The following is a 57,671-nucleotide window of genomic DNA, read 5'->3' as shown; positions in this document are numbered from 1 at the left end:
ACATCGTCAAAAAGCCGTTATGACTATCAGGTTAAAAACCATTATGACTATCAGTCATCAATCAAACAGGCATTTATCCAACAAGGAAGACTCATATGATTAGAGATAAAGAAACCCTCGACCATATCACTCATACCATCCGCAACTTCGTTAATGACCAACTCGTTCCTCTGGAGCACTGGGTGGCAGAAAACGATCGCCTACCAGAAGAGATCATCGAGCAGATGCGCGAGCTTGGGCTGTTTGGGCTAACTATTCCTGAAGAGTACGGCGGACTGGGTGTCACGATGGAAGAAGAAGTGACCTTGGCATTTGAGCTGGGACGCACCTCCCCCGCGTTTCGCTCATTAATAGGGACAAATAATGGTATTGGCTCATCTGGTCTTGTGATTGATGGCACGGAAGCGCAAAAGCAGAAATATCTGCCTCGCCTTGCCAGCGGTGAGATCATTGGTTCATTTTGCTTGACCGAGCCTGACTCAGGCTCAGATGCGGCCTCATTAAAGACAACTGCTGTTAGAGATGGTGATACTTATATCATCAACGGTACCAAGCGCTATATCACCAACGCCCCGCAAGCGGGCATCTTCACTGTCATGGCACGTACTGACCCACAAAACAAACGCGCTGGCGGCATTTCGGCATTTATTGTGGAGAGTGACACGCCGGGTATTACCTTGGGCAAAATTGATAAAAAAATGGGTCAAAAAGGCGCGCATACCTGCGATGTCATCTTTGACAACTGTGTCGTGCCAGCCGATGCGCTCATCGGCGGTGTCGAGGGTGTTGGGTTCAAAACCGCGATGAAAGTCTTAGATAAAGGACGATTGCACATTGCAGCAGCCAGTACTGGAGCTGCGACTCGCATGCTAAATGATGCATTACATTATGCCGTCGAGCGTAAGCAATTTGGGCAGCCTATTGCCAGTTTTCAGCTCATTCAAGGCATGCTCGCTGACTCAAAAGCAGAGATTTATGCTGCCAAATCCATGGTACTAGATGCGGCGCGCCTGCGTGATGAAGGCAAAGATGTCGTAACCGAATCCTCATGTGCCAAAATGTTTGCCACCGAGATGTGTGGCCGCGTGGCTGATCGAGCGGTACAGATCCACGGCGGCGCAGGCTATATCGCAGATTATGGTATTGAGCGTTTTTATCGTGATGTGCGTCTCTATCGTCTGTATGAAGGTACGACCCAAATTCAGCAAGTCATCATTGCCCGCAATATGATCAAAGAAGCCAGCGAGTAATCTATCTCGCAGGCGTGCTCACCAAAACACAAGGCGGTATTTGCTAGGATGCTGATGCCGTTCCCTTCTCTTTATAACTCAGACTTTAATTCTCACAACGATAAGGATATACATTGTGAAAAGTGTCGCTATAACGTCAGACCCAAGCGCAAGCGCGGTCCAAAAACAGCCTTGGAAGCTGGCCTTTGTTTTTTGTTTTTTGGTATTGCTATGTGATGGCGCTGACATCGGTATTCTTGCTTTTACCCTCTCTAGTCTCAAGCAAGAATTTGGATTGACCAATGTACAAGCTGGCGCGCTGGGCAGCTGGTCATTGTTTGGCATGGCTATTGGCGGGGTTTTTGGCGGCTGGGCCTGTGACCGCTTTGGACGGGTACGCGTGATCGTTCTGGCGACTGGGATGTTTTCTATCCTATCTGGTTTTAGTGGGCTTGTGCAGAGCTATGAGCAGTTTGTGGCACTACGATTTATTGCTTGCTTAGGGCTTGGCAGCTTATATATCGCCACCAACACGTTGATGTCTGAGATGGTGCCGACGAAGCATCGAACCACGGTACTTGCCGCACTCATGACAGGGTTTACGCTCGGATCTTTGGTGATTACCAGCGTTTCAGCATGGATCATCCCTAGCTATGGCTGGCGCACTTTATATCTATTGACGTTTTTGCCACTGCTGCTAGCCATCTCCATGTACTTCTTAGTACCTGAGCCACAATCCTGGAAAGAGGCGCGTGCGCGCAAATTAAGCGGCGAAAAAGATACAACCAAAAAAGCGGAAAACCCTTACAAGGCTATCTTTGAAAACCCCAAGCATCGCATTATGTTTATATTGTGGTCGATGAGCTCAGGGTTGTTACTGTTTGGCTATTTTGGGGTAAGCAACTGGTTGCCGTCTTATTTAGAGACCGAGCTTGGAATTAAGTTTAAAGAGATGGCGCTATATATGGCGGGCACTTACTTGACCATGATGTTTGCCAAAGTAGTGGCAGGATTTATGGCGGATAAAATCGGCCGCAAGATCGTCTTTGCCTTTGGTACCATGGGTACTGCACTGTTTATCCCTATTTTGGTATACACGCACACCCCGGAGAACATTGGCTGGTTAATGATTACTTTTGGCTTCTTATATGGGATTCCTTATGCCATCAATGCTACTTATCTGACCGAGAGCTTCCCAACAGCTATTCGAGGGACAGCCATTGGCGGCGCCTTTAATATCGGACGACTTGGTTCTGTGATTGCCCCTGTCGCTATTGGCTATATGGCCATGCATAACTCCATCGGTGCAGGTCTGCTGCTGATGGCAGGTGCTTACTTCTTATGTGGTCTGATCCCAACTTTGTTTATCAAAGAAAAGCAGTATGATCCACAAGAGGCCTCATAAAATCTTTTATAATGCCGTTGACTCCCTATATTACGACCGTTCATACCGCATAGCGAAACAATCTCCCCATATCATGCTATGCTGAGAATATAAATGTACGGTAATATAGTATAATGAACAAGATAAACTGCCTTTGGTATGTGACCGTGAGTCAGTGATAAAGCCTATAATGAGTATTTGCTAAATACTTGTTCTATAGAGCAATACTGGCTCACGGTGACGCTAGGTAGTGATAATTTTACTATGCTTGTATGGACTGAATTGGGGATAATAGACCGCCTATGACGAACGACACCCTTGCCAATGACGACCCTAATAATGAGATGCATATGGAGCTTCTAGAACCCATTGCAGAGATGCAGGGCAAAAACGACAGACAGTTTGTCACCGCGTTGGCTCGTGGTCTTGAGCTACTGCGCTGTTTTACCCCGAAGCGACCTTATCTGGGCAATCAAGAGCTGAGTCAACTGACAGGGATTCCTAAGGGTACCATCACTCGCCTCACCTATACCTTGGTCAAATTAGGCTATCTCAAACAGTCTACTACAAGCAGTAAGTATCAGCTCTCAACCGGCGTGCTTGGGTTTGGCTATACCATGATGACCAACATCTCTATCAATAACCTCGCGACCCCTTATATGGAAGAGCTTGCAGATTATGCCAATAGTGCGGTGGCTATGGCGACGCGCGATCGGTTGATGATGGTCTATCTCAATGTGGTACAGGGCGCTGGTAGCACGACCATGCAGCGCAATATCGGCTCATACCTCCCCATTCATTTAAGCTCAATGGGACGAGCTTGCCTCGCCAGCATGCCGCCTGCTGAGCAAGAATTTATCCTAAATGCGATTCGCAATAAGTACAAGGATGATTGGCTAAAGATCAGACGAGGGCTGGACAAAGCCTTTCAAGATTATGAAGATTACGGCTATTGTTTTTCTATCAGTGAATGGCAAAAGGATGTCAATGCGGTTGCCATTGCGCTGATGCACCCGACGGAAGGGTTGCTCACGTTTAACTGCGGCGCGCCAAGTTTTATCCTGAGTCGCACCAAATTAGAAGAAGACATCGCCCCTCGCCTGCTGCATATGAAAAACATGATTGAGAGTAATCTATATATCAGCTAGCCTCACTTAAATGTACCCTATAAAAAAAACCATTCATCCCCATCATGTATTCAAGCGCTAATTATATAAACCATTTATATCGATTTTTCCTGTTATTTTCCATGCCTTTAAGCGAGGCGCGTTTTTTTAAGGATTTACCATGAGCCAGCTTTTTTCGCCTTTGACACTTGGGCAACTCACCCTAGATAACCGTATTATCATCGCCCCCATGTGCCAGTACTCTGCCAATGACGGCGCGGCAAGTGATTGGCATACGATGCATATCGGTCAGATGAGTTTGAGCGGTGCAGGGCTACTTATTTTAGAAGCGACGGCGGTCAATCCGCAAGGGCGTATCAGCTATGCTGATTTGGGATTATGGGATGACAGGACACAAGCGGCACTGGATAAAACGCTCACTGCTGTCAGACAGTACAGCCCAATGCCGATAGGCATCCAGTTAGCCCATGCTGGGCGTAAAGCGTCAACCAAAAAACCATGGGACGGCGACGGCTCGATTGCCCCTGATGAGGTAAATGGCTGGCAAACGGTGGCACCATCAGCGCTTGCGTATGACGAAAACTCTACTGTACCCACAGCAATGGATCAAAATGACATTGATACATTCATCAGTGATTTTGTGAATGCAGCAAAACGCGCAGATACGCTGGGGCTTGACTTAATTGAGCTGCATGGTGCGCACGGCTATCTATTGCATCAGTTTTTATCGCCGCTTTCTAACAAGCGTGATGATCAATACGGCGGCAGTCTTGAAAACAGAATGCGCTTGTTACTTGACGTGTTTACAGCGGTTCGGGCTGAGTTTTCAAGTGACAAGCCAGTGGGCGTGCGGGTTTCTGCAACCGATTGGGTCGAAGGCGGCTGGGACCTTACCCAAACGATTGAGCTGGCTAAAGCCTTAGAAGCATTAGGCTGTGATTATATCCATGTGAGCACCGCAGGACTGAGCCCAGAGCAGCAAATCCCTGTAAAGGCGAGCTATCAAGTACCTTTTGCCGCAGCCGTAAAAGAAGCGGTCAATATACCCGTCATTGCCGTGGGCCTAATCACCGAGGCCGAGCAGGCAGAAAGCATCATCACCGAGCAGCAAGCGGACGCGGTTGCCTTGGCACGCGGTATCCTCTATGACCCGCACTGGCCGTGGCACGCGGCGGCCGAGCTTGGCGCAACCGTCAAAGCGCCCAAACAGTACCTACGCTCAAGCCCGCACGGTAAGCCGTCTCCTATAGAATAAGTGTAATCGAACTACGAACATAGACTGAAGACAACATTACTTGCTTCAGTCTATGCATTCACTCACTTTAATTCAAACTAAAGTAATTATGGCTTACAAGTTAGATAGTCATCAGTGTATTCAACTTGGCAAGTGGTAGTGATATCAACGCTGCCATAATTTACCGGCTGAAGTGTAGCGCAGGGAGGTCAACTTACGGTCTTGTTAGGCCTGCTAAATGTTCCATAAGCGGAATTACCTCATTGTAAATACCCCATTCTTAACACAACATCATCGTAGAATAATTAAGCCACCTGCCTGTACTCAGCAGGTGTCATTGTAGTGGCATAATGAAATAGGACAGTAGATAAGAGGTTATACTATCACCAAAACTGGAGAGAAGATATGACCACCAAACGCGGACGCTACAGCCAAGAATTTAAGCTAGAAGCCATTAAACTGGTTGAAGATCAAGGCAGGAAGATACCAGAAGTAGCCAACTCATTAGGTATCGGCAAAACCACCTTAGAGAATTGGGTATATAAATACCGTAAAGAACAGCAAGGTGTCATGCCATCAGAAGGCAAAGCCCTAACGCCTGAATTACGGCGTATACAAGAGCTTGAAAAACATGTGAGGTTCTTTAGAAGCTTTAAGACAGAGTGGATGCCAAAAAACGGCTATGACAATATTGATGAGGCTTGGCAGGCAGTAAATGATTATATTTGGGGCTATTATCAAAGTGTAAGACCACACAGCTTTAATGAGTATTTAACACCGAGCAAGAAAGAGAGACTTTATTTCAACAAAAACCTCTTAAGTACTGTCTAAAAATATTTGACCACTACAAGTATACAATGTGTATTCTCCTACGTTCTTTCAAATCTATACTTTACCTACCACTCACCACTCATGTGATCATATAAATAACTTCAAATATAGTCGGTTCAATATAAAATCGATACAATAAGATTAAACGCTATTTTTCGCAGCCTCTGGAGACGTAGTCACAGCAAGCAAGAAAAATAGCGTTTAATCAAATGAATTTATTATCCTGTATCGTTTTTATTTAGACTTAACTATACTAGATATTAACAAGGAAAAATCACCACCTCATCGCCTTCTTGCCATGGTTCAAACTTAGTCATAACTTGCAAAAATAACGGATGCGCAAGCCAATCTTGTAACCACTGCTGCAATTTAGGGTATGGCAAACCATAAAACACCTCACGATCAACATGCGCAAATTGACGAACAAACGGCATGATACCAATATCCGCTGTGGTCACACTGTCTCCTAATAGATAGACATTTTTTGTCAATAGCGTCTCCAATACCTGCAAAAACACCTCGCCCCGCTGTCGATACTCGCTCTGCGTCATCCCAGGATACCGATCTGCATATTTGTATCGATCTAGCCAATATTTAAACTCATTGTCATTTTGTGCAATCAAGTCATTTGCTTGCGGTAATGTATTTTTATCAAGTAAGCCGTGTGGGTCATTCTGCGCAAGTGCCCACATCATAATCTCGTCACTTTCTTCAATGACGGTCCCATCCGCCAACTGTAAAACGGGTACTGTCCCTTTTGGGCTAATCGCTAGCATTTGCTCTGGTTTATTCTTCAGCATAACCTCCCGCAGCGCTACAGACTGCTCGGCAAATAAAAGACCGAGACGGGCACGCATGGCATAGGGACAGCGGCGAAAAGAATACAAGCGGTGAAGCGGTGAAGTCATAATTATTTTCCATAATTGAATAAAACTAAATAGCATATCAATAAGAACCAGTAGGCTCAAACACACTGATATGGTTTTTATTAGGGAGTAGGTAAATATTATTAGACGATACTATCTTAAGGTTCAGTTAAGGTTGCTCCTTTATGATGCTTTCATGATGTTAATCGTGCTAAAAGCTTTTAACCATTTGGAGACAGCTGATGTCATTATCTATTGATAGCACTCATACCTTACAGAATGTTCTAAATACGACCTTTTATATTGAAGCGGTTAAGCCAATGTCAATATTGGAAGTGCAAGGCATACCCTCCTCCCTCTATATTCGTGCCAGTACACAAATGCCAATAGCGACATCGCCTGCTTCCTATGCCCAAAACCAAGATGCCCAGGCATTTATCAAACGCATATATGCGTATATCCATCACGCCCGATTAAGCTACTTTATGCCCATTTTGTTTTCAGGTTTTGCCGATATGTCATCCTATGGCGATTGGTTATCCACTGATGATAATGCGTTACCTGCATTTAAAGGGACGAGCGTTGCTATCGGTCTAAAGCCTATCTGTGAAGATAAGATATTTTTAGAGCAGTATCTGAACACGCCGATACAACATGAGATCAGCAGAGTGGCAGGCGAGCCAGTCAGTCGCCAGCGCATTTTTGAGATTGGCAATTTGGCATCAGGTTGTGCGGGTAGCGCGCGGCTTATGATAGCATTTTTGGTGTTTTATTTATCCACCCCCACCCTGAATTCTACGACTCATGAATACCAAACCAAAGCAGACTGGGTCGTGTGTACTGGCACCGATGCGGTACGGCATATATTGGCACATATGGGCATTCGCAGTCATGTCATTGCCAAGGCCACGGCAGAAGCGCTAGAAGACCCTGAGCAAGTATCCTCATGGGGCCATTACTATCAGCACAATCCCTTGGTCGTCGCTATCAATGTGGCCGATGCTAAGCGGATATGCGCCCCACATTATCGCTATACCGAAACGTTAGAGATGAATGCTACCACGCGTTTGACGCTAAATAAGATAGCCGTTTAATACGCATGCATTAACAACCAATAACACTGCACCACCACAAGACAGTGAGAATAACATGACCCCCATTTATACCGTGATATGTCAGCATGCCCGCCAAACTCCCAAGCAGGTAGCGATACAAACGATAGCTAACCATAATACGACCAGCCTAACTTATGGTCAGCTGCAACGTACATTATCAGCGCTTCATCAAACATTAGAAACATGGCAAGGCAAGCGTGTCGCCTTATATGCGCATAACGATATAGATTGGATCATACTCGATTTGGCATTGAGTACCGTCAGCGCGGTCGTTGTGCCAATCCCCTTATTTTTTAGTGCCGCGCAAATTGCGCACTTACTACAAGATGCGCAGATAGAGATGGTATACGTTGGCGCTGGTTTACAACTGCCAACCATAGACAATACGGATAACTGGATAATTGCTGATACACCAGAGACAAAAACCATCAAGTCTGAGCAGGCGACTCATATCACAGGTAGTTTTTATCAACTTGCTGGCACCATCACTGACCATACCTTCACCGCTCAAAATTCCTCTACTGCCAGCGATTTTTGCAAAGTGACTTACACCTCAGGCAGTACGGGCATGCCAAAAGGCGTGTGTTTGGGTCAAGAGACATTGATGCGTATTGTCGAGTCGTTATCGGGTTCGCTCGCTGATACCTTGACAGATGATGATACTCACGCGCCAAAAGTGAGCAATGCCACAAGCAATTTTAGTCATTTAAGCGTGTTGCCTTTTGCCACTTTATTAGAAAACGTGGCAGGTATTTACGTGAGTCTATACATGGGGCGCACCTTAGTGACGGGGCGTATTGATCAATTGGGTTTGTTATCCAATCAAGCATTTGATGCCAAGCGCTTGATGACAACGGTACAAACATACGACATCGCCAGCGTTATTTTATTACCGCAACTGCTAAAAGCCATTTGCGAGCACATGGCAGACAAAGGAGCAACCAAATCCAGCGCCAATGCTGCTGTGCCATCATTAAAGTTTATGGCAGTCGGCGGCGGCAAAGTCTCCCCTCAATTACTACAAGACGCCAGTGCCTTAAGCTTGCCTGTTTATGAAGGCTATGGCCTATCTGAATGCGGCTCGGTAGTCAGTCTCAATACGCCAAAAGCGAAGCGCGAAGGCAGTGTGGGCAAACCTATGCCTCACGCCTCGGTCAGCATCGCAGATAGTGGCGAAGTAATGGTTAAGGGCAATGCGATGCAAGGCTACTTAAACCATGACAATAGTAAGGATGACAATGGCATCATTGCCACAGGGGATATCGGTCATTTAGATGACGACGGCTATTTATACATCACGGGTCGACGCAAAAACGTGCTCATCAGTAGTTTTGGCCGTAATATCTCGCCTGAATGGGTAGAAGCGCAGCTCTCAACGCAGCCCATTATTTATCAGGTCGCGGTACTCGGAGATAATGAGCCGCATTTGTCTGCGGTGATAGTCGCCAACCCCAACATGGTCGCAACGAGCAATGATCCACAATCTGCGATTGCGCAAGCGATAGATGTCGTTAACCAAACCTTGCCTGACTATGCGCGTATCCGACAGTGGCATCTCGCCGAGCACCCTTTTAGTACGGAAAATGAATTATTGACTGATAACGGTAAGCTACGACGCGCGCACATTTTTACCGCTTATCAATCGGTACTCGGCTTATAACGGACGCTTTTACCAGCAGTACAACAATAGGACCATATTATGCAAACCACTCTTATGCCAAATGATTTGATAGAAAACGACCTGATACAAAGCAACTTGATAAAAAGCAACTTGATAAAAAGCGACGTTATCGAACTTGACACTTTTAAGGCACCAACCTCCCACGCGTCTGCTAGCGTATCCTTGCCTAAAACCGCTGATATTTTAATGGAGTTGCAAACCCATGGTTGGACGTTACTTCGAGGCTATCACTACGATGTAGAGACGTTTAGCCAATTGATGAGTCAACTTTGTCAAACCTTGACCTACGATCCCGCCCGCCAAAACATCACTTCTGAAGCGCAAAAAGTGGATGCAGGCACGCATGCTATTGGACTACATATCGAAAATGGCAATACGCCGATGCCGCCTGACGTCATTGCTTTTTTTAGTGAATTGAGCGCCAAAAAAGGCTCACAAACAACGATATGTGATGGGCATGCGGTGTATCAAGCGCTATCACCTGAGCTAAAAGCCACCTTTAGTCAGCCGATGCGTATCAGTCGCTATTTGCCTCAGGCCATTTGGCAAAATTATGTGGCGACTGCGACCGGCAGAGCAGACGCCGATCAAATAAGCTTGGATGATTTAGAGACATTTATCACGGCGACGACGAGCAAGACGTTAACGCATCACGTAGAACCTCAGACAGACGGCGGCGTTCGGTACGTATTACAGATACCTGCAATTCGAGAAGACAACGTAAGCGGTCAACTGGCCTTTGCAAATACTTTACTTGGGCCCTCATTTAACTATGAAAAACCTGAGTTCACCCTAGCCAATGGTCAACCCGTCGATGATGCGCTCCTAGATGAGCTGACTCAGCTTTGTGAAAAATACACTCAAGACATTGCGTGGCAAAATGGCGATGTGGTGATACTCGACAACAAACGCATCATGCATGGTCGTCGGCAAATTGATGTGCCTTTAACAGAGCGTAAGCTGTATATTGCGATGGGGCTTGGCATTAGGCATGGCATGAATCACTCAAACGATTAGCAACAGCACATCTCACCACAATCCGTGCTTCAATAGTCCGTGCTCTAACAATCAATGTTCAACAAGGATGCGACATCATGACACCAGCTAATGGCCAATCAGATCTAGTACAAGCTACGCTCAATTACACCATACTAATCGGTGCCACGGGTGGTATCGGGCAGGAGATCGCACGGCAATTATGTGCCAATAATCAGCCTGTCATTTTGGTCGGGCGTAACAACCAGACCTTGACTCATTTGGTAGATGAGTTGACCAAAGACTATCCTGATATCCCACTTGTGTCTCATACGTGTGATTTAAGCTCGCAGACATCGCAATCGCTACTGGTAGAGGGACTGGGGGAAATGACACAAGGCCATAGAAACGTCATTGATACGGTCATACTCAACGCAGGTATCAATGATTTTGCTTTGCTCACGGATCAAAATGATGACACGATTGAACAGATAATGCTCGTCAATGTGGCGTATCCACTACAGCTTATAAAAAGACTGCTACCTATCTTGATAGCGCAGCCTAGCCCGAGCCAAATTATCAGCATTGGCTCAACCTTTGGAAGTATTGGCTACCCAGGTTTTAGTGCTTATGGCGCGAGCAAGTTTGCCTTACGCGGTGCAAGTGAAGCGTTAGGCCGCGAGTATGCCGACACCTCAGTGAGGTTTCGCTATTTTGCGCCCAGAGCCACCAAAACCACCATGAATAAAGACGCAGTCGTCGCCATGAATGAGGCATTGAAAGTAAAAATGGACTCGCCTGAGACCGTCGCAAAGGCACTGATTCACTTTATATCAACCAAACAAGCGCATCAGCATTTGGGGTTTCCCGAACGTTTTTTTGCATGGCTCAATCGATTGTTTCCCAACATCGTTGGCAACGCCATTGTCAAAGACCTGCCCACCATCAAACAGTATGCTAGAAAATCATGATAATCAGTTAGGCAATCGTGGAGTGAGTGAGTTTGCCTTTAAATTGCCACACCAAATAAGCGACCAATTAACGAGGTTGCCACCATGGCAAGCACGCCCCAAACCACGATTCTGGTAGTCGCAGGGATCACAGGTGCACCGCCTAGACGAGCAGAGATGATCCCAAGTAGCATCAAACCCAATATTGTCAAAGATGACAATGACCAAACCAGTGTTTCCGCTGGTAACAGTAATATCCCAATAATGGGTAGTATCGCCCCCGCTATAAATGATAGTCCTGAAGCCACTGAGGCATGAATGGGCTTTGCTTCACTAATATCCGTCAGGCCAATCTCATCACGGGCATGGGCTTCTAACGCATTGTGCTCAGTCAAGCTCACGGCCACTTGATGCGCCAAATCATGCTCAAGTCCACGCGCCTCATAAATTTTGGTGAGCTCAAGCAGCTCACGCTCAGCATTGTGCCTCAGCTCATGTCGCTCTTTATCGAGATCCGCCTTTTCGGTATCCGCCTGTGATGAGACCGAGATATACTCGCCAGCCGCCATTGATAATGCACCTGCGGTCAGCGCCGCCATACCTGTCAGCAGCAATGTCTGACTGCTTGTACTGGCAGCAGCCACCCCAACCAATAGACTGGCGGTCGAAATCAACCCATCGTTCGCCCCCAGCACTGCTGCCCTCAACCAATGATTGCGATTGCTCAAATGTGCTTCGTCATGAATAGAATGATGCATAAAATCCTCAAAAGGTAGAAACGCGAATGGGTATGCCCTAGTGTAACTGATACAGACTAATACAGTATGCTTTATGTCTTATAACGGTTTTGAGAGTGCGTTCTTACTGCTGACCGTTACGATAAAGCCTGTTTCTGGTTGAGGGCGGTTGGCAAATGCTAAGGTAAGATTGTGCAGATCGGCAATTCGATTGGCAATTGATAGCCCCAGCCCACTACCTATTTGGGTTTGACCGGCTGGACGATAGAAGCGCTCGCTTAGCCGCGCTAGCTGCTCTGGGTCGACGCCCAAGCCATTATCCACCACTTTGATACTATCAGTATCCAACTGCAGTTCAATCTGGCAGCCCTCTGGGCAATAACGAATGGCATTGTCTAATAGGTTACGGATTAATAGTTTAAACAACACTGGATTAATAAGAATGGGTAAAATATCGGCAGAATTGTCACAGTGTACGGTACGTTTTAATTGGATGTGTTTTTCACGCGCTAAGCGGTTGACGTCGCTCAGCACAGTATCGGTGAGCATCAGCCAGTCTGGACGTTCTAATTGCTCAAAAGGCAACTGCTGTTGCGGCTCTATTTTGGCTAACACCAATAACTGATCGACCAAATGGGTGGCGCGCTCAATACCATCGCTGATTTTTTGCGTGTGATAAAACAGTTGACTGTCGTTTTCTATACCAGACAGCTGTAATAGCTGCTGCTGCAAAAGATCGGCTTGTAGTTTGAGCGCAGCCAGTGGGCTACGCAGCTCATGAGAGGCATCAGCGGTAAAGCGCTGCTCCCGTGCTAGAGTGTCTGCCACTTTCACAAACAACACGTTTAACGCGGTCACTAAAGGCTGAATCTCTTGTGGGACGTCCGCTGTAATCGGACGATCGTCTTGCGGCTTGCGCTGTTCTACCTCAGAACTAATCTGACTTAATGGCATCAGTCCGTGTCGTATCAATCCGATAGTCAAGATCATTAAGGAAAGCAGCCCAATTAACATCGGCAGTACTTGCACAGACATCGCTTCAACAATCATTTCTCGGCGAGAGGCAAGGCTTTGACCAATGGCAATCACACGCTCCTCACCCATATCATCGCTACGATAGTCATCATGCGCATAAAACAACCGCCAGCGTTTACTAAAAGGGTTTAGACGCTGATAAATAGCGTTGTCCTCTTCTACAAAACCGCGCTGATTGGGCAAAAAAGAAAACGACTGTCCGTTCTCGTCAGCCGCTAAGAGATTCCCCTCTTTATCCCAAATAGCAAAACCCATGTAATCGTCTTCTGCATCACCCAGATCACCTGACAGCGCCTTACTTTTTAAATTATATATTTTGGCGACGGGTTTTCCATTGTGCTCTGTCTCGTTATTATTGTCGCGGTCACTTTGCTCATCGTCATTGGCGGATATGCCCATCAAGTAACGAACCACTTGGGTGATTTGTGTGTCATTCATCTCATTGATTTCGTGCCACAACCGCCAAGCAATAAAGCTCGATGTGATAAGCCACAGCAAAGGCAGACCAATGAGTAAGGAGATGAACAGTCGCTGCTGGATACTTTTCATAAGCTCATAGGTTGCTCATATATGGTTTGTATATTGAAAGCCAAATTGAATATAAACATATTAATGATTATGGGCTGGATTGAGATAGTAGCCGATGCCACGTTTGGTTAAAATAAAGTCATTGCCCAGCTTTTTGCGTAAATGATGGATATGTACTTCAATGGCATTGCTCTCAATATCCTGTTGCCAGCCGTAGAGCTTGTCCTCTAAGCTTGCGCGGCTGTGAATCTGTTTGGGATGGGTCAGCATTTGCTCGAGTATCGCCACTTCTTTGATGGTGAGCTCAACGACTTGGCCTTGATAAGAGACTCGGTGATTGTGCGGCCAATAAGCGACGTCACCATAACGAATCTCAGGCTGGCTACGTCCTTGACTGCGCCGTATCAAGGCTTGCAGGCGGGCAACCACTTCGTCTAGTGCAAATGGCTTGACCAGATAATCATCGGCGCCCGCATTGAGTCCAGCCACGCGGTTGGCAATCGCGTCACGAGCCGTAATGATCAATACCGGCGTATCTAGCTGTTTGTAGCGCCAATTTTGTAGCACCGTCATGCCATCCCCTCTTGGCAAAGTCAAATCAAGTAGCACCGCGTCAAACATACCCTCTTGCAGTGCCATCTCACCTTGCTTGGCATCACTAAACCAATCGACCATCATACCATGGCTTTTGAGCCCAACGACCAAACCTTCAGCGATATTGCTATCGTCTTCTATTAATAGTATGCGTGCCATGACTGTCCTATTACGTTATGTACTCTATTGTCTTTTTTTATTGTGGGCGACGCGGCGTCACCGTTTTATTACCCGTTATCATCGACTTGATCAGGTTTTGCCGCTCCCAATAGCTCATGGCAATCGCAGAGATAATATGCAGCGGCACCAGTAAGTATAAACTATTGGCCAGTATCTCATGAACTTCTTCAAGGACATCTTTACTGGCAAAAATATTGGCTTCCATCAGATAGCCACTAATACCCAAGCCAATAATCACCGCCCATAACGCAAACATCATGATGGCAGCCAATGGATTATGACCCAAATGCTGCTCGTCTGTGTGGCGAATACTCAAATCAGATAAATGGCGTTTGATACGAGATGGCGTGGGGAAAAAGTCACTGAAACGTGCATAACGTGTCCCCACAAATCCCCAAAGTAGACGGACAACCACTAGCCCCACCCCGATATAACCGACATATTGATGCAGCTCACTACCTTCTTCGGTAAACAGCAAATTGGCAGTGATACCAGCCGCGACGGCCCAGTGAGTCACTCTGACCAACATATCCCAAACTCGTACTTGTCGAGTTTTAGGAGTATTTGATAAAGACATATCAGGCTCGTGCGCCGGATTGCTTGTGCTATGTTGGGTCATGACCGTCACTCCTTTAATGGTTCGTTTGTTTTTGACGACGTGATTGCTAAACATCGAATCTAGGCGAGATACCGCTAGTAGACTCGCCATCACATCGTCTGCTCTACCGCTATTACAACAAACAAACCTTAAGAGGAGCTTAGGAAACTAAGAATTCGAACTTTAAAGTAGTGAATAATCTACCTGACATTTATAGATAATTAAAAGTAGGGCGTGTTGAACATTCGCAAATAGGCACTGCTGATCGCTAAAATGGTTCCAGACAAGGCACAAAGCGACGATAATGCAGATGCCTTAGCGAGATTTTTAACGCAGTATGGGGCAATTTTAGCATCAGCCCCAACGATAAAAGCAGGGGACAGGACTCTTTTTTGCCGCTTCATCGTTAAAAATAAGCGCTTAGAGTGACTAAACTTATTATTTTTAGCATCGAATCGCCTAAAAAATAGTCGCTGTCAGTGCCATGGTCGAAGGTTCAACACGCCCTACATTTCAAAACAAGAAATTGAGCAGACAAGACCACTATTGGCAATATAAATAATACAATTAGAATTTTAACCTGAAAATATATTTAGCATTAGTTCCGCAATAATATTGATAATGAAAATTATTATCAATATAATAACGATTTAAATTACGTGCTGGAAATATTCATGCAACTGTCTCGCTTATCTGCTGCGTTATTTAATCTTTCGAATGTATCTGGTTCTTCTCTACGATTAGCATCTATACCTTCGAGGTTGGTATCGACGAAATCCCTCTCTTTAAAGACACTATGCTCAACCTGTCTATCTACTTCTGTCATCGTATTAATAACGAGTCAATCGGCATGGGCACAGGCAGATGATGTAGATGCTCAAACCACTCCTAATGTGGTACTTGATACTATCGTCGTCACTAGTAGCGCTGATGCTTCAGCGGATGGATTGCCAGATGCTTATGAAGGTGGCCAAGTTGCGACCGGTAGCCGCGTCGGAATCTTGGGTAACCAAGACATCATGGATACGCCGTTCTCTACCACCTCATACACCAATGGATATATCACCAATCAGCAAGCCCAAAGTGTAGGCGATCTACTCAAAAAGGATCCTACTGTTCGCGTGGCAAGGGGTTTTGGTAACTTTCAAGAAGCCTACTTTATGCGCGGTTTTATCACCACATCAGATGATACGATGTTTAATGGCTTATACGGTATTTTGCCCCGACAGTATATCGCCACCGAATTATTTGAGCGTGTTGAAGTCCAACGCGGCGCTTCTGCCATGCTAAATGGTGCCGCACCTAGTGGCGGTAACGCAGGTGGTACGATTAACCTATTACCAAAACGTGCTGGCAATGACCCGCTACGTGAAGTGACGCTTGGTTATGGTCAAGGTGACCAAGGTAAGGTCGCGGTAGATGTCAGTGATCGCTTTGGTAGCGATGATGCTATTGGTGTTCGTTTTAATGCTGCTTATCAAGATGGTGACAGTGCTATCGATGATGAGTCGTCGACCTTGGGTCTGGCTGCACTTGGTTTGGACTATAGAGGGGATAAGTATCGCCTATCAGCAGATTTAGGCTGGCAAGACAATAAGCTGTCAGAGACTCGTCCTAGTGTCAATCTTGGTGGGGTGTCTAGTGTACCAAATGCGCCAGATGGCTCAAAAAATTGGGCGCAGCCTTGGACGTACTCAGATGAAAAAGATGTCTTTGGTACGATTCGAGGAGAATATGACTTTAATGACAATATCACCGCTTATGGTGCTTACGGTGTGCGAAGTGGCGAGGAAGAAAACTCACTAGCCACGTTAACTGTCAACAACGTTGATGGTGCGGGTACAGTTTATCGCTTTGACAATACTCGAGAAGATAAAGTACAAAGCGCCGAGCTTGGTCTACGTGGTAAATTACAAACCGGTGAAGTGGCTCATAGCTTAGTGTTGGCCGCAAACCTCTATGATCAAGAAGAAAAAGGCGCTTATGCTTTTGATTTTGGTAACCAACTCGCAACCAATTTTTATCGCCCTACCGACTACACGGAAGTCCCTTTTACAAGTACAACTACGTTTGGCGGCAACTTAGACGATCCAAAATTAACCAATGAAAAGCAGTTCCAAAGCTTTGCGCTAGCAGACACCATATCACTGTTCGACGATAAGCTAAAAACTACTTTAGGCGTGCGTCATCAGAACTTAAAAACCACCAGCTATGATGCCAACACGCAGGCAGAAACGGCTCATTACGATAAGAGTGAGTGGACCCCAAGTATCGGTATTGTCTATCAACCGAATATGGACTGGTCGATTTACGGTAACTATATTGAAAGTCTAGCACCAGGTAAAAGAGCGCCTCTAACTAACGATAATGACGCTGTCACTAATGGTGGTCAAAATCTAGATCCGTACGTGAGTGAGCAAACTGAACTGGGTGTGAAATACGACAATGGCATGATTGGCAGTAGTCTCGCTGTCTTCCGAACTGATGAACCACGTGCTTATATCAACAACTCAAATACGTTTACTGCGGCTGGAGAAAACCGCCATCAAGGTGTGGAGTTGACTGTCTTTGGTAGCCCAAGTGAAAACATGCGCCTCAATGCGGGCGTCAGTTATTTAAGTGCCAAACAAAAAGACACCGGTGATAGTGCATTAGATGGCAATCGAGTGATTGGTGTGCCTACCTTGCAGAGCAATGTTAACATAGAATATGATTTAGCCGCAGTTGAAGGACTGACATTAACGGGCGATATTATCCACACAGGCTCTCGTTATTCGGATAATGCCAATACCTTAAAGGTTGATGGTTATACGACCTTAGACCTTGGTGCACGCTATCGCACTATGCTAGCAGGACAAGACGTTACTCTAAAAGGTGTGGTAACCAATGTCACGGGTGAAGATTATTGGCAGTCAGTAGGCGGTTATGCAGATTCAGGCTATCTAAATGCAGGTGAGCCAACGGCCTTAAAAGTGTCAGCCACATTCAATTTTTAACATATATCAGCTATAGTTGATTCAATTTAAAAGTAGTACAAGGCAGCCCAGTGCAGATGTATATGTAATACTTGAAGCGAGGTTAACGCTGTAATTCTTTTATAGAGAATTGACTATAAAACGTACTTATCTAACGAACTTCAGTAAAAGGGATTAGGTGTGACCTATTCCCTTTTATGCCATCAAACATCCATACTATTACTGAGTCACTATGTCCTCTCGTGCCAGCGTTTCTCTACATCATATGATTTGGGCACAGTATCGTCTGCCCTTTCTAAAAGTCATTTTACTCAACTTAATCAATGCTGCCGTCAGTGTGGGTATCATTGCTTATATCAACCAAACCTTTATCAGTCAGCCTGTGTTCAATACCTTATCGTGGTCGAGCTTAGGGCAGTTTGCTCTGCTCGTACTGCTGTTGCTGGTGACTACCTTTGTATCGCAATATGCACTCACCCGTTTGGGGCACAAGTTTGTCTATGAGCTCAGAACCAAGCTGGTCAAACAAATCATCGATACCACCGTTCCTCAGATAGATCATTTGGGTAGTGCGCGGTTACTTGCCAGTCTATCCTCAGATATTCAGTCTATTACCGTCGCCTTTGTTCGGATGCCGGAGTTGGTGCAAGGCGTTATCCTCTCTGTTGGTGTGGGGTTATATCTGGGCTGGCTGTCGCTACCATTACTGCTGATTGTCATGTTTTGGATTGCGATGACGATTTGGATAAGCACCCTATTGGTCAAGCATGTCTATACACATTTGACAAAGTTGAGAGAGATTAATGACGCCTTATATCAGGATTATCAATCGATTATAGAAGGTCGTAAAGAGCTGGCACTTAACCAACACCGAGCACAAAAACTGTATACAGATGATTTTTTGGCCCATGCTAAATCCTATGAAAAGACTGTCACCAAGTCTGATACTTTTCATTTATCAGCGGTGAACTGGTCAAATATTATGATGTTTGCATCGATTGGGGTGATATTTGCCATATCAAATTATCTCGGCATCTCGATGGGCATCGCCACCACTTTTTCTTTAACGATTCTATTTATGCAGTCGCCGCTGCTTCACGCCGTCGGTGCATATCCAACACTACAGACGGCTCAAGTTGCCCTAGACAAAATACAATCGCTAGAACTGGCTGAGTACCAACCTTTATTTAGAACGGACAACACCAGCCAACACTGGCAAACCATCTCGCTAACTGATGTTAACTATCGCTACAATGTTTCCAATAACAGTGTTTCGAATGCCAGTGATAATGCCAGTGATAATGCCAGTAATAGCAGTGTCAGTAATAGCAATGATACTGGTGCTCAGGCATTAATAGCTAAAGACAGCGATCACTCTGGTAATATTTTAAAAGACGTCAATCTAACGCTACGACGAGGCGATGTGGTGTTTCTGATCGGGGCGAATGGTAGCGGCAAATCGACACTTGCCAAGATTATTACAGGCATTTTCACCCCTACCACAGGTGCGGTAACCATCGACAAACAGCCCGTTAATTCACAGAATAATGCCGATTATAGACAGCTGTATTCTGCCATTTTTAGCGATCAGCATATTTTTAAGCAATTGATTGGCAGACAAGGACGGCAGCCAGACAAAGCACTGGTCAATGCGTGGCTGCATAAATTGGACTTACAAGATAAAATAAGTGTGGCTGACAACCAGCTGTCTACCGATAAGCTCTCGCAGGGACAACGCAAACGCTTGGCCATGCTTATTGCTGTCGCTGAACAAAAAGACATCTTGCTACTTGATGAATGGGCCGCTGACCAAGACCCTGCGTTTCGCCGCGTGTTCTATCAAACCCTAATCCCTGAGTTAAAAGCACTCGGTAAAACGCTGTTTATTATCAGTCACGATGATGGTTACTTTGAGCATGCAGATCGACTGTTACTCATGAAAGAAGGCCGCCTCATTGAGTTAAATGCTGAAGAGCGACAGCGGGCGAGTAAAGATGCCATTGCCATGTTGGCGTAAGAACGAATTTCACATCATTTGAGAGAAGATTTATTTTCAAACATTAATGATAATTATTATCATTAATGTTATTATTTATTTTCTTTTGTTTTCGACATCTAATCACAACTCACAAGGAAATATAATGCGCTTTGTCTCAACGTCCAAATCCATTCGTCAAAAACGTTTAACTTTAGCCGTCCAACTGGGCTTGGCAATGAGTCTAAGTCATTCAGTCTATGCTGAGAACAGCCCAACTAGTATCGGAAACAATACGGTCGACAATATTGAAAATAACGTGATTGAGACAAGCGTAGAAAATTCTCTTAATACTAATAAAGTGGGTAATGATACGACGGCAGCACCATCAGCTACCTTGGATACAATTACCGTTTATTCAGATGGCTATCGCAGCACCGGTACCAAGACCGCCTTAGACCCTGAAGATGCGCCCATGAGCTATACCCGCATCGATCAGGAGCTGTTACAAAAGCGCCAAGCGGATAGCGTCAACGCTGCTTTGCGTTATGAGCCAGGCGTGAGCTCTGAGAGCCGCGGTACAGTCTCTATCTTTGATGAGTACAACATTCGCGGATTTAAAACCTACTCAAACTTTTATGATGGACTCAGACTGCCCTACGATGGCGCTTGGAACCTCATGCCACAAGTAGATATCTATGCGACTGAAGCGGTCGAGGTGGTGAAAGGTTCGGCATCTTCATTATATGGTTATGCAGCACCTGGCGGTATGGTGAACCAAATCGCCAAGACCCCTAAAAGCACGCAAGAAAATGAAGTACAGCTGCGACTTGGTAATCAAAACCTAAAAGAAGTGGCGGTCGATACGACAGGACCAGTCAGCGATACGCTTAACTATCGCTTAGTCGCGCTAAAACGCCAAAAAGACGGTCAAATGCAAACCACTGAAGAAGAGCGATTGTTGATTAATCCATCGCTTGAATGGCAAGCAACTGATGATGTCTCAATACTTGCCAATCTGTTTTATCAAGACGATCCAGAAATGGTGCCCTCTACCCCATTACCTGCTGTCGGCACTGTCTACAAGGCAAGCTACGGCAAATTGGGTAGTGATGCTTATGCAGGAGATCAATGGAATCATTTTAGTAAAGAAGTACTGATGCCAGGCATTACGATAAACTGGGATATCAATGATAAGTTAACGTTTAAACATATCACGCGCTATACCGATGCCGAAGCTCAGCAGCGCAATATGTATAATGATGAAGGATTTGTAGAGGGTAGCGATAAGATCTTAAACCGCGTGGCGTATACCACTGATGAGCGCATGAAAAACTGGACCACAGACAACCAACTGGCCTATAAGTTTGATACGGCCAATACCTCACATAATCTATTGTTTGGTGTTGAGTATCAAGAGACAGACAGCACGGCAACTTATTATGACGCTTTCGCAGATGGTACACCAAACCTTGACTTATCGAATCCAGATTTTTCACAAATCAGCACCGATATTCTACCCTTAGATACCTTTAGTCGATACGATGATATCGAACAAAGCCAGCTTGGACTCTATGTGCAAGATGAAATGACGTGGCAAGACTGGACAGTGGTGGCAGGCTTACGACATGATAAATTCAAAAGTACCCTTGATCGAACCGATACATCGAAAGGTAAAACCCCTAGTGAAAAAATGATCAACAATGACGCGTCAGAAACCAGTGGACGTCTTGCTGCTATTTATAACTTTGATAATGGTCTATCACCGTTTTTGAGCTACTCACAGTCGTTTCAGCCTGTGGTTGGTAGCAACTTTATTACCAATGAACCATTTGAACCAACCACGGCCGATCAATTAGAAGCTGGTATCAAATATCTGTCTCCGGACCGTGCGACTAAAGGAACGTTTGCGGTATTTGATATTGCGCAAAAAAATGTCTTGGTGTCAGATTACGTCAACTATACAAATCAAACACAAACTGGTGAAATTGAGTCAAAAGGCTTTGAAGTTTCAGCCAGTCGTATGCTCAATGATTGGGTAGATCTCGCAGCAAGCTACAGCTATACCGATGCTGAGATCACGGAAGAAGAAGTTAATCCTGAGACTGTAGGTAATATGCCGGCGCAAATTGCTAAGCATAAAGCGACGCTGTGGGCAGACTATTACGCTACAGACAAGCTAACTTTGAATGCAGGTGTTCGCTATGAAGGTGGGATGCAGTTAGACAAACAAAATTCAGATGAGCTACCAAGTGTGACGTTAGTCGATGTCGGCGGTAGTTATCGGATCAATCCCATGCTGACTGTGGGTGCGAGTATCAACAACCTTTTTGACAAAACCTATGTCGGTGCTTGTTATGATATTAACAATTGCTGGATGGGGCCTGAGCGTGAAATGTCGGTCAGCCTAAAAGCCAGTTTTTAAACCTGATTTTTTGAACTTAGCAACACGCCCTAATAAAATCATCCACTTTCTACAATCATTTTTACCCATACATTTTTAAGACAGTCGATCATCAAAGTAATATGCTAGCCTTACAAGCTATCAGATGATAACAAACCATGCTTTGCGCACTATCGTTACATGCTAAAAAAGAAGGACATAGCAAATGGCAAAACCTACCCCTAGATTACTCGATGTGATCGGTAGCAAATACCTCACCCCAAATATGTGCCGCATTACTCTTGGCGGTGCAGGTTTAATAGACTTCCCGACAGATCAAGAAAGCGCTTATATCAAACTGATATTTCCTCAAGGCGACGACATCAAGCCATTGATGCGTACCTATACCATCATCGCTCAGCGTGATGATGAGATAGACGTTGATTTTGCATTACATGAGGCTGAAGGCCCTGCGTCGATATGGGCACGCAACACTAAAGCTGGCGATCAAATATTGGTGGGCGGCCCTGGCCCAAAAAAACTCATCAACAATGACGCCGATTGGTTTTTATTGGTCGGTGATATGACAGCATTGCCAGCGATCACGGTCAATTTGGCACAATTGCCTGCCGATTCTCGCGGCTATGCCGTGCTTGAAGTGACGACTACAGCAGACCAGCAAACACTCAAAAAACCAGATAACGTCGAGATTCAATGGGTGGTCAACCCTCATCCAAATGCAGACAGCAGCCCGTTACTTGACTGCGTCAAATCACTGACTTGGCTTGAGGGACAGCCCGCGGTTTGGGCGGCTTGCGAGTTTCATAGTATGCGAGTATTGCGCCAATACTTCAAAGTTGAGCGCGACGTACCAAAGACGCATCTATATGTGTCTAGTTATTGGAAAGTCGATAGCACAGAGGATCAGCATAAAGTGGTGAAAAGTCGGGATGCCCTAACGGCAGATCTATAAAAGCTTATTTAATGAATATTTAAATGCAAAAGACGCGGCTTATATAAGCCGCGTTTTTTTATAAATCATCACCTATTATGCTTCGACGACTTTTGCTTCTTTATCCACTCGGCTAATCGTCAGCCCCGTAAAGCCAAACAGCAATGTTAATAGCAATGACAAATAACAGAAAAACGCATAGGGCAAGTAATCCAGCACTGGCACCCCTAACGCCTGACTGATAAACACCCCGCACACACTCCATGGCACCAGCGGATTAATCACCGTCCCTGCATCCTCAATCGTCCGAGACAAATTCTTCGGATGTAAGTGCAGACGCTCAAACGTTGACCGAAATGCCGTACCGGATAATAAAATACTCAAATACTGCTCCCCGATCAGCACATTGATACTGAGCGCCGACATGGCCGCCGCAAAGATCGCCCGTCCTGATGTCGTCAGTGTATCTTTAATACCAGACAGTAGTGCAGGTAGAATCCCTAGTGCCGTCAGCAAACCACCTAAGCTTAATGCCAATATCACAATCGCTTGGGTAAAGAACATACTCTGTACACCGCCGCGCGACAGCATACCACCCACCTCACCCAGCTCTAACGACTCAGCAGGGGCATAGCCGGCAAACAGATAACCACCTAATTGACCAAAGCTGGGTGAGCTGTGCATATAAGTAATGATCAGCGCCGCGGCAATCGTACAGATAATCGTATAAATCGCATTGACCCGAAACAATGCCAATCCAACCAATATCACAAAGGGCTGTACCGAATACCCATGCACCAAGCCACTGTCAATCAGCTGTCCTTGTAGTATGGTCACTTGACTCAGATCAGCACTGACGGTCTGACCTGAGAATATCCAGAACAAAATTACTGTCAGTATCCACGCAGGTACTGTCGTATACATCATATTGCGAATGTGCTCAAACAGATCAATACCGACCACAGAGGACGCAATGGTACAGGTATCCGACAAGGGCGACATCTTATCACCAAAGAACGCACCTGATACCACCGCCCCAGCCGCTATCGCCACATTGGCATCAAAGGCATTACTCATGCCGATAAAGGCTACACCCAAGGTAGCTGCAGTGGTCAAGCTACTGCCCAGGGCGATACCGATAATAGAGGTGAGGATAAAGGCGGAGATATAGTAATACTCAGGAGAGATGAGCTGAAAACCAAAGTACATCAAGGTGGGTATGGCCCCTGACATCATGAGGGCGGCGACCATGAGGCCAATAAAGAAGAATAGATAGATGGCGCCGATACCGCGCATGACGCCTGAGGCCATTTGTGCTTGCATGTCGTTAAAGCTGAGTCCTTTATACATACCGATAGCCAGCAATACACAAATGGCAAGGATAAGAGACAGGTGCGGCACCCAACCAAAGCCAATCATGGTAATACCCATGATGGCGATGACGATGGCTGAGATAATAAAGGCAAGCTTGGCGCTGATCTGGGTGAGCGGTTTTGGTGGCATGACACATCCTTAAAATGCCAGCTCAAGCTGGCATTAGATTGGGTTTGAGTTTGGAAGAGTTAGAGAACTGGTTTGCTAGTGAATAACCGAATGACTGATGCGTTACTTATCAAGTAACGCATCGGTTTTAGCCGCCATGACGAAGTCATTACGATGCAACCCTTTGATACTATGTGACCACCATGTGACGGTCGCTTTGCCCCACTCTACCAATATGCCGGGATGATGCCCTTCTGCTTCAGCAATGTCTGCCAATTGATTGGCAAAATCCATCGCTGCGACGAAGTTTTTAAATTTGTACTGACGCTGCAACTGCTGAATACCCTCCACCTCAATCAATGACCAATCAGGAATTTGTGTCAATAGCTCGCGTGCCTCGGCCTCGTCGACTTTTGGTGCGCCAATACGGCAAGCTTCGCAACTGCTTTGTGATAATACTGTCATGATAATGTCCTTTTATCGAGTTTATTGTTTTGTGATGCTGATTTGTGATACTGAGGTTTGTTGACGCCACTCCACTGCTATGTCCTTATGTAGTAGAGCGGATGTTTATAAAATTTTAATGGGATTTTTCTGGATAGGTCGGCTCAAATAACCCAAGTGACATCGCCTGCTTGACCGTCCCCATGATGTCGCTATCAACGATATCAAATAGCGTATCTAATTCGTCAATCACATAGTAAATCGGCTGTATTTGATCGATACGATAAGGCGTACGCAACACATCAAGCAAATCAAATGCGCGGTGTTCAGGCTGCTGTGTAGGCTTGGGTTGTATTTGGGTTTCTGGCTGGGCATACGATGTCTGATCAAGAGCATAGATGGTTTCAGAAGGCGAGCTTAATATACCGCCGCCGTAGATTCTACGGTCTTTAGGCTGACTACCGACCAAGCCAAACTCAATGGTAAACCAATAGAGCCGTGCCAAAAACCATCTTTCCTCTTTCGTTGCACTCAGACCCAGCTTGCCATACGTCTCATTAAATGCGGCAAAGGCTGGATGAGTCAATAGCGGGCAGTGTCCAACGATTTCGTGAAAAATATCAGGCTCTTCGATATAGTCCATATCCTCAAATCGGCGAATAAACGTTGCCACAGGAAAGGATTTATTGGCTAATAGTTTGAAGAATTTGCCAAAGCTGATTAATGCAGGCACCGCTGCGGTTTGCCAACCGGTGGTCGCTTGCAATACCTCATCGATATCATGCAACTGCGGGATATGCGTCGTTGGCAAGTTTAGCTTCGTCAAACCTTCTAGATAGGCAGGACAAGCGCGGTTAGGGATTTGCTCAGCTTGACGCGTAAGCAACGCCTGCCACATTGCATTTTCATCATCACTATAATGAATATGACCATGGCTATCTGACTGATGTGAGATATAGGGCTGCTTTTTATCGGTCGCATTATGATGAGCAGATGCATCACCGCCTTGCTGCTTGGCTACAGAACTATTGGCACCGATGGCTGTATTAGGAGAATCTATCTGTGAGAGGCGTTCCATGCCTGTGTTCCTTTTATCGCAGTGAATATTTGCACTCATACTGATTAGTCAGTGGCTAATATCAGTCACTCATGCAGGACAAGCCAAAATCCTTTTGCCTTGTCCGTTTGTTTTTTAAATTTTTTTTAAATGTAGTGTGATCTACGGCGTTTCTGTTTCTGATTGATTGGTCTCTTGCTGACCGACCGTGCCACGACGCACTTGGTCGCGCTCTATGGATTCAAACAAGGCTTTAAAGTTACCTTCACCAAAACCGTCTGCATAATCCCCTTTACGCTGGATAAATTCAAAAAACACTGGGCTACCCAAGATGGTTTCAGAGAAAATCTGTAGTAGCAGACGCGGTGCGCCGCCCTCTGTCGTACCATCTAACAAGATACCGCGCGTTTGCAAGTCAGCAACGTTTTCACCATGGTTTGGTAAGCGCTCGCTCAGCATCTCGTAGTAGGCTGCATTTGGTGCAGTCATAAGCGGAATACCGGCGGCTTTTAGCATATCGATACTGGCAAACAGATCATCACTGGCGAGCGCAATGTGCTGAATCCCCTCGCCATTGAAGTGCATTAAGTACTCTTCGATCTGACCACCGCCCTGCTTGGCTTCTTCGTTGAGCGGAATACGGATTTTGCCATCAGGGGCAGTCATGGCCTTACTGGTCAGCCCCGTGTACTCGCCTTTGATATCAAAATAGCGAATCTCGCGGAAATTAAAGATACGCTCATAGAATTTTGCCCAGTACGCCATGCGGCCGCGATAGACGTTGTGCGTGAGGTGATCGATGACTTTGAAACCATATCCGACAGGGTTTCTATCGATGTCTGCAAAAAACTCAAAGTCAACATCATAGATAGATTCACCGTCTTTATAACGGTCAATCAAATAGATCAGTGAGCCGCCGATCCCTTTAATTGCTGGCAGTCTCAGCTCCATCACGCCTGTTGGCACCTCTACTGGCTGCGCACCCATCTCCACCGCACGCTCGTAGGCTTTTTTGGCATCTTTTACCCGAAAACCCATACTGCAAGCACCAGCGCCATGCTCTTCGACGAAGTAACTGGCTGGGCTCTTTGGCTCACGGTTTAAGATTAGGTTGATGTCACCTTGGCGATATAGCGCCACATCTTTTGATCTATGATTGGCGATATGTGCAAACCCAAGCTGTTTAAACAATGCATCGACCGCATCAGGCTGCGGAGAAGCAAACTCGACGAAGTCAAACCCGTTTAGTCCCATTGGGTTGTCAAATAAATCTGCCATTGCAATCATCCTTAATGTCAATTGGTGGTAAAAAGTCGATTAGTAATAAAATGCGATAAAACGATTGATAATCAATCTTTATTGTTGACGTTGTATTTATATTAGATTAGCTTTATTTATAAGACTAATTGTTTTTTATGATTTATTTATCAGGTTTACTTATGAATATCAGCATTCGTCAACTGACCGCTTTTATCAAAGTCGCTGACAACGGCAGCTTCACTCGTGCCAGCGAACAGATGTATCTGACCCAATCTGCTGTTAGCGGACTGATCAAAGAGCTGGAGACTGGCCTTGGCATCGTGTTGTTTGACCGTACTACCCGCCAGTTGTCGCTATCCGCTGTCGGACGCCATCTGCTGCCACAAGCGCGGCGTATCTTGAATGAGATGCAGCTGTTCGAAAATGAAGCAAGTAGCTTGACCAGCTTGGCGCAAGGTCAAGTGCGATTAGCGGTGTCGCAGTTTGCAGCATCCTCCCTGCCCGCCGTCATCGCGCAATTTGCTAAGGAATATCCAAATATCGGGGTGTCGCTATTGGATTGCTCAGCAGAAAATTTGCTCAAGCATGTTCAAGACATCGAGGTCGATTTGGGGGTTGGTACTGAACTTGGTTTTATAGAAACTGAAGATGATATCGGTGCTGATCTGTTATACAAGCTGCCGTTTTGCGTGGTTATGCCAAACGATTATGCACTGGCGCAAAAAGACGAAATCACTTGGCAGGAGTTGCTTGATATTCCACTTATCACTCTACAAGGCCCGTTTCTTGAGCAGGTGACAGTCGAGCTGGATGACGCTATCGCCGCTCAGATTCAGCAAGCGCGCTACAAAGTCAACTTTATGTCCACCGCGCTTGAGATGACCCGCCAAGGGTTCGGCATTACCTTATGCCTTCCCTATATGCCTGAGGTCATTGATTGGGTCAGCGCCAATGGCTTGCAAATGCGCCCATTGACGCAGCCTATAAAAATGCGCCAGTTCTTTATCTATCAGCGTGCCTCACGGGCGCTGTCTCCTGCAACCATCGCCTTTAAGCAGTTTTTGCAGACTTACTTTGCCACCCATTATCACGACTTACATCAGCCTGAAACACTGTCGATTAAGTGATGCATCACGCCACAAACTCATCTGCCAGATAAAGAGACAAGATATTTGGTGATTTATTTTATTAATTGCGCAAGATAACGCACTCGCGTGTTGAGTTCATCAGCAATTTGCTCTATGATTTTCGGCTGCTTGGTTTATATTCTTATAAGGAAATGGCATGTTTGAACGTATCGATTATTACGCTGGCGATCCAATCTTAGGGCTGATGGAAAAATACTCAGCGGACAATAATCCCAATAAAGTTAATTTAGGCATTGGTATTTATTACGATGAAAGTGGCGTACTGCCTGTACTCGACTGTGTCAAAACTGCCGAAGCGCGTATTGCTGATCCTATTGCCCCGCGCCCCTATCTACCAATGGCAGGCTTGCCTGGACACCGCAAAGGCTGTCAGGAGTTATTGTTTGGCAAAGGCGCACAAATCTTAAAAGACGGTTTGGTTGCGACCACCGCCACTATCGGCGGTTCTGGCGCCCTGAAAGTCGGTGCTGAATTTATTCACCAATGGTTCCCACAGTCCAAGTGCTATGTGAGCGATCCAACATGGGGCAATCATATCGCTATCTTTGAAGGCTCTGACGTTGAAGTGGGTAAATACCCGTACTACGACAAAGCCAATAGCAGCATCAAATTTGATGAGATGATTGCGTTTTTTGAAACATTGAACAAACACGATGTCATCTTGCTACATCCTTGTTGCCACAATCCAACAGGTATGGATTTGACCCAAGCACAATGGGATACCGTGCTCAACGTCATCAAAGCGCATGAATTGATTCCATTCATGGATATCGCTTATCAAGGATTTGGCGAGGACATGGACAGCGATGCTTACGCCATTCGTAAAGCCGTTGAGATGGGCTTGCCTTTATTTGTCAGCAACTCATTCTCTAAAAATTTATCGCTATATGGCGAGCGCGTTGGCGGTCTGTCGGTCGTATGCCCTACCGCAGACGAAGCTGAGCGCGTCTTCGGTCAGCTAAATGCGATGGTACGCCGTATCTATTCAAGCCCGCCATCACATGGTGGTCATGTGGTTGATATCGTCATGAACGATGACGCCCTACATGAGCAGTGGGTTGGCGAGGTTTATGCGATGCGTGATCGTATCAAAGCCATGCGCCTAAAGCTAAAATCGGTACTAGAAGCCAAAATTCCCAACCGTAACTTTGACTACATCACGCGTCAAAACGGTATGTTTAGCTTTACTGGATTGACGCCTGAGCAGGTCGAGCGCCTACAAAGTGAGTTTGGTATTTACATGGTATCCAACTCTCGTATGTGTGTCGCAGGTCTAAATACCAGCAACATCGACTATGTCGCCAATGCGATGGCAGACGTTTTAAAAGACTAAATTAATCAGACATATAGACTAAAAAATAAAAAAGGCTGAGCGATTGCTTGGCCTTTTTTTGTGCTTAGGATTTGTCTTATCAATCAGTAAGCAAAAGACATGGCACAAAAAAACTTGCAATCAACATATCAATAAATTACATTATAAGTAAATAATTAACTATAACGTAATTAAATAATACTTTTAGCAAGGAGCAAATCATGTCAACGATTGACAGTACTCTCACCTCTTTTATCGACATCAAAGCGGACTCTGACTTCTCCATCCACAATCTGCCGTATGGTATTTTTAGCGACACTAAAGATAGTGCGCGCCGTGCAGGCGTTGCCATTGGCGATCAGGTACTAGACTTGTCTGTGCTAGAGTCAGAAGGATTACTGAGCCTAAATGGCGGGCCTTATTTTGATCAGTCGACGCTAAACGCTTTTATTGATTCTGGTCGAGACAACTGGACGCAGGCGCGCACGACCATTCAGTCGCTACTGTCTAGTGACAACAGCGACTTACGTGACAATGCCGATCTGCAAAAAAAGGCGCTGTTCAAGCAAGCAGACGTTACCATGCATCTACCTGTTCAAGTACCGGGCTTTACCGATTTTTATTCTTCTAAAGAGCATGCGACCAATGTCGGTACGATGTTCCGCGATCCAAACAATGCCCTGCTACCCAACTGGACGGAAATGCCTGTCGGTTATAACGGACGCGCCAGCACCGTCATCGCTAGTGGAACTGATATCGTACGTCCCTCAGGACAGCTAAAGCCTAACCCTGATGAGCGTCCTGTTTTCTCCGCCTGTCAGCGCCTAGATTTTGAGCTCGAAACGGCGTTTGTCGTTGGTAAAGGCAACCATATCGGTCAACCAATCGCCGTAGACGATGCCGCTGATCATATCTTTGGTATGGTACTGCTCAACGACTGGTCGGCTCGAGATATCCAAAAGTGGGAATATGTCCCTTTAGGCCCATTTAATGCCAAGACGTTCGCCTCGCAAGTTTCTCCGTGGATAGTCACGATGGATGCATTGGCACCATTTAGCACCGCTTGCCCAATTCAAGAGCCTGAACCACTGGCTTATCTCAATGAAAAAGACAAAGAGAGCAGCTTTGATATCAATCTGTCGGTCGAGCTACTGCCTGAAAATGCAAAAACGGCTACGGTTATTTGCGAGACCAATTTTAAATACATGTATTGGTCAATGGCGCAGCAATTGACGCATCACACCATCACTGGCTGCAAAGTTGAAGTCGGTGACATGATGGGCTCGGGCACAATCTCAGGGCCAACGCCTGATTCTTATGGCTCGATGCTAGAGATCGCTTGGAATGCCACCAAACCCGTAGCACTTGAGGGCGGTGAGTCGCGCACCTTCATCGAAGATGGCGATACCGTCATTATGAAAGGCTATAGCGAAAAAGATGGCGTGCGTGTTGGGTTCGGTGAAGTACAAGGCAAAGTACTGCCCGCGCTTAGCTTCGATTTTAACGAATAATAGTTGCATAGACAAAAGGCGTAGTGACAGTAGATTTGAGCCGTTAGAACCATCATGACATTTGGTCTATTAGTACGGGCATCGTTCCTCTTACATTCACACTAGGCCTTATCAAAAGGAGTTGAATATGAGCTTTCAAATTGAAAAAATCCATCATGTGGCTTATCGCTGCAAGGATGCCAAAGAAACGGTCGAATGGTATAAAAAAAACCTCAATATGGATTTTATCTTGGCATTTGCAGAAGACCATGTACCCTCAACCAAAGCCTTTGACCCCTATATGCACGTCTTTTTGGACGCTGGTAATGGTAATGTATTGGCGTTTTTTGAAGTGCCCAACCAGCCTGAAATGGGCTTTGACCCCAATACTCCAAACTGGGTGCAACACTTGGCGCTCAAAGTCAAAGATCGTGATGAGCTGATGGCCGCCAAAGAACAACTAGAACGTGCAGGTATTGATGTCATTGGCGTGACCAATCACGGTATCTTTCACTCGATATATTTCTTTGATCCTAATGGGCATCGTCTCGAGTTGACCTATGACGACCCGACCTCAGAGGACAAAGTCTCGATGATTACAGACGCCATCAAGCACGACATGCTAGATGAATGGTCTCGTACCAAACGCGCCCCAGCCCACACACAGTTTTTACACAGTGATGAGTTCGCTGAAGCCCGTGACATTGCGCCTGTCGGAGAGTAACTGCGTCGTCTTTCTACTTGCTACCTTTTTTACATTATCTATCAATCATTACTTTGAAATTAGATAAGTAGTGATCAGTTCAAAATATAGTCAATCAATATTAAAAGTGGTACAAGGCAGACGAGTGCAAGTACTACAGTAGTAGGCTAAACGAGGCTAACGCTGTAACACTTTAATAGTGGTTCGACTATAATGAAGAGATGGCATAACTTGCGAACCATATCTCACCATCATGAAAGGACTCAATGAGGAAAGTAACATTCCCTTTAGGCATACTCTTCGCGGCCTCAGTTGCGATGACTGGCTGCTCTAACAATGAGCAAAATGAGCAAGCCAAAAGCGCGAATACCAATACAGACGATGTGACGACACTGAGATTTTCACACTTTATGACCGCCAATGACAACATCAATACCGAAGCATTGGAGCCATGGGCCAAAAAATCGAAGAAGACTCAAAGGGCCGTTTAAAGATTGAAATTTATCCGTCTGCCACTCTCAGTGAGCCGGGTGCCACCTATGATGCATATGCTGTATTAATTTTATTAAGGTTCTACTATAGCCAATCAGTTTGTAGTTAACATTTTGGCTATGCTATTTGGTAGCGCTGTGCGATTGCTAGTATTTGCTCAACCACGTTCTGTTGCTCACTCATTGGTAGTTGCTCTGTGGTGCCGATGATAGTAATGGCATATTCTAGCGGCAGAGCCTCGCTAGCGGTTTTGTCACTACTCGCGGATAGATTAGCAGTACTATTGGCAAAATGCGGCAATATCACAGGTATCGTAATGGCATTAATACCCATGAGCATATCGCCTGTCACTGTCGCATAGCCTTGAGTACGTATCTTGGCTTGCAGCTGAGCAAAATTCTGCCACCTCTCTGTCATATCTGCTGCGGCATTACTCGACTGCCATTCAGCGGTGACCAATGGCTGAATGACCGCGTCAGATTGATAGCTGGCAAACAATTGTCCTGTAGCTGATGTCGTCAAAGGCATACGTGAGCCGATGCGAGTGATGATGCTAATCGGACTGTCTGGTTCAACGGACTGAATAATAATTGGGCCTTCGCTAAACCACTTAGCAATTTGCACACCGCAATTTAGGGTATCTTTAATCTCATTGGCCACCTGCGTGAGACGCGCCAAGAGATTGTTTTGACTGAGCTCAGTATGTCCTAATGCTGCCAATGCATTTACTCTATCGCCAAGCCCATAGCGACCATCATCAAGCTTGCGAACATAGTTTTTGCGAATGAGGCTGACCAAGTAACGATGGGATTTTGCGGGATGCATCTGCATGGCCTCAGCGATATCCTTTAGCATCATAGGCTCATGGCGATCGATAAGCACATCTAGTATCGACAATCCAATCTCAAGTGACTGGATGCCACTCTGGTTTTTACTCGTGACGGATTTATCTAAAAAATTTTTATCTGCTGGCATGATAGCTCGTCTCTAGTGTATCTGTCTAGGTTAAAGGATATATGTCTTATAAAGTAAGGAGACTTGTTTTATAAAATTCAGCGGGGCAAACATACTTATCACTCACTCACAATTTCTCATAATAAGGATATAAACAATGATGACACTTTACGGCTATTTTCGCAGTGGTACTTCTCACCGTACCCGTATTGCCTTGAATTTAAAAGGCTTAGATTATGATGATATCGCGATCAATCTGGCACAAGATGAGCAGTTAGAGGACGCATTTAAAGCGATTAATCCGCAAGGACTGGTGCCAGTCTTAAGAGCGGACGATTTATTATTATACCAAAGTCCCGCTATCTTGGAGTGGTTAGAAGAGGCCTACCCTGAGCACGCTTTATTGCCCCAAGATGCCGCTGGTCGCATGCACGTGCGTGCGCTAAGTGCGATGATTGGCTGCGATATCCATCCGATTAATAACCGCCGTATTTTACAGTACTTACGTAATGAGTTGTCAGTAGATAAAGAGGCAGTCATTGCATGGTGCAATCGTTGGATTACTGAAGGGTTTGCAGCGTTAGAGACACGGTTGGCAGCAGATAAAAACCGTGGACAGTTCTGCTATGGTGACAGGCCCACTTTTGCAGATTGTTATCTGATCCCGCAGGTTTCTTCTGCGCGGCGCTTTAAGGTAGACCTGACTCCTTATCCCAATATCGTCGCTATTGATACGCATTGCCGCACACTAAAAGCTTTTGTAGATGCTGATCCTATGGTGCAGCCTGATGCGCCAAAACATGCATAAATATCAATATATTAAAACAGGACTTGATAAGGGTATTATTATGTTAACTATTGATTGTAAATGATATCGACTCTTAACCGCCCTATCACTCAAAGTTTCTTTACAAGGATTCGTATGAAACATACTACAAAAGCATTAATAGCAGCCATGGCATTTTTCGCTTGCTGAAGCACCGATGCCAAAGGCAGAAGGCGCAACACCAGATGACGATGACTGCACACCAATTGCGGTAGATAATGCACCTTTAGATAATGCCTTTGCTCCAATAGCGATGGAGGCGGCGCCGCCTGATTCGGTATTAATCTTATAGCGAGGTGTTCTGACCACTTTGACCGCTACCAATGGCAATGTCTTGCCCGCCAGTAGCACTAGCATTGCCACCCATCGCCATAGCATTGGGTCCGGTTGCGCCATCGTTGTTGACATTGCCAATAGCGGTTGAATTAACACTATAGTACTTGGTTTTGTTAGCGGCGACGCTCTTAGCTAAGTTATCTAACTGTGAGCCATTCACTGCATCTTTACTCGTAGAGTTGATTGCCCCATTAGCGACATTGATTATTTTGTTATTGCCTTCATTAGCCCAAGTGCTATGGCACTTAAGCGTAATGTCTTGATAGCAGATACATTGGATGTGGTATTGATAGTAGCGTTAGCGCTAACACTAGATTTGGAAGATTTGCCACGCCCTTTTGCGTATTCACCGACTGCGGTAAAGCAATTCAATGCTTCATTCCAGATGACTTTATAGATGCGGTTCATGATGTATACTCCCTTACAGATTTGTCAGATTTAAAAAATCAGAAATAAAATCTATGGTGCAAGAGAATCGATATGACCAAATAAAACGAGTTATGAATTAGGGATCATGCAGCCTTTTGAAGTGTTACTGGTTTCAGTTTTTGAGAAATAAGACATTTTCTTTTGGATAGAATATGAAACATCAATCCATGAAAAGCATCTACTGATACGTTGAGCTTTTTCCTCTTCCTCATGATAAATTTTACTATTTAATCGGTAATACTATCTGCACCACCAATCCTAGTACACCATCTCGTCGATTATGGGCGTTGATATACCCCTTATGCGCCATCACGACAGCATGAACAATAGCCAGCCCCAACCCATAACCGCCAGTATCACGATGACGAGCCGTGTCGAGACGGACAAAGGGTTGAAAGATACGTTCTAAGTCATTGTCAGCGACGCCGCCGCCCTCGTCCGTGATACTGATTTGAATCGCAGGCATCTTATTATCTATCTGCACCGCTTTCATCTCAGCGATGACTGTTGAGCCCGCTGCCGTATGCATAAAAGCGTTGCGAACGACATTTTCAAGTGCACTATGCAGCTGCTCTTGATTGCCTTGTACTGTCCAAGCGCTTTTTAAGTCATTGGCAAATGAATATTCAGGTGGTTGCCACTGCCATCTCACCTCTTTATGCTGAAACTCGAAACACACATCCTGCCCGATGTCACTGATAATCTCGGACAAATCGACTGCTTCGCTCTCCAAATTATCAATCGTGTATTGCTGCATTTGTAGGGATTGAATATGGATAATTTGCTCAATTAACTCATTCATCCGCGCAGACTCTTTGTCAATACGGTCTAAATAACGATGGGCGTTGGGTGCAAAATCACGAGTCAGCTCAGTTGCAACATCGAGACGCGCGAGCGGTGAGCGCAGCTCATGCGAGATATCACTGAGCATCTGCTTACGCGCCAGCTCACTATCAGCCAGTCTCGTTGACAAATGAGCCACATCTTTGGCCAGTAATCCCAGCTCATCATCACCCATTTTTGATAGCGCTGGATTGGCTTGATAGTCCCCATCAATCATACGGTGCACGGTACTCTGCACACGTCCAATACGCTGAGTCAACGTACGGCTCAGCCAGACACAAACCAATACACTAAAAGCAATAATCAATAATAAACGTATGGGAAAATTGCCATGCTGTAGCTCTACCACATCTGCAAAACGTAAATGCGGGCGCAACTGTATGATGACTGATTGTCCATCAGGCAGTTCAACCGAGATGTCTGCCAGCTCAGGACGCGCATCAATATCCGCTATCGCAGCACTGCTCGACATTATTGGTTTTAGGATCTCGTGCAAAACAGAAGGCTGTCTTGCGGGTATCTCATCATTCAGATTGCTTGGTTTATTATCGTAAGCTCTAGGCGGTGGCGGCAGTGGTCGCTGCATGGCACGTTCCATCGACTGCTGGCCGCTTTGCCCACGTCCTTGCGTGCGCTCGTCTCTATCTCGATAACGCGGAAATATAATAGCGCCTTGCTCATCGTAGACTCTGATTTGACTCATGAGGCGTCGATCTTGACGATACATCTGCCTGACAGCTATCAAATCACCTACTCGCAGCGCATCGACCATCTCTTGACGCTGAATTAATAAACTCTCAATTTGTACGTCCATACGAGCCGTCAGCTCTTTTTCAGCCAGCCAGCGCTCCACCATAATGGATAATAGTGAGGTAATTAGTATCGTCAGTAATAGACTCAGGAATAAACGCCAAAACAGCGTGATTCGCACTTTGAATTTCGGTGATTTGACGGGATTACTGGAAGTTTTTATCATTAGAGCACCAGTTGATAGCCTTTACCGCGCACCGCTTTTATTGGTTCATCATGAAAAGGCTGAAGTTTTTTGCGCAGGCGAGACACATGCACATCAAGGCTACGATCAAAAGGCTGCAACTCACGCTGCAAGACATTCTCTGACAGCCATGCTTTGCTAACCACATCTCCTTTTTGCTTGAGCAGCGCCACGAGTAAGTCAAACTCTGTTCCCGTCACTTGTAGCGCCACACCATCTATTTCACAAACACGCTGGTTTTGATCAAGATGCAAGCGACTCTCTGGTAGCGGCGTATGCTCAGACGTGGTCGTGTTGGTACGCTTAATCACAGCATTGATACGCGCCAGTAGCTCGCGGGGGTTACAGGGCTTGGTGATATAATCGTCAGCGCCCAGCTCCAAACCAATAATACGATCAATCTCCTCGCCCTTTGCCGTCAGCATAATCACAGGGATATCACTGATATTTGGCAGTTGCCGCAGCACACTTAGCCCATCTATTTTTGGCATCATGATATCAAGGACGAGCAAATCATAAGCGGAATCATCGTGCGCCACCGCTTTTAATCGCTGTATAACTGCCGCCCCATCATGGACACAGTCGCAATGAATACCATGGTTGTGCAAATACTCTTGTAGTAACTGAGTCAATTCTTCATCATCATCGCCTATCAATATATTTGGCACACTCACCTCCTTTCCATGATTTTAATTGGCTTTTATTCATTTACTTGCCCATATTATCAGGCAAGCGCGTGTCAATTCGCTATAAACGTTACCTTTCTTAATACTTCATAAATGTTCGTAACCTTTAACTGCCGTAAGATAGCTTCTATCAACCGCAAGACCTGCACTTTTAAGACGACCAATCACAACGATTAATAGCGCTTAGAATGCGATGCTTGCAAGATACGACTTTAGTATTTACTTAACCAAACTCACTGTAATTAAAGGATGTCATCATGAAAAAATTATTATTGGGCTCAGTATTAGCAGCTTCTAGCGTATTTACTGTGACAGCATGTTCTAGTGTCAATGCAGCCTCTGATACCGCGCCAATGAATCAAATGCAAAAGAACCATAAAGACGGCGCCATGAGAGGTCCAATGTCAAAACTGAATCTCACAGCGACGCAGCAAGCGCAAATCAAAGCCATCATGCAAGAAAAACATGGCGACCGCGTAGCTGACCGTGAAAAACATCAGGCAGAACGCGCACAAATGGAACAACAAATACAAGCACTGACCAATGCAAGTACGTTGAACAACGCGGCGGTAAACCGTTTGGCCGATCAGCAAGCGGCAAAAGCAAAACAGCGCTTTATTGAGCGCGTCCAAACGCAGCATGCCATCTCTCAGGTGTTGACCGCTGAGCAGCGTGCAAAAATGGAACAGCTCAAATCAGAAAGACAAGAAAAAGATCGTAAGCACTCAAAAGATCGTAAAGGCCATGACAAGCCACATCATCAAGGCATGTAAAAAGTCTGTCACAACATAAGTGATGGCCATATTAAAAAAAGCGCACCGTTTATACGATGCGCTTTTTTACGACAGTATCCTACTTAACACTCAATGATGCTATCTTCCAGTTAGTCTGTCGCCCCAAAACGTTCTTTCGCCATTGGCATCATGTTAAATATCATTTTACCCACTGCTGTGCCATTACCGTCACGATAATATTCCAGCAACTCTGACGCATAGTCTCGCAGATCAATACTGTTGCTCGCATTTGGTGTCTGAACCTCACGTGGTAGATTTGGGAATGCCTTGTCTTTGCTATTAATAACAGAATACTGCTGCAAGACATCTATTGTCATACTTTTATCTGGCGCAGTTTTGCCAGTGTTATCTAATTGGCGGTGCAGATGCTGCCATTTGAGCTGACCACGTTTGTCAAATCCATATAGCTCTTCTACTGTGGCGTTTGCAGCGACTTTAGATTCCGTCTTATCTTCATCATTTATTTGAGCATTTATCATAGCCAGTATTGTTTGCACCATCGCTTTACTAGTGAGTTCCTTTGAGCTTTGAATCGTCTCAAAGGCTGTCATAGGCTCGGCTTCTTTTACCAGCTCCGGATATTTTTGGCTAATGCGCTTGTAGAAGATTTGCAGATAATTTTGATAGTCCTCTTGATAACTCTCAAAGCTTTGTACTCGGCGAATGATTTGGGCACTTGAGAGCATTGCTGATAGCTGATGCGCCGGCAACTTGGACGAGAGCGCGGCAAGCGTATTGGGCGCGACATAATCGAACTGGCTAACAGGCGCCGCCTCATAAGTCAGATCCGATGCAGCAAAGTGGGCTTTGATTACCTCACGGCCGAATCCTTTTGGCAATGTTCCATCATCAATGGCTATTTTTAACCATTTGTTTCGCCATTTGGCGCCAAGCTTATCGTCTAACAGCTCAGAGTTTATCATCGCAAAGTTATCTGCCCATAGGTAGATATCACCGTTTTTCATGTCGATGTAGATGGGCTGATTGATACTGCTATGATGATTGCGTGCTAGATATTGGGCGCTGGCGAGCATCGTCGCCCTGCCTGCCATGGGCTGATAGATGCCTTGAGCATTGATAGATAACGGTTTTAGTAGATACTCATCTAGCAGTTGCGCTTTTTTTATATCTAGCGGCTTTGGTTTGTCTTCATAATTGTCAAATAGTGCTTGATAACCTGCTGGCACTGTCACATCGCTATCGTACTGGTGCTCCTCCCACGCATAATAAGCATCGACGCACTCAAAATAAGACTGTTTAAGAGCATCGCGCTTGTCATCATAATCGGTGGCTAAAATATCTTTGTTTTGTTTTTCTGCCTGCATGATCAATGCCGCATAGGCTTGGTCATGTGTCTCTTCGCAATGTGCATCCACATAATCTGATGCCACTATTTGTGTGCCAGATGTCGCCGTACGCTGCTGATGGTTACTGATCTCAATATTACTATGGTAGCTGAACGATTGGCGGCGCTGTTTTTGTAATGCGCTGGCCAATGTTTTTTTGGCGGTGCTGGGTGACGGGTTTGTCGCCAGCGTATTTGAAGGGTTCACATTGGTCGTTTGGCAACCAGTTAGCAAAAGCGCCCCTGATAGAAAAACACTGGTCAATAATAAGTGATTTTTTATCATAGATGACAGACGTAGTGTAAGCGTTTGATGTGCTGTTTTCATTTTTTATCCTTAATAGACATATGCGTAAATGCGATAAGATAATGCGACGTCGTCTCTATTTTTCATTATCATCTTTAGCATCGCCAATACGGCTCTCATCAATTGATTCTGCATCATAACGATTGTCATATTCGTCACTACTATAATCAGTCTCTAAGCTGCCATCCTCATAATCGTAACGCGCATAGCGTGCCGTTTGTAGTCTGTCTTTTTTCTGGCGCTGTGCTGCTATCCATGCATTGCCATCGATAGGCGCTGCGGCATTTGAGCCAAATGACTCTGCCAATAGTGGCGTTAGGGCATGGTGGTCAAAGCTGGCTTTATCATAGCGGACTTGATTGAGCATGGTCGTCGTAGAGCCAAGTAAATCACCACCGATATTGACGCGCTGCTGCTTGGCAAGCAGGCGATCTGAGTTATCTAAATAATAGTAATTAATCTGATTAAAAGAGATAGGGCCAATGGCTTCGATCAGCTGTAGTAGCGAACCCACATCCGCACTTTGGTAGCCTTTGTTGTATAGCTGTGCTTTGGCAAGCGCGGCTTTTAGCATGGCTCCATTAGGATATTTTTCTGGGTTGGCATCCACATACTCTTGCAACGACTTGGTCACATATTTCAGAGTCTTACCAATCATTTCACCACTTTGCTGACTGCCAAAATAAACTTTTACTACTCGAGTCGCGCCAACTTCTTTGGCAAACGCATCACCACTGATGTCTACGGCGCTAAAATGCTCAGGTGCCAATTCTGCCATGCTGCTCTGTATGGCATTTAGCACCGCATCATAAAGCACTGCTGGTGGCAACTGCGCCGTGATACTGTCAGGCAAACCAAAGCTGACCGTATGTGAGGCCATCTGCGACGGCAGCGGGGTGTTCTCAGGATTGACGAGCGCAACGATTGGCATGATTGCCGATGGATCAAGCGTGACACTGCTGTTGTTAAAATCAAATGCCACTGGTATCTGTATAGATGAGCTGATGGTTGGCGTGGCATAGTCGTAGCTATAGACGCTTTGTAATTGCCGCTGTTTTGGGTTGTACTGACTGACGCTATTGAACGTCAAATGCTGATATTGATAGGCGTTGGTAGCAGCGATTTGTTCAGGAGTACGATGGAACATTGTCAATATACTACCGATCACGCCAGTAGAGGATGTTATCTCATCGCGACTGGTCGGCTCTGTCTTAGCACGCTGCTTATCCATTTGCATGGCTTCATATTTTGCAGCCATTGTTTTCGGGTTTAACCCTGACATGCCGGAGAGAATGCCTTCACCACCGTTACTGTATTCATCATAATTATTATAGTCGTCACTACTGTAATCATCTGCTGCATCGTAGGCATACTCGTTATCGCTGCTAGCATCACTGCTCGTCGGCTCATTCTCCCCTGCTTCAGACAATATAGCAGCAATGGCCTTTCTTTCTGCTTCAGCTTCTGCTCTAGACTTATAATAGTCACTAGGATAGTCGGACTCTATCGAATCTTTCGCATCATCATAATCGTAGTTAATACCCTCTACCACACAGACTTCATAAGCGTCATCATCTTCGTTTTCATTGCATTTATTCGACTCTACACCTACCGCTGCTAATTCTGCTCTAGCCTCAGCTTGCGCTTCATCATCGCTACTATCGTACATTCCCTTAGGCTGATAGGCATAGGTCTCTATAATCGTTCTGAGTAAGCTGCTTGAGCCTGCATCAATACTATCGGCATCGATAAATGGTACTGCTTGGTAATTGGCTTGCGCGACGGCCACATGCTCTGTTGCCAAATGCTGGCGAATCGCTGCCAATAAATGCGCCTTGGCTTGGTGCTCAGTGTTGGGATATTTTTCTTGATTAAACAGTTGCGCGTAACGCTCAGCTTGGGCCTCTTGACTAGCCGTAAAAGCGTGACCTTGACGTTGGCTCTGAGCAGGATTTGCAGTGCTAAAATCCATAAGGGTACTGGAGGCTGCCACATCCGTTGAGGCAGTCGGATTTGATTGACAACCTGTAAGCACAAGCGACGCACTACCAACTAGCAAAGCGATAGAGGTTAATTTGCTTGTTTGAGATACATGACCATTATTATTTTTATTGTTGATGATAGGCAAATAATTACTCGCCATCTCAGAGTGGCACTGTCGATTACGGTTATTAACATGGTTTGATGACATAAAAATCTCTTTATAGCCAGTCGTTAACGGATGTACATTAGTACTGTACTTTATATCACAAGACGTTACAATTTAGTAATATTAAGACTTATTTTTAAAGAAAATCTTCACTGGCTAGTGAGCTTCTCTGCACAATTTACATGACACTAATTATGTATATATCGATAGAAGACCACTCATACTGCACATCATATAAAAACTCAAATGACAAAATATGATAAACAACTTTCTACTATTTGATATTTTCGTTACTATTTAAGTGTATTTATTTGATACCCTGTTTTTTCTACTTGCCCAAAAAGGACTTTGCGATGTCACAGCCACTCTCTTATGATAAGCAAAAAAAACCCAAGACTCATAACCAATTAAAATCTAGCGCAGCCCTTATTACGAGTGCGCTACTACTATCTGTCTCAGCCCATGCACTAGAGCCAACCGTTTCAGCCAATAGCCCCACGGTCAATAACACCTCGATTGATACCAATGCCATCAATCTAGCCATTATGAGGGACAACCCAACCGTCGTATCTGAAACCAAACGCATCACACGGGCAAAAACCACTACTCTCACAACCACCTCAAACAATGCCAATAGCGATCAGGCTATCTACTCTGAAGATGCCATTCATCATCCAGTATGGGCAAAAAATGGCATGGTCGCCACCCAAGAAGCGCTGGCCTCTGACATCGGTTTACAGATTTTGAAAGACGGTGGTAATGCGGTAGATGCTGGGGTTGCGGTTGGCTTTGCCCTTGCTGTGACCTTGCCACGTGCTGGTAATATCGGTGGTGGCGGTTTTATGATGATTTATGATGCCAAGCAAGACAAAACGGTTGCGCTTGATTACCGTGAAAAAGCACCAAGTAGCGCCTCTCGTGATATGTATCTCGACGATGAGGGCAACGCAGTCAGTGACTTATCTCGTTATCATGGCTTAGCCGTTGGGGTGCCGGGGACAGTCGCAGGGCTACTAAAAGCATTAGAAGAGCATGGCACCATGAGCCGCGAGCAAGTCATGGCACCAGCGATCGCATTGGCAGAAGACGGTATAGAGGTTACCGCAGGCTTATCCGAATCGCTTACTGCTTTGAGTGATCGCTTGCAAAAATGGCCGAGCACCAAAAAGGTATTTTTCAAGCCTGATGGCAGCGCTTATCAACCGGGTGAGCGATTAAAGCAGCCTGAGCTTGCCCGCTCGCTAAAGCGAATCGCGGTACAAGGCGCAGACGGATTTTATAAAGGGAAAACCGCGCGTGACATCGTAAAAGCCGTCAATGAAGCAGGCGGTAGCATGAGCTTGCAGGATTTAGCCGATTACGAAGCCATCGCCCGCGTGCCTGTCAAAGGCGATTACCGTGGTTATGAGATTGTCTCTATGCCACCGCCCTCCTCTGGTGGTATTCACATTATCGAAATATTAAATATCTTAGAAGGCTATCCACTGGGGGACTATGGTCAAAACAGCGCACAGACCATTCATTTGATGGCGGAAGCGATGCAACTGGCTTATGCAGATCGTGCTGAGTACCTAGGGGATTCTGACTTTATCGACGTACCTGCTAGCGGCCTAACGTCACAAGCCTATGCGGATAACCTGCGTACACTGATTGACCCCAATAAAGCCACGCCAGCCGCGACCATCAAAGCCAACAACCCGCTCCCTTATGAGAGCGATCAAACCACGCATTTCTCTATTGTTGATAAAGACGGCAATGCCATCGCCAACACCTATACGTTGAACTTCTCTTATGGCACTGGTCTCGTGGCTGACGGCACAGGTATCTTGTTAAATAACGAAATGGATGATTTTTCTGCCAAGCCGGGTGTACCCAATGGTTACGGATTGATTGGTGGTGACGCCAATGCTGTTGAAGCCAATAAGCGTCCGCTCTCCTCGATGAGTCCAACGCTGGTATTTAAAGACAACAAACCGTATATCGTTACGGGCAGCCCAGGGGGCAGTCGTATCATCACGACTGTCACCCAGATTATCTCTAACGTCATCGACCATGATATGAATATCGCTGAGGCAACTCACGCACCGCGTATTCATGATCAGTGGCTCCCTGATGAGATTCGGATTGAAAAAGCGCTCAATGTCGATACGGTCAAAAAGCTTGAATCTATGGGGCACACGGTCAGTCCAAAGTCCGCCATGGGCTCCACGCAGTCGATTATGCTCACACCAAACGGCCTGTATGGATCTTCTGATCCCCGTATTGTGGATGCAGCGGTGGTTGGGTACTAAGTTAAATTGTCATTACTTATCAATTATATAGCCCTCCGCACTTTACCGTGTTGAGGGTTTTTTATATCATTTCTTACGTAATTAAATTGACATGATAATTCACATCCCTCAGATTAAACCCTTGCAATCAGTGGCTGCATGCCGCAAATAATGCTATTATTAACGACCCCATTTAAAGCGTATCAACATGGCTACCGAGGTCTTAACCACCTCTCGATAACACTACAAATGATTGATAATCATCCTGTATTTTATCGCTAGCTTATTTCTTTTGATCGTACTAGTAAGAGTCTTCTATGGCATTTGTACACCTTGGTATCCACAGCGAATATTCCATCACCGATTCTATCGTGCGCATCAAGCCACTCGTGAAAGCGGCGGCAGCTGACAATCAGCGGGCGCTGGCTTTGACTGATTTGTCCAATTTATATGCCACGGTGAAGTTTTATCGTGCTTGCCTAGGCGCGGGTATCAAGCCCATTATCGGCAGCGAAGTCATCATGGATAATGAAGACACACGCCTCACCCTACTTGCGATGAATAACGAAGGCTATCAAAACATTACCCGTATCGTGTCGCTTGGGTTTACCGAAGGTCGCGCTGACCCTGTCAATCATGGCACACCTGTGATTAAACGCAGTCATATTCTAGAACATGCAGCAGGCGTCATTGTCCTACTCACCGAAAAGTCAGACGTAGGCCAAGCACTGGTTGGCTCTATGCCAGAAAAAGCCGATGAGCTGCTCACCGAGTGGCAAGCGCAATTTGGCGATCGTTTATACTTTGCCATCAAGCGTACCAATCGCTCAGGCGAGGACGCTTTTATTAGAGCAGCCATTCACTCAGGTGCCAAACACAACATCCCCATCATTGCGCATAATGACGTACGTTTTTTGGCGCAAGAGGATTTTGATGCGCATGAAGCCCGCGTGTGTATCGCAGGCTCGTACGTACTGGCTGACCCTAACCGTCCGCGGAATTATTCTGATGAGCAGTATCTAAAAACCCAAGAGCAAATGGCGCAGCTGTTTGCCGATATTCCGCAGGTGGTTGACAACACCTTACGCTTGGCGACTCGCTGTAATGTGACTTTAACGCTGGGCATTAACGTACTGCCCGACTTCCCTGTCCCTGAAGGCGAGACGATTGAATCGTTTTTTCGGGCAGAGTCAAAGCGCGGTCTGGAAGAGCGCTTAGATAAGCTTTTCCCTGTTGAGGCCCGTACGGACAATTGGAGCGATTTCCGTCAAAGATATGACGAGCGTCTCGCCTACGAGCTGGATATTATCCTATCAATGGGTTTCCCGGGTTACTTCCTTATCGTCATGGACTTTATCCGCTGGGCGAAAGCCAATGGCGTGCCAGTAGGCCCTGGACGTGGTTCTGGTGCAGGTTCATTGGTCGCCTACGCGCTCAATATTACCGACCTTGATCCGATTCATTACGATCTACTATTCGAGCGCTTCTTAAACCCTGAGCGGGTATCGATGCCCGATTTCGATATCGACTTTTGTATCGAAGGGCGCGATCGCGTGATTGACTATGTGGCGCAAACCTATGGTCGTGATGCCGTTTCACAGATCATCACTTTTGGTACCATGGCGGCAAAAGCGGTGGTGCGCGATGTGGCACGCGTCCAAAGTAAATCGTACTTCTTGGCCAATAAAATATCCAAGCTCATTCCCAAAACACCCGGTATCACCCTCAGCCAAGCGCTAGAGCAAGAACCACAGCTCAAAGACTTGATCTCTAACCCTGACAACATGGATTATGAAGATGCCATTGAGATTTGGGAGATGGCAGTCAAGCTCGAAGGTGTCTGCCGAAACGTCGGTAAACATGCTGGTGGTGTATTGATTGCGCCGCACAAAATCACAGACTTTAGCGCCATTTATTGTGACGATGAGGGTCACCGTGTCAGCCAGTTTGATAAAGACGATGTCGAAGCCGTAGGACTAGTGAAGTTTGACTTTTTGGGTCTACGTAACTTAACGGTCATCAACGCAGCGGTTGAGAACATCAACTTGCGCCGTGCCAAAGAAAATGTACCCGCATTGGTATTGGAAGATTTGCCGTTAGATGATGTCAAAGCCTATAAGCTGCTACAAGATGCCAAAACCACCGCCGTCTTTCAGCTAGAAAGTATGGGCATGAAAAAGTATCTGGCCAAACTGCAGCCGACCAATATCGAGGACGTCATCGCCATGTGTGCGCTCTATCGTCCCGGCCCGCTTGATGCCGGCATGGTAGAGATGTATATCGACCGTAAGCACGGTCGTGAAGAGGTCATTTATGACCATCCCAATCTTGAGCCGATTTTAGAGAATACCAATGGCGTTATCGTCTATCAAGAACAGGTGATGCAAATCTCACAGGTGATGGCAGGTTATAGTTTGGGCGGTGCTGATATGCTGCGCCGCGCCATGGGTAAGAAAAAACCTGAAGAGATGGCAAAGCAGCGCGATATCTTTGTCACTGGTGCAACTTCACAAGGCATCGATGAAGTCACGTCAGGCGGTGTGTTTGATTTGATGGAAAAGTTTGCAGGTTATGGTTTTAACCGCTCGCATTCTGCGGCTTATGGGGTACTTGCCTATCAGACGGCTTATCTCAAGCAGTACTATCCTGCTGAATTTATGGCGGCAGTATTAACCTCCGATATGAACAACACCGACAATGTGGTGTTCTTTATCAATGATTGCCGTGAAAACTTTGATTTGACTGTGGTCAATCCGTCAGTCAATCGCAGCGAGTGGCACTTTGTCGCAGACACTCCAACCAATATCATTTATGGATTGGGCGCGATTAAAGGCGTAGGTGAAGGGGCTGTCGAGTCCATCGTTAATGCTCGTCGAACGGATGGACCATTCAAAGACTTATATGATTTTTGCCGCCGTGTGGACATCAAAAAAGTTAATAAGCGTACTCTCGAAGCATTGGTCAGTGCTGGCTGTTTTGATGACTTTGCTGCGACGCTACGACCCGACTTACCAGCCGACGAAGCTTACGAGATTCGCGGTGCCTTGATGAGCCAACTGCCAAGCGCGGTGCAAGCGGCTGAGCAAGATCGTCAAAATAACGAGCTTGGCATGATGGATCTGTTTGGCGAAATGGACGGTGTTGTTGCAGCGCCGCCACTCGTGATGACGCCAGAGCTGATCTGGGGTGATAAGCACCGCCTAAAGGCGGAAAAGAACACCTTAGGGTTGTACTTAACGGGTCATCCAATTAATGAATATTTAGATGAGTTAAAACGTTACACCTCAGGCACGCGCCTCAATAAATTGACAGATACTGGTTATAACGGTAGTTGCTATTTTGCAGGACTCATTATAGACATCGCTAACTTTGGTAATCGTAATGTGATTACTTTAGATGATGGCACCTCAAGATTAGAAGTCAGCTGCTATGCTGAGCGTTTCAACCGTGTCAAAGAGCAATTGAAAATCGATGAAGTCGTCATTATCAAAGGCAGTATTCGTGAGCGTGATGGGCGCTTGTTTGCGCGTCTTGATAGTGCCATGAGCATGGTCGATGCGCGCCTGCGTTGGCTCAAAAAAATCAGTATCAAAGTCCATGGTAGCGATATCGACCTACTCACACGCTTGCAACCATTACTCAAATCTGCACAGGCTGATATCATACCTGAGCCACGCTTGGCTTATAATCAAGAGCAAGATGAGCCAGGCAATAGTGGTAGTAACACTTACGACCCTGCCATGGGCGGCAGTTTGTATGATGAAAATGGCAATGACTTATTGGCTCTAGAGAACGATATGAACCATGACGCATTTAATCAAAATAGCATGCCCCAAAGTTATGCAAACAATGCGCTCAGTAATACAGATACTTCTATCAATGATAACTGCTTGCCACTTGGTTTGAGCGTGTATGACGTTTATGGTATCGCAAACGTGGGACTATCCGAACATTGGCGGGTTTACCCGAACGATGATAACTTGCAACAACTGAAGACGTTAGTTAGTGAAGATAACTTACACTTTCATTACAGCTAAAATGCACAATCCAACCAAAAATTTACTATAGTAATTTGACTGCTTTAACTTTTAACAATTGGATAAAAGCCATGACTGACATGACGAATAATAATATGACTGGTCAGACTGATGAAGAGATTATCAATCACGAACAGTTCGAAGACATGCGTGACTTGCTAGAAGAAGATTTTGTCGAGCTGATACAAGTGTACCTCAATGACAGTCAAAAACGCGTTGCAGCACTGCGAATCGCTCAGCAAGAAGATGATAACGCCAATGGCTTTGAGACCGCTCATGCCCTAAAAGGCGCAAGTGCCAATTTGGGTACGACTCAGCTGGTTCGTCTTAGCAGCCAACTACAAGAATGCTGCCGTGAGCGCCACATTAGTGAACAAGCTGATCTTATTGAAGAGATTGCCGCCGCATTACAACGTGCTGAACAAGAAATCTATCAAAGATTGGGGCAATAATGAGTAACGACTCTTTATCATCTACTGAGCAAGCCCGTACAGTGAATGACTACCTCGACTGCTTACAAGTCATCATGGTCAATACGACGTTGCCTGCCAATATCGGCTCAGCCGCACGCGCCATGCATACAATGGGCTTGTCCCGTTTGACCGTTGTCGACCCCAAATTGCCAATTGATGAGACCAGTGTCTCTCATGCGGCAGGTGGTAGTGAGCTGCTGTCATCTGCTGTGATCGCACCTACTCTAGAGTCTGCCATTGCCGACTGTCAGCTGGTATTTGCAGCCAGCAGCCGCAGTCGTCATATGCCGCGCCCTGTTGTGACACCCACGCAAGCCGCTAAGATTATGTTTGATTTTATTGATACACAGTCGGCTTTAAGTGCAAATGATAATAACGTTGACACCTCATCAGACGCTGTTTCTAGCAAACCAAATATCGCTATATTATTTGGGCGTGAAGATCGCGGGTTGACCAATGAAGAGTTGGCTTATGCTGATTATCACATTCAAATCGACGCCAATCCTGCTTACCCTGTACTAAATGTCGCCTCAGCAGTGCAGGTCATTGCCAGCTTTATTTTTGCTTATGCTCAAACGCATACTCAGACAGCGGACAGTTTAGACGAGAACAACGACTCCCAATCGACAATCAACGTGAATTTGCGTCAGCAATGGGATGAGCCTGCTATTAATCAGCAGCAGCTGCAACAGCTCACTCAGCGTACTACTGACCTTATGGTACAGCGCGGTCTGGCAAATAGCGAACATCTAAAGTCATTGCCATCACGCTTGTCTAGACTTGGGTCACGCCTACAGCTTGATCAAAAAGAGTATCAGCTATTAAGTGCTTTGATTGCAAAACTATCCAAAGACTAAAACAAGTCATTGTTTATCAGCTCGCTTTCATTTGACAGCTTTTTACTATATTTTGCGGTACAAAGCTGTTATAACTTAGAAAAATGAGCAACAATATACTCTCATCATTATTTAACCATCATGACCATAAAATAAAGACATTGCTACTTTAGCAACGCTACTTTACCGACGAATAGATAGGACATTTTATGTCAGTGCCAGCCAAATTGTTCAAAACACTTGCCAGCATCAAAAAAGAGCTTAAAGAAGATGTCGATGCGGTATTTAACCGTGATCCTGCAGCGCGCAATAGTCTGGAAGTCATCCTAACCTACCCAGGTATCCATGCGCTCATTCTACATCGCGGCGCGCACTGTCTGTGGAATCATGAACAGAAACTGGCGGCTCGCGTCATCTCATATGGCTCGCGTATTATTACAGGTATTGAGATTCACCCTGCTGCCAAGATTGGCAAGCGTTTCTTTATCGATCATGGTGTTGGTGTTGTGATAGGAGAAACGGCCGAAATTGGCAATGACGTCACTCTATATCATGGTGTGACTTTAGGCGGGGTGTCATGGAATAATGGGAAACGCCATCCAACGCTAGAAGATGGTGTGACCGTTGGTGCTGGCGCCAAAGTTTTGGGGCCATTTACCGTCGGTAAAAATGCCAAAATCGGCTCGAATGCAGTGGTAGTCAAACCAGTACCAGCAGGCGCTACGATGGTTGGCAGTGCTGCTCGTATGATCTCAGATCATCACGATGAAAAAGGCAATCCCATCGCGACAAAAGTACAAGATGCCAAGCAACAAGAAAAAGTCGCGCAAGCTGGCGAGAGCGTTAAGGATCAAGCAGCTGACACCACCTCTACTGCAAAACGCACCAATACCTTTCGCGCCTACGGTATCGATCCCTATTCGCAAGACCCTGTCGCAGAAGCATTTGCTAAAATGCTCGAACACATTCAACAATCAGAGAATCGTCTCGATCAGTTGCAGTCAGCGATGTGTGATATCGATCCTAATTTTTGTAAAAAGAAATACGATAAGCTGTGCCTAGAGGATTTAGATGTGATTGGTCGTGCTGATATCGATGCAGCAGATAACGAGCAGAAGTGAATACGAGAGTTTCAGTAAAACAAATAAAACCAGGGGGCGTACAATACATTGTACGCCCCTTAGTCTTATCTACTGCAAAAATATCAGATGTTATCAGTGTGAGTTAAAATAAGTCACCCCACTAACTGTCTATTTATTATTTATTATTAATTTTTTCTCAAAACGCTATTCAAACAGCTAATCAGTAAATGCAGTCAACTCTTCAATCCCTACAACTTCATGTGCTTTAAAGGGATAACGATTCGCCATTACAATCCAATCAGATTTTGATTTACATGTCGAATATTTGCTTAGGCTATTTTCTATAGTAGCCAATTTAATCATCAAAATATCAATGTCCATTGTCACTCGTCGCACTTGCTTTGGCTCAGTCTGTCGACGTCTATTACAGTTCCCCTCAAGCGCTTTAAAGGTTTGCTGTAGTTGCTGCAAACTCATCGGTGTATTCAGTGCTAAATGGACACATTGATTGGTATAATCAGGCTTTGGCTGTTCCAAGGTTGCAGTAAAATCAGGGTTTTGAAAAGCCGTAGATAGTCGCACCTCACCCAGCGCTGCCAAACTCTCTCGAGCAATCGGTAGATATTTTTCGGCTTGATAGTTACTACCCAGCGCTAATACCACCTCTACCACGGTCTGCGCTTGCAGAATCTCAGGTGCGCATTGTGTTAGCGTTGCCACATTCAACTCCATCGACGTTTTATGCATCATCGGCTTGGCTGTCATTAACTTCTTTGGTAACGTCTTTAGTAGCTGGCTCATTGGTTGATGCTGGCGCATAACGTGTTATTTGTACCCCTACCGCATCTGCTTGGGCAATAGCAGTCGGCTTGGCAATGCTCAACGTGATTTTTTGGCAGTCATATTTTGCAAATAGCTTATCAGATATTTGACCAGCCAAATGCTCAAGCAGCTTTGCTTGAATGGCTTGGCACCACACGCTCACATCATCGCATACTTCTTTATAGCTTAGCGCATCGCTGACATCATCGGACACAGCGGCACGGCTAATATCCGTTTCAAGTGCGATATCGATCAGTAACGGCTGAGTAATGGCGCGCTCCCAATCAAACACACCAATGACCGCCTCAACCTTTAGACCTTTTATAAATACCACATCAGACTGGGTATGAAACATGCTTCCATCCTTGTTTGCTAATTTTTTGTGCGTATTTTTGATTTTTTAATTAACTGATTATAAAGCCTCTTCACGGAGACGTTCAGCCTTTAATACTTTACTTGGACGATGTCGCCACAGATCAATGCTAAATAAGAGTAACCCTAACCAAATCAAACCAAATACTGCCAGACGATGTAGATCAAATGGTTCATTGTAATAAAATACCGCTAAGAAGAAAATAAAGGTCGGCGTCAGATAATTCATAAAGCTTAAGATACTATATGCCACAAGCTTGGTCGATTTATTAAATAATAAAAGCGGTATCAACGTAATCGGCCCTGCGAGCATCAGTAGCCAAATGTTTGAGCTGAACCAAAAGCTTAGCTGATGGCTGACGACATCTGACTGCCAAAACCACCAAATACATAAAGGTACTAGCATGGCCGTTTCAACAAACATAGCATCGACAGCAGTCAATGGCGTTTGCCGCTGAATGGTGCCATAAATACTAAAGCTGAATGCTAAAATCAATGATATCCACGGCAGACTACCAAGCATCACCACTTGAATGACCACAGACAGTAGTGCAAAGCCAATGGCTACCCATTGTAGCGTGCGCAGGCGCTCTTTGAATAAAATCATCGATAAGCCAACACCTACCAATGGCCCAATGAAGTATCCCAAACTGGCCTCAAGGATACGATCATGATTGACCGCCCACACATAAGTCAGCCAGTTGGTTGCGATAATTAACCCAGAGACGAGTGACAACGCGATCCATCTTGGGTTTTGTTTGAGCGTCTCTATCCACCCCCAACGCTTGGTCGCTACCAATACAATGAGTAGGCAAAAAAACGTCCAAACAATACGGTGCCCGATAATCTCTGTTGCATCGTAATTGGATAATTGCTTAAAGTATAAAGGGAAACCACCCCAGATAAAAAAGGCACCAAGGGCAGTGATAATACCGCGTCTGGTTGTGGTAATCGGGGCAACAGGTTTTTTGACAACATTTTGGGTAGTCATAATACAGGACAACTTTTTAGAGCAAAGCGCACCATCACCTAATTCTGATTATTATTATCAATTTAGTGGTGAAAGCGCAGGGTCACTACAGTGAAATTATAAGATAAAAAGCAATATACTCATGCCAATAGTGACATGAGTACATTGCTAACGATATTAGATTGAGCTTTTTATGAATGCTTTACAGTGCATGATTATAGGAAAATGTTGATCCGTACTCACTCATTTATTCAGCATCAGTATCCACTTGAATAGACATACCGATTTGGTTAGCCAGCTCAGCAAAACCTGGGAAGCTGGTATTGACCGTCTCAACCCCCTCAATGGTGATCTGCTCAGATGCACGCAGACTCGCAACAGAGAAACTCATCGCAATACGGTGATCATGATGCGAGACAATGTGACCACCACCAAAAACAGGCTGGCTATTATTTATATCGCCGTTCTCAGTAGCAGTGCCTTTGCCTTCAATAATCAGCCCATCATCAGTGACGGTACAATCGATGCCAAGCGTCTGTAAGCCCTCTGCCATCACCGCAATACGATCCGACTCTTTGACGCGTAACTCTTTAGCACCAGTCAAGACGGTACGCCCTTTGGCACAGCTAGCCGCGACAAACAGTACAGGGAACTCATCAATCGCTAGTGGTACGAGATGCTCTGGTATCTCAATACCGACCAAGTTTGAGCTGCGAATGGTAATATCAGCCACTGGCTCGCCGCCAACATGGGCCTCATTGCTTAGGCTAATATCTGCATTCATTAATTTTAGAATATCAATAACGCCAGTACGCGTAGGATTGATACCGACTTGCGTCAAGGTCAACTCACTATTTTGGCTAATAGCAGCGGCCACCATAAAAAACGCCGCAGATGAGATATCAGCAGGAACCGCAATATCGCCACCTGTTAGTATGCCGCCACCGGTGACACTGATACGGTTGCCTTCTACAATTACTGGATAACCAAAGGCTGATAGCATACGCTCGGTATGGTCACGGCTGATCTCAGGCTGAGTGACCGTTGTCGTACCCTCGGCCCATAGACCTGCTAGCAGCAAGCAAGATTTTACTTGTGCTGACGCCACTGGCATATCATATTCGGTGCCTTGCAATGGCTTACCAGCGGTATCACGACCCGTAATGCTAAGCGGTGCCGTACCACTATGACCCGTACTTTGGATGACGGCACCCATCGTGCGTAACGGTGCAGCCACACGCTCCATCGGGCGTTTGTTTAGGCTAGTATCACCCGTTAATACGCTATCAAACGATTGCGCCGCCAAGATACCAGATAGCAGGCGCATGCTCGTGCCCGAGTTACCCATATACAAAGGCGTTTTGCTAGGCTTTAGGCCATTCATACCGACACCATGAATGGTCAAATTACCATTATCAGGGCCTTCGATGGTCACACCCATATCCCGAAATGCTTGCAGCGTTGCAAGGGCATCTTCCCCTTCCAAGAATCCAGTAACGTGGGTTACGCCTGTGGCAAGACTGCCAAGCATGATGCTGCGATGCGAGATAGATTTGTCACCAGGAATGGCAATGGTGCCAGAGACAGTATTGCTAGGGGTAATATTATAAGAAGCTGACATGGCAGAAGTATCCGTATAAGGGGTGCTGGCTAACATATGGCCAAAATGTCGCCGTGCGGCTTGCGCGCGGCCCAAAAGTCCCATCAGGGCGGTTGAATCTTTATCAATGATGAGCTGGCGCATGGTTTGCAGATAGACACCATACTCATCAAGGGCGCTCACAATGGCGCTTTGATTGGCAAAAAATATATCATGCCACATTTTGGGGTCGCTTGCGGCGATACGCGTAAAATCGCGGAACCCACCGGCAGCATAACGAAACATATCTAAATTATCATCGTGGCTTGCTAATTGCTCAACCAAGTTAAAGGCAAGCAGATGCGGCAAATGGCTGGTATGCGCCAATATACGATCATGGTGACCTGCATCCATCGATATGACATTTGCACCCACTGATTCCCACAATAGTCGCAACTTAGTAATCGCGACATTGCTTGTGGTAGCTAGCTCACAGATGATGACACTATGATTGACAAATAAACTGGCGCGTCTGGCATGATACCCTGAATTTTCAGCCCCAGCAATTGGATGCGCTGGCACTAGACCTACCGGCAACGAACCAAACACCGCTTTGGCCGCGTCAATGATATTGACTTTGGTACTACAAACATCGGTTAAGATACAGTCAGCGGCAAGCTGTCCGTTATCCATTGCCTGTTTGATATCTACAAACACTGCTTGTACTGCCTGTACAGGCACTGCAATGATGATTAAATCACTACCGCTTATGACGTCTTGTAGGTTTGCACTACCAGCATCAAGCAGACCATGCTCGATAGCTTCTGTAATACTTGGTGCATGACTATCGACTGCGACAAGACGCTCACTTAAGCCATTATCTTCAATAGCTTGCGCGAAGCTAGCACCAATGAGCCCAAGTCCAATCACACAAACTTGTTCGAATATAGGTCGATGCATATTTAAAGAGGGCTGAAGATTGTTTTTTTTCTGACGACTCACGGCTTTTCTCGTTGAACGCGCTCGGATAAATTTCGGTAAATCCCAGCGTTATATAAGTTAATGGCTAGTTAAGATCACTTCTTACTAAATAATACCTTTGATCAAAACATATCGATGGATGTGATGAGGACATGTCCCTATTTTAAAAATGGTGATAAACGTTTGAATTGGGGACATGCTCTAGTCTTCACTGAGAATAGAACGCAAAGTATCAATCAAACGTAAATTGTCCTCAGCCACACCTACCGTAATGCGTAACCAGTTTGGCAGCCCATAAGCGCCCAATGGCCGAACAATAACGCCTTGCTCAAGGAGTGCTTGATGGATTGAAGCGGCAGTTATATCTTCCATCTCAACCTGCACTTCCACCATAATAAAATTGGCATGCGACTTCACAAAACCCAATCCCAATGTATCAAACTGCTTTTCTAACCAACGCATTTGCTCATCATTCATCTGGTGCGTTTTTTCGATAAAATCTTGATCAGCAAGTGCTGCAGCGGCAGCAGCTAGGCCTACACGGCTGACATTGAATGGCTGACGAATTCGGTTCAATAACTCTGCAACAGCTACTGAGCTTAAGGCATAGCCCACACGTAAACCTGCCAGCCCATAAGCTTTAGAAAACGTACGCACAATGATGACATTATCAAACTCATCTAACAATGCGCGGTTGTTACTCTCAGGGCTATACTCGATATAAGCTTCATCTAGTACCACCAAGACTGAGCTTGGCACACTGGCAACGAACTGGCGCAGCTCTTTTTGCTCTAACTGCGTGCCCGTTGGATTGTTGGGATTGGCAATAAAGACGATTTTGGTATTGGGATTATCTTGGACTGCTTGGCTCATGGCTTTTAGGTCATGACCAAACCGTTGAGCAGGCACCTCAACATCCATCGCGCCTTGCATCTTTGCCAGCATAGAGTAGACCACAAACGCATACTGACTATAGACGATAGCATCATCAGCACCCACAAAACTACGTGCCAAAATATCGAGCAAATCATCAGAGCCATTGCCAAGCGTAATCTGCTCGACCTTGACATCATTAAAGTCAGCCAACGCTTGCTTCAGATAATAGCCATTGCCATCAGGATAACGTGATAATTGACCAAGCTGCTCAGTGATGGCTAGTGTCACTCGCGGTGAGCACCCCATCGGGTTCTCATTGCTAGCCAGCTTCACCACATCTGAGACACCATATTCGCGCGTCAGCTCTTCAATTGGTTTACCTGTCTGATAAGGTGCCAACGCCAGAATACTGTCATAAGCTGGCGTTAATGGCGATAGGTTTGACGCTGTCAATTGATCAGGCTGCATGGTTTATCCTTGGAGGTTATCACTAAATGCGATCGCCCATCTATTAGGTGTCAATCTCGATAGATAAACAAGCTAATAGATGAGCCAATATATCTCTACAATACTGCTTTTGGATACGAGCCTAAGATGCGCAGATCTTTTACCAATGGGCGAATATCGTTGATAGCGGCGCTAACATTTGGATCATTGATATGACCGTTCATATCAATAAAGAACACATATGCCCACTTATTAGGACGCTCAGGACGTGTCTCAATACTGGTCATCGAAACGCCGTGATATGATAACGGTTTCAAGATCTCGATCAATGCACCAGCTCTGTCATGAGCTGAGACCACGATGGAGGTTTTGTCTTGACCAGAAGGCGCAATGGCCTCATGTCCGATGATAAGGAAACGAGTGGTGTTGCTTGGATTGTCTTCAATGTTTGAGTAAAGCTTATGCAAGCCGTACTCTGCAACCGCAACGTCGCCAGCGATTGCTGCTGAATGCCATTCGTTTTTGA

Annotated in this window: 47 protein-coding genes and 2 pseudogenes (1 of these 49 cut by a window edge); 26 read left to right on the top strand and 23 right to left on the bottom strand. The window is 45.6% G+C overall.

Translation table 11 applies throughout. The annotated features are described in order from the left end of the window. The first annotated feature begins 95 nt into the window (after positions 1-95). The 6 genes and pseudogenes from AOT82_RS01605 to AOT82_RS14005 form a co-directional block, all read left to right on the top strand. Positions 96-1,250, top strand: a complete 1,155-nt coding sequence (locus AOT82_RS01605; protein ID WP_058025401.1) for an acyl-CoA dehydrogenase family protein — start codon at positions 96-98, stop codon at positions 1,248-1,250. A gap of 115 nt (positions 1,251-1,365) precedes the next feature. Further along, the gene (locus AOT82_RS01600; RefSeq protein ID WP_071001514.1) at positions 1,366-2,634 is read left to right on the top strand and encodes an MFS transporter; all 1,269 of its coding nucleotides are present in this window, start codon (positions 1,366-1,368) and stop codon (positions 2,632-2,634) included. Positions 2,635-2,915: 281 nt separating this feature from the next. Next, positions 2,916-3,761, top strand: coding sequence for an IclR family transcriptional regulator (locus AOT82_RS01595; protein ID WP_071001513.1), 846 nt, complete (start codon positions 2,916-2,918; stop codon positions 3,759-3,761). Positions 3,762-3,900: 139 nt separating this feature from the next. Next, complete coding sequence (locus AOT82_RS01590) at positions 3,901-4,995, top strand: NADH:flavin oxidoreductase/NADH oxidase (RefSeq protein WP_071001512.1); 1,095 nt, start codon at positions 3,901-3,903, stop codon at positions 4,993-4,995. Positions 4,996-5,379: 384 nt separating this feature from the next. After that, a pseudogene (locus AOT82_RS14010) lies at positions 5,380-5,598 on the top strand (transposase); the annotation flags it as partial. 12 nt (positions 5,599-5,610) lie between these two features. Further along, a pseudogene (locus AOT82_RS14005) lies at positions 5,611-5,805 on the top strand (IS3 family transposase); the annotation flags it as partial. 260 nt (positions 5,806-6,065) lie between these two features. Here AOT82_RS14005 and AOT82_RS01580 read toward each other — a convergent pair. Continuing rightward, a complete protein-coding gene (locus tag AOT82_RS01580; protein ID WP_083328808.1) occupies positions 6,066-6,713 on the bottom strand; it encodes a glutathione S-transferase in 648 nt (215 codons plus the stop codon). 200 nt (positions 6,714-6,913) lie between these two features. On the opposite strand from AOT82_RS01580, the gene AOT82_RS13570 reads away from it, so the two are divergent. From AOT82_RS13570 to AOT82_RS01560, 4 genes are all read left to right on the top strand, one after another. Next, entirely contained in the window at positions 6,914-7,765 is an 852-nt protein-coding gene (locus tag AOT82_RS13570) for a thermostable hemolysin (protein ID WP_083328807.1), read from the top strand. 55 nt (positions 7,766-7,820) lie between these two features. After that, positions 7,821-9,446 (top strand): AMP-binding protein, encoded by a 1,626-nt coding sequence (locus tag AOT82_RS01570; protein ID WP_071001509.1) that lies wholly within the window; start codon positions 7,821-7,823, stop codon positions 9,444-9,446. A gap of 39 nt (positions 9,447-9,485) precedes the next feature. Further along, entirely contained in the window at positions 9,486-10,484 is a 999-nt protein-coding gene (locus AOT82_RS01565) for a TauD/TfdA family dioxygenase (RefSeq protein ID WP_227517169.1), read from the top strand. A 77-nt stretch (positions 10,485-10,561) separates the two neighbouring features. Beyond that, complete coding sequence (locus AOT82_RS01560) at positions 10,562-11,413, top strand: SDR family oxidoreductase (RefSeq protein WP_071001508.1); 852 nt, start codon at positions 10,562-10,564, stop codon at positions 11,411-11,413. Positions 11,414-11,451: 38 nt separating this feature from the next. Here AOT82_RS01560 and AOT82_RS01555 read toward each other — a convergent pair whose 3' ends face one another. From AOT82_RS01555 to AOT82_RS01540, 4 genes are all read right to left on the bottom strand, one after another. Beyond that, the gene (locus AOT82_RS01555) at positions 11,452-12,150 is read right to left on the bottom strand and encodes a VIT1/CCC1 transporter family protein (protein ID WP_071001507.1); all 699 of its coding nucleotides are present in this window, start codon (positions 12,148-12,150) and stop codon (positions 11,452-11,454) included. A 78-nt stretch (positions 12,151-12,228) separates the two neighbouring features. Beyond that, positions 12,229-13,713: an ATP-binding protein gene (locus AOT82_RS01550; protein ID WP_071001506.1), complete on the bottom strand. Its 1,485-nt coding sequence runs from the start codon at positions 13,711-13,713 to the stop codon at positions 12,229-12,231. A 60-nt stretch (positions 13,714-13,773) separates the two neighbouring features. Then, the gene (locus tag AOT82_RS01545; RefSeq protein WP_071001505.1) at positions 13,774-14,445 is read right to left on the bottom strand and encodes a response regulator; all 672 of its coding nucleotides are present in this window, start codon (positions 14,443-14,445) and stop codon (positions 13,774-13,776) included. A gap of 37 nt (positions 14,446-14,482) precedes the next feature. Further along, positions 14,483-15,085, bottom strand: coding sequence for a cytochrome b/b6 domain-containing protein (locus AOT82_RS01540; protein WP_083328806.1), 603 nt, complete (start codon positions 15,083-15,085; stop codon positions 14,483-14,485). 653 nt (positions 15,086-15,738) lie between these two features. On the opposite strand from AOT82_RS01540, the gene AOT82_RS01535 reads away from it, so the two are divergent. From AOT82_RS01535 to AOT82_RS01520, 4 genes are all read left to right on the top strand, one after another. Beyond that, positions 15,739-18,060: a TonB-dependent receptor gene (locus AOT82_RS01535; protein WP_083328805.1), complete on the top strand. Its 2,322-nt coding sequence runs from the start codon at positions 15,739-15,741 to the stop codon at positions 18,058-18,060. 211 nt (positions 18,061-18,271) lie between these two features. Continuing rightward, positions 18,272-20,056 (top strand): ATP-binding cassette domain-containing protein, encoded by a 1,785-nt coding sequence (locus AOT82_RS01530; protein WP_071001504.1) that lies wholly within the window; start codon positions 18,272-18,274, stop codon positions 20,054-20,056. A gap of 124 nt (positions 20,057-20,180) precedes the next feature. Then, entirely contained in the window at positions 20,181-22,439 is a 2,259-nt protein-coding gene (locus AOT82_RS01525; RefSeq protein WP_083328804.1) for a TonB-dependent siderophore receptor, read from the top strand. Positions 22,440-22,623: 184 nt separating this feature from the next. Next, positions 22,624-23,370, top strand: a complete 747-nt coding sequence (locus AOT82_RS01520; protein WP_071001503.1) for a siderophore-interacting protein — start codon at positions 22,624-22,626, stop codon at positions 23,368-23,370. A gap of 75 nt (positions 23,371-23,445) precedes the next feature. Here the strand turns inward: AOT82_RS01520 and AOT82_RS01515 are convergent, their stop codons facing one another. The 4 genes from AOT82_RS01515 to hppD form a co-directional block, all read right to left on the bottom strand. Continuing rightward, positions 23,446-24,852, bottom strand: coding sequence for a Na+/H+ antiporter NhaC family protein (locus tag AOT82_RS01515; protein WP_071001502.1), 1,407 nt, complete (start codon positions 24,850-24,852; stop codon positions 23,446-23,448). Positions 24,853-24,954: 102 nt separating this feature from the next. Beyond that, the gene (locus AOT82_RS01510; protein WP_058024261.1) at positions 24,955-25,296 is read right to left on the bottom strand and encodes a 4a-hydroxytetrahydrobiopterin dehydratase; all 342 of its coding nucleotides are present in this window, start codon (positions 25,294-25,296) and stop codon (positions 24,955-24,957) included. A 115-nt stretch (positions 25,297-25,411) separates the two neighbouring features. Next, the gene (gene phhA, locus AOT82_RS01505; protein ID WP_083328803.1) at positions 25,412-26,353 is read right to left on the bottom strand and encodes a phenylalanine 4-monooxygenase; all 942 of its coding nucleotides are present in this window, start codon (positions 26,351-26,353) and stop codon (positions 25,412-25,414) included. A gap of 141 nt (positions 26,354-26,494) precedes the next feature. After that, complete coding sequence (hppD, locus tag AOT82_RS01500; protein WP_071001501.1) at positions 26,495-27,610, bottom strand: 4-hydroxyphenylpyruvate dioxygenase; 1,116 nt, start codon at positions 27,608-27,610, stop codon at positions 26,495-26,497. Positions 27,611-27,771: 161 nt separating this feature from the next. On the opposite strand from hppD, the gene AOT82_RS01495 reads away from it, so the two are divergent. The 5 genes from AOT82_RS01495 to AOT82_RS01475 all read left to right on the top strand — a co-directional run bounded on the left by AOT82_RS01495 (position 27,772) and on the right by AOT82_RS01475 (position 32,736). Beyond that, complete coding sequence (locus AOT82_RS01495) at positions 27,772-28,719, top strand: LysR family transcriptional regulator (protein ID WP_071003594.1); 948 nt, start codon at positions 27,772-27,774, stop codon at positions 28,717-28,719. Positions 28,720-28,876: 157 nt separating this feature from the next. Then, complete coding sequence (locus AOT82_RS01490) at positions 28,877-30,073, top strand: amino acid aminotransferase (protein ID WP_071001500.1); 1,197 nt, start codon at positions 28,877-28,879, stop codon at positions 30,071-30,073. Positions 30,074-30,273: 200 nt separating this feature from the next. Beyond that, a complete protein-coding gene (fahA, locus tag AOT82_RS01485; RefSeq protein WP_071001499.1) occupies positions 30,274-31,563 on the top strand; it encodes a fumarylacetoacetase in 1,290 nt (429 codons plus the stop codon). A gap of 127 nt (positions 31,564-31,690) precedes the next feature. After that, entirely contained in the window at positions 31,691-32,266 is a 576-nt protein-coding gene (locus tag AOT82_RS01480) for a VOC family protein (RefSeq protein WP_071001498.1), read from the top strand. Positions 32,267-32,511: 245 nt separating this feature from the next. After that, on the top strand, positions 32,512-32,736 hold the full coding sequence (locus AOT82_RS01475) for a hypothetical protein (RefSeq protein ID WP_071001497.1): 225 nt from the start codon (positions 32,512-32,514) through the stop codon (positions 32,734-32,736). Positions 32,737-32,854: 118 nt separating this feature from the next. On the opposite strand, the gene AOT82_RS01470 is transcribed toward AOT82_RS01475, so the two are convergent. Continuing rightward, the gene (locus AOT82_RS01470) at positions 32,855-33,712 is read right to left on the bottom strand and encodes an IclR family transcriptional regulator (RefSeq protein WP_071001496.1); all 858 of its coding nucleotides are present in this window, start codon (positions 33,710-33,712) and stop codon (positions 32,855-32,857) included. Positions 33,713-33,851: 139 nt separating this feature from the next. Here AOT82_RS01470 and maiA point away from each other — a divergent pair, with 139 nt between their 5' ends. Next, positions 33,852-34,499, top strand: coding sequence for a maleylacetoacetate isomerase (gene maiA, locus AOT82_RS01465; RefSeq protein ID WP_197496765.1), 648 nt, complete (start codon positions 33,852-33,854; stop codon positions 34,497-34,499). A 135-nt stretch (positions 34,500-34,634) separates the two neighbouring features. Here the strand turns inward: maiA and AOT82_RS13745 are convergent, their stop codons facing one another. The 5 genes from AOT82_RS13745 to AOT82_RS01445 form a co-directional block, all read right to left on the bottom strand. Further along, entirely contained in the window at positions 34,635-34,874 is a 240-nt protein-coding gene (locus AOT82_RS13745) for a hypothetical protein (protein WP_156770947.1), read from the bottom strand. Continuing rightward, positions 34,804-35,013, bottom strand: coding sequence for a hypothetical protein (locus AOT82_RS14295; RefSeq protein ID WP_071001494.1), 210 nt, complete (start codon positions 35,011-35,013; stop codon positions 34,804-34,806). Before AOT82_RS14295 ends, AOT82_RS13745 begins: the two co-directional genes overlap by 71 nt. A gap of 44 nt (positions 35,014-35,057) precedes the next feature. Further along, entirely contained in the window at positions 35,058-35,261 is a 204-nt protein-coding gene (locus AOT82_RS01455; protein ID WP_071001493.1) for an ESPR domain-containing protein, read from the bottom strand. 244 nt (positions 35,262-35,505) lie between these two features. Further along, positions 35,506-37,101, bottom strand: a complete 1,596-nt coding sequence (locus tag AOT82_RS01450; protein WP_071001492.1) for a sensor histidine kinase — start codon at positions 37,099-37,101, stop codon at positions 35,506-35,508. After that, positions 37,101-37,787, bottom strand: coding sequence for a response regulator transcription factor (locus AOT82_RS01445; RefSeq protein ID WP_071001491.1), 687 nt, complete (start codon positions 37,785-37,787; stop codon positions 37,101-37,103). Before AOT82_RS01445 ends, AOT82_RS01450 begins: the two co-directional genes overlap by 1 nt. 275 nt (positions 37,788-38,062) lie before the next feature. Between AOT82_RS01445 and AOT82_RS01440 the strand changes: the two genes are divergently transcribed. Continuing rightward, on the top strand, positions 38,063-38,578 hold the full coding sequence (locus tag AOT82_RS01440; RefSeq protein ID WP_071001490.1) for a Spy/CpxP family protein refolding chaperone: 516 nt from the start codon (positions 38,063-38,065) through the stop codon (positions 38,576-38,578). Between the two features lie 110 nt (positions 38,579-38,688). Here AOT82_RS01440 and AOT82_RS01435 read toward each other — a convergent pair whose 3' ends face one another. Beyond that, positions 38,689-40,272, bottom strand: coding sequence for a hypothetical protein (locus AOT82_RS01435; RefSeq protein WP_071001489.1), 1,584 nt, complete (start codon positions 40,270-40,272; stop codon positions 38,689-38,691). Positions 40,273-40,327: 55 nt separating this feature from the next. Next, positions 40,328-42,442, bottom strand: coding sequence for a hypothetical protein (locus AOT82_RS01430; protein ID WP_071001488.1), 2,115 nt, complete (start codon positions 42,440-42,442; stop codon positions 40,328-40,330). A gap of 311 nt (positions 42,443-42,753) precedes the next feature. Here AOT82_RS01430 and ggt point away from each other — a divergent pair, with 311 nt between their 5' ends. The 5 genes from ggt (at position 42,754) to cysE (ending at position 51,137) form a co-directional block, all read left to right on the top strand. Continuing rightward, positions 42,754-44,691 carry a gamma-glutamyltransferase gene (gene ggt, locus AOT82_RS01425; protein WP_071001487.1) on the top strand — a complete coding sequence of 646 codons (1,938 nt, stop codon included), beginning with the start codon at positions 42,754-42,756 and terminating at the stop codon, positions 44,689-44,691. A 296-nt stretch (positions 44,692-44,987) separates the two neighbouring features. After that, positions 44,988-48,707 carry a DNA polymerase III subunit alpha gene (gene dnaE, locus AOT82_RS01420; protein ID WP_071001486.1) on the top strand — a complete coding sequence of 1,240 codons (3,720 nt, stop codon included), beginning with the start codon at positions 44,988-44,990 and terminating at the stop codon, positions 48,705-48,707. Positions 48,708-48,778: 71 nt separating this feature from the next. Further along, positions 48,779-49,159, top strand: a complete 381-nt coding sequence (locus AOT82_RS01415) for an Hpt domain-containing protein (RefSeq protein WP_071001485.1) — start codon at positions 48,779-48,781, stop codon at positions 49,157-49,159. Next, positions 49,159-50,037: an RNA methyltransferase gene (locus AOT82_RS01410; RefSeq protein ID WP_071001484.1), complete on the top strand. Its 879-nt coding sequence runs from the start codon at positions 49,159-49,161 to the stop codon at positions 50,035-50,037. Before AOT82_RS01415 ends, AOT82_RS01410 begins: the two co-directional genes overlap by 1 nt. A 188-nt stretch (positions 50,038-50,225) precedes the next feature. Then, complete coding sequence (cysE, locus tag AOT82_RS01405; RefSeq protein ID WP_071001483.1) at positions 50,226-51,137, top strand: serine O-acetyltransferase; 912 nt, start codon at positions 50,226-50,228, stop codon at positions 51,135-51,137. A 177-nt stretch (positions 51,138-51,314) separates the two neighbouring features. On the opposite strand, the gene AOT82_RS01400 is transcribed toward cysE, so the two are convergent. The 6 genes from AOT82_RS01400 to pheA form a co-directional block, all read right to left on the bottom strand. Continuing rightward, positions 51,315-51,899 (bottom strand): 2-amino-4-hydroxy-6-hydroxymethyldihydropteridine diphosphokinase, encoded by a 585-nt coding sequence (locus AOT82_RS01400; protein ID WP_227517168.1) that lies wholly within the window; start codon positions 51,897-51,899, stop codon positions 51,315-51,317. Then, positions 51,838-52,275 (bottom strand): dihydroneopterin aldolase, encoded by a 438-nt coding sequence (folB, locus tag AOT82_RS01395; RefSeq protein ID WP_071001482.1) that lies wholly within the window; start codon positions 52,273-52,275, stop codon positions 51,838-51,840. Before folB ends, AOT82_RS01400 begins: the two co-directional genes overlap by 62 nt. Before the next feature lie 57 nt (positions 52,276-52,332). Next, complete coding sequence (gene rarD / locus AOT82_RS01390) at positions 52,333-53,283, bottom strand: EamA family transporter RarD (RefSeq protein WP_071001481.1); 951 nt, start codon at positions 53,281-53,283, stop codon at positions 52,333-52,335. Positions 53,284-53,509: 226 nt separating this feature from the next. Further along, complete coding sequence (locus AOT82_RS01385; protein WP_071003592.1) at positions 53,510-55,801, bottom strand: bifunctional prephenate dehydrogenase/3-phosphoshikimate 1-carboxyvinyltransferase; 2,292 nt, start codon at positions 55,799-55,801, stop codon at positions 53,510-53,512. A 222-nt stretch (positions 55,802-56,023) separates the two neighbouring features. Then, entirely contained in the window at positions 56,024-57,166 is a 1,143-nt protein-coding gene (gene hisC, locus AOT82_RS01380; RefSeq protein ID WP_071001480.1) for a histidinol-phosphate transaminase, read from the bottom strand. Positions 57,167-57,261: 95 nt separating this feature from the next. After that, a protein-coding gene (pheA, locus tag AOT82_RS01375; protein WP_071001479.1) for a prephenate dehydratase crosses the window boundary here: on the bottom strand, positions 57,262-57,671 show its 3' end. Its footprint extends 763 nt past the window's final position; only the last 410 of its 1,173 coding nucleotides appear in the window; the start codon falls outside the window, past its right edge; the stop codon is at positions 57,262-57,264.

The sequence above is a fragment of the Psychrobacter sp. AntiMn-1 genome (assembly GCF_001854065.1).
GTDB classification, from domain to species: domain Bacteria; phylum Pseudomonadota; class Gammaproteobacteria; order Pseudomonadales; family Moraxellaceae; genus Psychrobacter; species Psychrobacter pacificensis.
This window is presented reverse-complemented; position numbering and strand designations above follow the sequence as displayed.

Coding starts and splice junctions, on each gene's coding strand:
- AOT82_RS01605 (WP_058025401.1), top strand. CDS start 96: ATGATTAGAGATAAAGAAACCCTCGACCATATCACTCATACCATCCGC.
- AOT82_RS01595 (WP_071001513.1), top strand. CDS start 2,916: ATGACGAACGACACCCTTGCCAATGACGACCCTAATAATGAGATGCAT.
- AOT82_RS01590 (WP_071001512.1), top strand. CDS start 3,901: ATGAGCCAGCTTTTTTCGCCTTTGACACTTGGGCAACTCACCCTAGAT.
- AOT82_RS01580 (WP_083328808.1), bottom strand. CDS start 6,713: ATGACTTCACCGCTTCACCGCTTGTATTCTTTTCGCCGCTGTCCCTAT.
- AOT82_RS13570 (WP_083328807.1), top strand. CDS start 6,914: ATGTCATTATCTATTGATAGCACTCATACCTTACAGAATGTTCTAAAT.
- AOT82_RS01570 (WP_071001509.1), top strand. CDS start 7,821: ATGACCCCCATTTATACCGTGATATGTCAGCATGCCCGCCAAACTCCC.
- AOT82_RS01565 (WP_227517169.1), top strand. CDS start 9,486: ATGCAAACCACTCTTATGCCAAATGATTTGATAGAAAACGACCTGATA.
- AOT82_RS01560 (WP_071001508.1), top strand. CDS start 10,562: ATGACACCAGCTAATGGCCAATCAGATCTAGTACAAGCTACGCTCAAT.
- AOT82_RS01555 (WP_071001507.1), bottom strand. CDS start 12,150: ATGCATCATTCTATTCATGACGAAGCACATTTGAGCAATCGCAATCAT.
- AOT82_RS01550 (WP_071001506.1), bottom strand. CDS start 13,713: ATGAAAAGTATCCAGCAGCGACTGTTCATCTCCTTACTCATTGGTCTG.
- AOT82_RS01545 (WP_071001505.1), bottom strand. CDS start 14,445: ATGGCACGCATACTATTAATAGAAGACGATAGCAATATCGCTGAAGGT.
- AOT82_RS01540 (WP_083328806.1), bottom strand. CDS start 15,085: ATGACCCAACATAGCACAAGCAATCCGGCGCACGAGCCTGATATGTCT.
- AOT82_RS01535 (WP_083328805.1), top strand. CDS start 15,739: ATGCAACTGTCTCGCTTATCTGCTGCGTTATTTAATCTTTCGAATGTA.
- AOT82_RS01530 (WP_071001504.1), top strand. CDS start 18,272: ATGTCCTCTCGTGCCAGCGTTTCTCTACATCATATGATTTGGGCACAG.
- AOT82_RS01525 (WP_083328804.1), top strand. CDS start 20,181: ATGCGCTTTGTCTCAACGTCCAAATCCATTCGTCAAAAACGTTTAACT.
- AOT82_RS01520 (WP_071001503.1), top strand. CDS start 22,624: ATGGCAAAACCTACCCCTAGATTACTCGATGTGATCGGTAGCAAATAC.
- AOT82_RS01515 (WP_071001502.1), bottom strand. CDS start 24,852: ATGCCACCAAAACCGCTCACCCAGATCAGCGCCAAGCTTGCCTTTATT.
- AOT82_RS01510 (WP_058024261.1), bottom strand. CDS start 25,296: ATGACAGTATTATCACAAAGCAGTTGCGAAGCTTGCCGTATTGGCGCA.
- phhA (WP_083328803.1), bottom strand. CDS start 26,353: ATGGAACGCCTCTCACAGATAGATTCTCCTAATACAGCCATCGGTGCC.
- hppD (WP_071001501.1), bottom strand. CDS start 27,610: ATGGCAGATTTATTTGACAACCCAATGGGACTAAACGGGTTTGACTTC.
- AOT82_RS01495 (WP_071003594.1), top strand. CDS start 27,772: ATGAATATCAGCATTCGTCAACTGACCGCTTTTATCAAAGTCGCTGAC.
- AOT82_RS01490 (WP_071001500.1), top strand. CDS start 28,877: ATGTTTGAACGTATCGATTATTACGCTGGCGATCCAATCTTAGGGCTG.
- fahA (WP_071001499.1), top strand. CDS start 30,274: ATGTCAACGATTGACAGTACTCTCACCTCTTTTATCGACATCAAAGCG.
- AOT82_RS01480 (WP_071001498.1), top strand. CDS start 31,691: ATGAGCTTTCAAATTGAAAAAATCCATCATGTGGCTTATCGCTGCAAG.
- AOT82_RS01475 (WP_071001497.1), top strand. CDS start 32,512: ATGAGGAAAGTAACATTCCCTTTAGGCATACTCTTCGCGGCCTCAGTT.
- AOT82_RS01470 (WP_071001496.1), bottom strand. CDS start 33,712: ATGCCAGCAGATAAAAATTTTTTAGATAAATCCGTCACGAGTAAAAAC.
- maiA (WP_197496765.1), top strand. CDS start 33,852: ATGACACTTTACGGCTATTTTCGCAGTGGTACTTCTCACCGTACCCGT.
- AOT82_RS13745 (WP_156770947.1), bottom strand. CDS start 34,874: ATGCTAGTGCTACTGGCGGGCAAGACATTGCCATTGGTAGCGGTCAAA.
- AOT82_RS01455 (WP_071001493.1), bottom strand. CDS start 35,261: ATGAACCGCATCTATAAAGTCATCTGGAATGAAGCATTGAATTGCTTT.
- AOT82_RS01450 (WP_071001492.1), bottom strand. CDS start 37,101: ATGATAAAAACTTCCAGTAATCCCGTCAAATCACCGAAATTCAAAGTG.
- AOT82_RS01440 (WP_071001490.1), top strand. CDS start 38,063: ATGAAAAAATTATTATTGGGCTCAGTATTAGCAGCTTCTAGCGTATTT.
- AOT82_RS01435 (WP_071001489.1), bottom strand. CDS start 40,272: ATGAAAACAGCACATCAAACGCTTACACTACGTCTGTCATCTATGATA.
- AOT82_RS01430 (WP_071001488.1), bottom strand. CDS start 42,442: ATGTCATCAAACCATGTTAATAACCGTAATCGACAGTGCCACTCTGAG.
- ggt (WP_071001487.1), top strand. CDS start 42,754: ATGTCACAGCCACTCTCTTATGATAAGCAAAAAAAACCCAAGACTCAT.
- dnaE (WP_071001486.1), top strand. CDS start 44,988: ATGGCATTTGTACACCTTGGTATCCACAGCGAATATTCCATCACCGAT.
- AOT82_RS01415 (WP_071001485.1), top strand. CDS start 48,779: ATGACTGACATGACGAATAATAATATGACTGGTCAGACTGATGAAGAG.
- AOT82_RS01410 (WP_071001484.1), top strand. CDS start 49,159: ATGAGTAACGACTCTTTATCATCTACTGAGCAAGCCCGTACAGTGAAT.
- cysE (WP_071001483.1), top strand. CDS start 50,226: ATGTCAGTGCCAGCCAAATTGTTCAAAACACTTGCCAGCATCAAAAAA.
- AOT82_RS01400 (WP_227517168.1), bottom strand. CDS start 51,899: ATGAGCCAGCTACTAAAGACGTTACCAAAGAAGTTAATGACAGCCAAG.
- folB (WP_071001482.1), bottom strand. CDS start 52,275: ATGTTTCATACCCAGTCTGATGTGGTATTTATAAAAGGTCTAAAGGTT.
- rarD (WP_071001481.1), bottom strand. CDS start 53,283: ATGACTACCCAAAATGTTGTCAAAAAACCTGTTGCCCCGATTACCACA.
- AOT82_RS01385 (WP_071003592.1), bottom strand. CDS start 55,801: ATGCATCGACCTATATTCGAACAAGTTTGTGTGATTGGACTTGGGCTC.
- hisC (WP_071001480.1), bottom strand. CDS start 57,166: ATGCAGCCTGATCAATTGACAGCGTCAAACCTATCGCCATTAACGCCA.